23 protein-coding genes and 1 pseudogene (1 of these 24 running past the window's edge) are annotated in these 57,671 nt (G+C 73.5%); 8 read left to right on the top strand and 16 right to left on the bottom strand.

Going from position 1 to position 57,671, the window contains the following annotated elements; genetic code table 11:
- Both ACIBNE_RS35100 and ACIBNE_RS35095 read left to right on the top strand, forming a co-directional pair.
- Nucleotides 1-422: the final stretch of an ROK family glucokinase gene (locus tag ACIBNE_RS35100; RefSeq protein ID WP_399278983.1), read on the top strand. The gene continues 748 nt to the left of window position 1, outside the view; the window shows 422 of its 1,170 coding nt (coding positions 749-1,170); its start codon lies off the left edge, out of view; the stop codon is at nucleotides 420-422.
- A 47-nt stretch (nucleotides 423-469) separates the two neighbouring features.
- Entirely contained in the window at nucleotides 470-1,069 is a 600-nt protein-coding gene (locus tag ACIBNE_RS35095; RefSeq protein WP_399278981.1) for a hypothetical protein, read from the top strand.
- Between the two features lie 33 nt (nucleotides 1,070-1,102).
- Here ACIBNE_RS35095 and ACIBNE_RS35090 read toward each other — a convergent pair.
- The 4 genes and pseudogenes from ACIBNE_RS35090 to ACIBNE_RS35075 all read right to left on the bottom strand — a co-directional run.
- Nucleotides 1,103-1,729, bottom strand: a pseudogene (locus ACIBNE_RS35090) (SMI1/KNR4 family protein); the annotation flags it as partial.
- Nucleotides 1,730-1,780: 51 nt separating this feature from the next.
- A complete protein-coding gene (locus tag ACIBNE_RS35085) occupies nucleotides 1,781-2,548 on the bottom strand; it encodes a thioesterase II family protein (protein ID WP_399278979.1) in 768 nt (255 codons plus the stop codon).
- Between the two features lie 235 nt (nucleotides 2,549-2,783).
- Nucleotides 2,784-5,327, bottom strand: coding sequence for an FtsX-like permease family protein (locus tag ACIBNE_RS35080; protein ID WP_399278977.1), 2,544 nt, complete (start codon nucleotides 5,325-5,327; stop codon nucleotides 2,784-2,786).
- Complete coding sequence (locus tag ACIBNE_RS35075; protein ID WP_399278975.1) at nucleotides 5,327-6,133, bottom strand: ABC transporter ATP-binding protein; 807 nt, start codon at nucleotides 6,131-6,133, stop codon at nucleotides 5,327-5,329. The genes ACIBNE_RS35080 and ACIBNE_RS35075 overlap by 1 nt, the downstream gene beginning before the upstream one ends.
- A 211-nt stretch (nucleotides 6,134-6,344) precedes the next feature.
- Between ACIBNE_RS35075 and ACIBNE_RS35070 the strand changes: the two genes are divergently transcribed.
- The 3 genes from ACIBNE_RS35070 to ACIBNE_RS35060 are packed head-to-tail and all read left to right on the top strand — an operon-like array spanning nucleotide 6,345 to nucleotide 9,928.
- Nucleotides 6,345-7,631, top strand: coding sequence for a sensor histidine kinase (locus tag ACIBNE_RS35070; protein ID WP_399278973.1), 1,287 nt, complete (start codon nucleotides 6,345-6,347; stop codon nucleotides 7,629-7,631).
- The gene (locus ACIBNE_RS35065; protein ID WP_399278971.1) at nucleotides 7,619-8,290 is read left to right on the top strand and encodes a response regulator; all 672 of its coding nucleotides are present in this window, start codon (nucleotides 7,619-7,621) and stop codon (nucleotides 8,288-8,290) included. Before ACIBNE_RS35070 ends, ACIBNE_RS35065 begins: the two co-directional genes overlap by 13 nt.
- Before the next feature lie 9 nt (nucleotides 8,291-8,299).
- On the top strand, nucleotides 8,300-9,928 hold the full coding sequence (locus ACIBNE_RS35060; RefSeq protein ID WP_399278969.1) for an MFS transporter: 1,629 nt from the start codon (nucleotides 8,300-8,302) through the stop codon (nucleotides 9,926-9,928).
- Between the two features lie 117 nt (nucleotides 9,929-10,045).
- Here ACIBNE_RS35060 and ACIBNE_RS35055 read toward each other — a convergent pair whose 3' ends face one another.
- The 12 genes from ACIBNE_RS35055 to ACIBNE_RS35000 form a co-directional block, all read right to left on the bottom strand.
- Entirely contained in the window at nucleotides 10,046-20,983 is a 10,938-nt protein-coding gene (locus tag ACIBNE_RS35055; RefSeq protein WP_399279382.1) for an SDR family NAD(P)-dependent oxidoreductase, read from the bottom strand.
- Between the two features lie 98 nt (nucleotides 20,984-21,081).
- Nucleotides 21,082-32,184 (bottom strand): SDR family NAD(P)-dependent oxidoreductase, encoded by an 11,103-nt coding sequence (locus ACIBNE_RS35050; protein ID WP_399278967.1) that lies wholly within the window; start codon nucleotides 32,182-32,184, stop codon nucleotides 21,082-21,084.
- Nucleotides 32,185-32,271: 87 nt separating this feature from the next.
- Nucleotides 32,272-33,558 (bottom strand): methylaspartate mutase, encoded by a 1,287-nt coding sequence (locus tag ACIBNE_RS35045; RefSeq protein ID WP_399279380.1) that lies wholly within the window; start codon nucleotides 33,556-33,558, stop codon nucleotides 32,272-32,274.
- A 71-nt stretch (nucleotides 33,559-33,629) separates the two neighbouring features.
- Nucleotides 33,630-34,136: a cobalamin B12-binding domain-containing protein gene (locus ACIBNE_RS35040; protein WP_399278965.1), complete on the bottom strand. Its 507-nt coding sequence runs from the start codon at nucleotides 34,134-34,136 to the stop codon at nucleotides 33,630-33,632.
- Nucleotides 34,133-35,398, bottom strand: a complete 1,266-nt coding sequence (locus tag ACIBNE_RS35035) for a type III PLP-dependent enzyme (protein ID WP_399278963.1) — start codon at nucleotides 35,396-35,398, stop codon at nucleotides 34,133-34,135. The genes ACIBNE_RS35040 and ACIBNE_RS35035 overlap by 4 nt, the downstream gene beginning before the upstream one ends.
- Nucleotides 35,395-36,912 carry an AMP-binding protein gene (locus tag ACIBNE_RS35030; RefSeq protein ID WP_399278960.1) on the bottom strand — a complete coding sequence of 506 codons (1,518 nt, stop codon included), beginning with the start codon at nucleotides 36,910-36,912 and terminating at the stop codon, nucleotides 35,395-35,397. Before ACIBNE_RS35030 ends, ACIBNE_RS35035 begins: the two co-directional genes overlap by 4 nt.
- A 49-nt stretch (nucleotides 36,913-36,961) precedes the next feature.
- The gene (locus tag ACIBNE_RS35025) at nucleotides 36,962-38,641 is read right to left on the bottom strand and encodes an AMP-binding protein (RefSeq protein ID WP_399278958.1); all 1,680 of its coding nucleotides are present in this window, start codon (nucleotides 38,639-38,641) and stop codon (nucleotides 36,962-36,964) included.
- A gap of 54 nt (nucleotides 38,642-38,695) precedes the next feature.
- Entirely contained in the window at nucleotides 38,696-38,947 is a 252-nt protein-coding gene (locus ACIBNE_RS35020) for a phosphopantetheine-binding protein (RefSeq protein WP_399278956.1), read from the bottom strand.
- A 62-nt stretch (nucleotides 38,948-39,009) separates the two neighbouring features.
- Nucleotides 39,010-39,963, bottom strand: coding sequence for an ACP S-malonyltransferase (locus ACIBNE_RS35015; protein ID WP_399278955.1), 954 nt, complete (start codon nucleotides 39,961-39,963; stop codon nucleotides 39,010-39,012).
- Nucleotides 39,964-39,966: 3 nt separating this feature from the next.
- On the bottom strand, nucleotides 39,967-40,191 hold the full coding sequence (locus ACIBNE_RS35010) for a ferredoxin (protein WP_399278953.1): 225 nt from the start codon (nucleotides 40,189-40,191) through the stop codon (nucleotides 39,967-39,969).
- Complete coding sequence (locus ACIBNE_RS35005; RefSeq protein WP_399278951.1) at nucleotides 40,188-41,393, bottom strand: cytochrome P450; 1,206 nt, start codon at nucleotides 41,391-41,393, stop codon at nucleotides 40,188-40,190. Before ACIBNE_RS35005 ends, ACIBNE_RS35010 begins: the two co-directional genes overlap by 4 nt.
- A gap of 29 nt (nucleotides 41,394-41,422) precedes the next feature.
- Complete coding sequence (locus ACIBNE_RS35000) at nucleotides 41,423-42,346, bottom strand: proline iminopeptidase-family hydrolase (protein ID WP_399278948.1); 924 nt, start codon at nucleotides 42,344-42,346, stop codon at nucleotides 41,423-41,425.
- Nucleotides 42,347-42,694: 348 nt separating this feature from the next.
- On the opposite strand from ACIBNE_RS35000, the gene ACIBNE_RS34995 reads away from it, so the two are divergent.
- From ACIBNE_RS34995 to ACIBNE_RS34985, 3 genes are all read left to right on the top strand, one after another.
- Entirely contained in the window at nucleotides 42,695-48,253 is a 5,559-nt protein-coding gene (locus ACIBNE_RS34995) for an SDR family NAD(P)-dependent oxidoreductase (protein ID WP_399278946.1), read from the top strand.
- Nucleotides 48,254-48,445: 192 nt separating this feature from the next.
- Complete coding sequence (locus ACIBNE_RS34990; protein WP_399278944.1) at nucleotides 48,446-53,572, top strand: type I polyketide synthase; 5,127 nt, start codon at nucleotides 48,446-48,448, stop codon at nucleotides 53,570-53,572.
- Nucleotides 53,573-53,694: 122 nt separating this feature from the next.
- Nucleotides 53,695-57,671 (top strand): type I polyketide synthase (locus ACIBNE_RS34985; RefSeq protein ID WP_399278942.1); only part of this gene is annotated, 3,977 nt, incomplete at its 3' end.

The raw sequence follows: 57,671 nt of genomic DNA, 5'->3' as shown, positions 1-57,671 counted from the left end.
CCGGCCCGCTCATCACCGAGCTGGCCCGCGAGGGCGACGCCATGTGCGTCGAACTGCTCCAGGACATCGGCCAGTGGCTCGGCGTGGGCATCGCCAACCTCGCCGCCGCCCTCGACCCGTCCTGCTTCGTCATCGGCGGCGGCGTCAGCGCGGCCGACGACCTCCTCATCGGCCCCGCCCGCGACGCCTTCCGCCGCCACCTCACCGGGCGCGGCTACCGCCCCGAGGCCCGCATCGCCAAGGCGCAGCTCGGCCCCGAGGCCGGCATGGTCGGCGCCGCCGACCTCGCCCGGCTGATCGCCCGCCGCTTCCGCCGCGCCAACCGGCGCAGGGTGGAGCGGTACGAGCGGTACGCCCAGGCGTACGAACAGGCCACCCGGAGCATCAGGAGCACCACCCGGAACACCGGTACCAGCTCGTAGAAGCACCGGCACCAGCTGGTGGAAACACAGGAACCAGGAACCACCTCATGACCGCAGCCGACCGGCCCTCGTCCGTCCCGCGCCAGACGCCCCCGCCCGGCGGCGACGGCGCGCGGCCCCCGGAGGACCGCCGCCACATGATCCGCCGCCGCTGGATCACGGCGGTCATCATCGTGCTGCTCGTCGGCGTTCCCGCCGGCTACCTGGTGATCTCGGCCGAGCAGAGCCGCCGCAGCGGCCGCGACAAGGAGGCCGAGTCCTCCGGCACGGGCCTTCAGGAGGGCTGGCCCTCCAAGATGAAGCGGCGGATCTACGAGATGCCGATCCCGCCGAGGTCCAGCGAGGTCCAGTACTACGAGACGAGCAACTGGAAGGTCAGTCGTCTGTTCGTGCAGTTCAGGACCACATCGGTGGGCCTCGACAACTTCCTGACGGCCGTCGGCACCGGCCGCCCCGCCCTGGGGACGGGCGAGGTCGCCGTCACCCGGCAGGACGCCGACACGGTCGGCTGGCGGTTCGGCCCCGACCGCCACTGGGCCGGGACCATCCGGCACAACCCCGACCCGCGCCCGACCCTGGACATCACCGTCGACCTCACCGACCCCGCGAGCCCCACGGTGTACGTGGTCTCCACGGCCACGCCCTGACGCGCACCGCCCGCCCGGGACCGCCGTCGCCTAGCCGTCGCCCCGGCGCTCCCGCAGGCGCTGGAACTCCCGGCGCATGTCCCGCATGAACTCCAGGAAGTTCGCGTGCCGCTCCGGCGGCGTGCCCCGCCAGCTCGCCCACGTGTAGACGGCCCACTCGCCGTCCCCGGCCACGTCATCGGGGTCCATGAGCACATGGGTGACGTCGGACGCCACGTCGAGCTGGAGGCCGCGCCGCCAGATGTCCACCTCCAGCCGCTCCTCGGGCCCGGAGTCCTCGTCCAGCTCCGCTTCGAACAGCTCCGCGAGCCCCGACGCGTCGTCGTGCCAGCGGGCGTCCGCCGCGCCCGCCAGCAGCCACACGAAGCCGCCCGCGTGCCGCCACCCGTCGCTGACCTTGAGGAACGCCCGGTACGACGGAGGCATCCGCCGCCCCAGGCGCTCCTCCATGGCCGCGATCCGCTCGTCGGACGCGGGCGGGAACCCCAGCCACCGCGCCTGCCGCGCGGCCTCGTCGTCCGCGCTCCGCGTCCCGTCGTCGGGCAGGGAGTCCGCCCACTCCCCGCTCCATTCGAGCAGGAAGGGCCGCCAGTCGAATGCCGTGGTGCCCGTCGCGCCGACGTCCGTCGCGGTGGCGTCCGTCGCCGTGGTGTCCGTCATGCGTCCGATGCTGTCACCCGCCACCGACAGCGGCGTCGGCCGGTGGCGGACTCAGCCGGTGAGGGACAGCGACAGCACGTGGTCGCGCACCGTCGCGATGACCGCCGCCGCGTGGTCGTTCAGGTAGAAGTGCCCGCCGGGGAACGTCTTCAGCCGGAAGTCGGCCGAGGTGTGGGCGGCCCAGCCCCGGGCCTCCTCGACGCTCGCCACCGGGTCGTCGTCGCCGAGGACGGCGAGCAGCGGGCAGGGCAGGGGCGGGCCGGGGCGGTGGCGGTAGGTCTCCACGGCCTCGTAGTCGGCGCGGATCACCGGCAGCAGCAGGGTCCGCATCTCGGGGTCGTCGAAGATCCGGGTGTCGCTGCCGCCGAGCCTGGCCATCTCGGCGACGATGCCCGCGTCGTCGCGCCGGTGCACGTCCTCGTCGCGGAAGGTGGTCGGCGCGCGCCGACCGGAGACGATGACGGTGAGCGGCGGGGCGCCCTCCGCCGCCAGGTTCCGCGCGGCCTCCGCGGCGACCAGCGCGCCCATGCTGTGGCCGAAGAAGGCCAGCGGACGGTCGGCGGCCCAGGGCCGGATCGCCTCGGTGGCCTGCCGCGCCAGCTCCTCGACGGAGCGCACCACCGGCTCGGTCCTGCGCTCCTGGCGCCCCGGGTACTGGACGGCCAGCACCTCGATGTCCGGGCTCAGGGCCGCCGACACGGGGTGGAAGTAGGTCGCGGCGCCGCCCGCGTGCGGGAAGCAGACGAGCCGTACGCCGGCCTCCTCGGACGGGTGGAAACGCTGTATCCACGCGCTCTTCCGCTGTACGCCGTTCGTCACCTTCAGGCCCCTCACACATGGTCGGAGTACCGGAGCGGGACCGGGTGCGCCCGCCCCGACCAGCCTGACGACGGGCCCGTCCCCGGCCAACCCCTAGCTGGGGTGCCTAGGGGGGCCCGGGGGACCGCACGGGAGAACGAAGAAGGGTCCCACCGCCCTTTCGGGCGGTGGGACCCGCGGACACCCCACGGGGGATTCGGGGCATCCGGTCCAGGGGCGGGCGCGGCGCCCGCCGTCACACGGCGGCCGTTGCCGCCTCCACCGGCCGCGACTTCGTGGCCCGCCAGGTCGGCAGCAGCGTCGCGACCGCGGTGATCACCACGGCGCTCGCCACGACCGTCAGGTAGATCCACACCGGCACGGACGGCACCAGCTCGTCCAGCTTGGCGAGGCTGTAGGGGAAGAAGGTGATGGTCGCGGCGACCGTCCCGAGGAACACCCCGACGATCGAGACGAGCACGCTCTCCAGGCCCATCATCGCCATCACCTGCTTCCTGGTGAAGCCGGTGAGCTGCTGGAGCCCGAACTCCCTGCGGCGGCGTCCGGTCGCCGCGATCAGGGTGTTGATCACGGAGATCGCGGTGTACCCGACGATCAGCCCCACCACCAGGTAGTTGATGGTGGCCAGCTGCTGCTGGCCCCCGGTGCGCCCGGCGGTCAGCGCGCCGCTGTCGGACACCTCGACCCCCGGCTGGTCCGCGACCAGCGCGGCCACCGCCGCGGTCACCTTCGCGGAGTCGCTGCCCTCGGCGTGGTGCACCAGGATCTGCCCGGCGACCCCGTCGGTGGTGTGCGCCGCCAGCAGCGGGGCGGGCAGCAGCAGCGCCGTCGTCTCGTCCTGCGGCTCGTAGGTGGCCACGACCTTCACCGTGACCGGCGTGCCGTCCCCGAGCCTGAGGGTGACGCTCTGCCCGACCTCGCGGCCCAGCGCCTCGGCCCGCTCGACGGGCAGCGCGACGCTGTTGCCGCGCAGGGCGGCCAGCGATCCGGCGGTGGCCTCCACCGTCAGGTTCCGCGCGTTGTCGACGCCCTGCAGCGGCCATCCGTCGCTCGTCTGGTCGGCGTCGTCGGGGCTCTGCACGAAGCCGGTGCTGGTCACGTACGAGGAGGCCGCGTCGACCCCCGGCACCTTGCGCACCCGCTCCAGCGTGCCGGGGGCGAACCCGCCGGCCTCCGCGGTCAGCACGTCGTCCGTGCGCAGCACTCCGTTGCGCGCGGCCCGGTTGGAGGCGTCCTCGATCTGCTGCATGTACAGGGTGCCGGTGGCGACGCCGGTCAGCAGGATGATCGGGGTGATCGTGGAGGCCAGCCGCACGGTGTTGGCGCGGGCGTTGAGCACCGCCATGTACCCCGTGAGACCGGTCAGCGCCCGCAGCGGGCCCTGGAGCAGCCACACGATCGCCTTGGTGAAGCCGGGGGCGAGCAGCGCCAGGCCGATGGCCCACATGATGCAGGCGGGGCCCGCCGTACTGGCCGTCAGGTCGCCGGTCATCATCGTCACGGTCATCACGGCCATGGCCACGCCGCCGATCAGGAAGAGCGCCGACAGCACGAGCCGGGTCCTGGTCAGCCAGTGCCCCTCGGTCGCGGCGCTCGCCAGGGCGTCCGTGGCCCGGGTCTCGGCGATCTTGCGGGCGGTGATGTACGCGGCACCGACCGCCGCCAGCAGCGAGGCCGCCACGGCGACGGCCGCGGGCACCAGGCCCTGCCGGAACTCGACGGCGCCCGAGATGATCCCGGCGTCGACCAGCTTGTCGAAGAGCAGGCCGCTGAGCAGCGAGCCCGGCAGGCAGCCGAGCACCGAGGCCAGGACCGAGACCACCAGCGTCTCGCTGAGGATCATGCGGCGCAGCTGCGCCGGGGTGGTGCCGATCGCCTTGAGCAGCGCCATCTCGCGCTGCCGCTGGCGCACGGTCAGGCCCAGCGTCGAGGACGCGCCGAACATGGCGACCAGGACGGCCCAGCCGCCGAAGATCGCGGAGAGCATGACGAGGTTGTCCTGGCTCGCGGCGGCCTGCGGGAACTCCGCCATGCCGCGGGTGTCACCGGTCAGCGTCACGGCGGTGCCGTCCAGCGCCTCGTCGATCCGGTCGCGCAGCTCGGTGGTGTTCGCACCGGCCTCGGGCAGCACCCCGATCGCGTCCACGGTGTCGTCGCCGCGCAGCGTGGTGGCCTGCGCGTCGCTGAAGAACACCGCGGGCTGGGACGCCGTACGCCCGCCCGACTGCTCGACGATGCCGGTCAGCCGGTACTCCCGGGCGCTGCCGTCGGCGACGATCCGCACCCGGTCGCCCACCTCGGCACCGGCCCGGTCGGCGAGGCCGGTGTCCAGCACCACGTCGCCCGCCGCGCCCGGCCGGGCTCCTGCGGTGAGGGTGTAGGGGGCGAGCTGCGCGGTGCTCCAGCCGTGGCCCAGCGGGCGGTGCTCGGTGGCGTTGGCGTCCGGCACGGAGGTGACCGGACGGCCGTCGCGGACGACGGCCACGGGGAAGGAGACGTCGGCGACCGCCCGCTCCACCCCGGGCACGCCCTGGACCGTGCGCACCTGCGCCGCGCCGAGCCGCACCCGCTCGCCGAGCTGGGAACCGTCGTACTCCTGGTCGCCCGCCACCACGATGGGCGCCGCGGCGAGCCGTTGGGCGGGGACCGCGTCGCGGACGCCGCTCTCCATGAGTCCGCCGCAGGCCATGATGAGGGCCGCGCCGAAGAACATGGCGATGAAGGTGGCCACGAATCCGCCCAGGCGGAACCGCAGCGTACTCAGGGCCAGGGACAACATCAGTACGTGCCTCCGGCCGCGGCGGACTGCCGGACGTGCTGCGCCGCGGGCGTCTCGTCGGCCCACGCGCCCAGCCGGGTCATGCGCTCGGCGACCGCCTCGGCCGTCGGGTTGTAGAAGTCCCCGACGAACCGGCCGTCGGCGAGGAAGACCACGCGGTCCGCGTAGGAGGCGGCCACCGGGTCGTGCGTCACCATGACGATGGTCTGCCGCAGCGCCCGTACGGACTCCTGCATCAGCAGCAGCACTTCACGGGCGGTCCGGGTGTCGAGCGCGCCGGTCGGCTCGTCGGCGAAGACCACCGCGGGCTCGGTCACCAGGGCGCGGGCGATCGCGACCCGCTGCTGCTGGCCGCCGGAGAGCTGGGCGGGCCGGTTGTTCGCACGGTTGCCGAGCCCCACCCGCTCGATGATCTCCGCCACCCGCTTGCGGTCGGGACGCCGCCCCGCCAGCTTCAGCGGCAGGGTGACGTTCTGCACCACGGACAGCGCGGGCAGCAGGTTGAAGGCCTGGAAGATGAAGCCGATGCGCTCGCGCCGCATCTTCGCCAGCGTCGTCTCGTCGTAGTCGCCGAGGTCGTCGCCGTCCAGCAGGACGGTGCCCGAGGTCGGCCGGTCGAGACCCGCCGCGCAGTGCAGGAAGGTGCTCTTTCCGGAGCCCGAAGGACCCATCACGGCGGTGAAGCTGCCACGCTGAAAACTCAGGCTGACGCCGTTGAGCGCGGTCACCGCGTTGGCGCCCTGCCCGTACACCTTGTGGACGGCGTCGAGCCGTACCGTGTCGTCTACAGCGATGGTGGTGTTCATTCACACTCCCTGAACCTGTCGCGATGGGGGTCGCGATCACGGTGACCACGTTATGGAGGGTCGGGGGTGCGGGCCGATGGGTGTTCTCCCACAAGTGGGGTGGAGGAATCTCCACCCCCTGCCGGGGAAGATCTCCACTGCCCGGCCGGCCACGGCGTGCGATCCTTAAGATCGACGCGGGCGGCCGCAAGGCCTGAGGAGGTAGGGGCAGTTGAAGAAAGCGGAGACCGCGCGGTCGCCGAGGTTACGCGGTCTCGCCGAACGCCTGCACTGGTGCGTACGAGGACTGCTGGTCGCCGTCCTCTCCCAGGCCGGGAGCGTCGTCCTGCTGACCCTCACGGTCACCACCTTCGCCACCATGGCCCTCGGCATAGGGTTCCTCATCCTGCCGGTCGTCATGACCGCCGTGCGCGGCCTCGCCAACTTCCACCGGCGCACCGCGAAGGAGTGGACGGGCGAGGGCATCGACACCCCCTACCGGCGGAGCACCGTCGACGGCGCCTACGACACCGCGGGCACCGTCGCCCACTGCCGCCGGCTGCTGTCCGACCCCGCCACCTGGCGGGACGTCCTGTGGATGGCGCTCGACGCGCCCGTGGGACTGGTCCTCGGCCTGCTGCCGGTGTCCCTCGTCGCCTACGGCCTCAACGGCATGTTCGTCACGCCCCTCTTCTGGGAGAGCATGGGCCCCAAGTGGGGATTCGGCGCGACCTGGTTCATCACCGACCAGGGCGCCGCCAACCTCGCGATCCCGCAGGGCTTCGTCCTCGTGGTGATCGGCCTCCTGATCGCGCCGCCGCTGGGACGGCTCTACCTGAGCTTCAACCGCGCCCTGCTCGCGCCCACCCGCAGCGCCCTCCTCGCCCTGCGCGTGGAACAGCTCACCGAGACCAGGTCCGAAGCCGTGGAGGCGCAGGCCGCCGAACTCCGCAGGATCGAGAGGGACCTGCACGACGGAGCCCAGGCCCGCCTCGTGTCGCTCGGCATGAAGCTCGGGCTCGCCGACACCCAACTGGACACCAACCCCGAGCTGGTGCGCCGACTCCTCGCCGACGCCATGGAGTCCAGCAGCCAGGCCCTCGACGAACTGCGCGACCTGGTGCGCGGCATCCACCCGCCCGTACTCGCCGAACGCGGCCTCGACGGCGCCGTCCGCGCCCTCGCGATGGCCCTGGCCATCCCCGTGGAGGTCGTCATAGACCTGCCCCGACGGCCCCAGGCGCCGATCGAGTCCGCCACCTACTTCGTGATCGCCGAGGCGCTCGCCAACGTCACCAAGCACAGCGGCGCCGACCGCGCGAGCATCCGGCTCCAGTACGCGGACGGCCGCCTGCGCGCCGAGGTCGGCGACAACGGGCGCGGCGGAGCGGAGGCCGAGGGCGGCAGCGGACTGCGCGGCCTCCAGCGCCGACTGGCGTCCTTCGACGGGACGCTCGACATCAACAGCCCGATGGGCGGACCGACCCTAGTGACGATGGAGCTCCCGTGCGAGTTGTGATCGCGGAGGACCTGGCCCTGCTGCGGGAAGGACTGGTGCAGATCCTGACCGCGCACGACTTCGAGGTGATCGAGGCGGTGGACAACGGCCCCGCGATGCTCCGGGCCCTGCTCACCCACCGACCCGACGTCGCCATCGTCGACGTGCGCCTGCCCCCCACCTTCACCGACGAGGGCCTCCAGGCCGCGGTCCAGGCCCGCGCGCAGGTACCGGGCCTGCCGATCCTGGTGCTGTCCCAGCACGTGGAGCAGATGTACGCCCGCGAGCTGCTCTCCGACCAGAACGGCGGCGTGGGCTACCTGCTCAAGGACCGCGTCTTCGACGTGCGCCGCTTCGTCGACATGGTCAAGCAGGTCGCATCCGGGGGAACCGTGATGGACCCCAAGGTGGTCTCCGAGCTGATGAGCAGGCACAACACCGAGACCAGCCCGGTACAGACCCTGACCGACCGGGAGCGCGAGGTGCTCGCCCTGATGGCCGAGGGCCGCTCCAACGCGGCCATCGCCGCGCGCATGTTCTTTTCCGAAAAAGCGGTCAGCAAGCACACCAACAGCATCTTCTCCAAGCTGGACCTCACCGCGTCCGGGGACGACAACCGCCGTGTGCTGGCAGTGCTCGCCTACCTGAACGCCGAGGCACAGCACCCGCCGGCGAAGTAGGAGCACCCCATGAGCCAAGCCGCAGCGGCGCCCCACGACGCGCCGCCCAAGGCCGGGCGGAAACAGTGGACGGGACTGGCCGTCCTCGTCATAGCGGTCCTGCTGGTCTCCCTCGACATGCAAGTCCTGTCCTACGCGCTGCCGTTCATCAGCGCGGACCTCGACCCGAGCAGCGCGCAACTCCTCTGGATCGTCAACATCTACCCGTTCGTCCTCGCCGGGCTGCTCCTGACGATGGGCGCGCTCGGCGACCGGATCGGCCGCAAACGGCTGCTCATGGGCGGCGCCGTCGTCTTCGGCGCGGCCTCCCTGGCGGCCAGCGTCGCCTCCAGCCCCTCGATGCTCATCGCGACCCGCGCCCTGCTGGGCCTCGGCGGCGCCACCCTGATGCCGTCCACCCTGTCGCTGATCCGCACCATGTTCCGCGACGACGGGCAGCGCAGGATCGCCATCGCCGTGTGGACCGGGGCCTTCGCGGGCGGAGCCATCCTCGGCCCGCTCCTCGGCGGCGTCCTCCTCGAACACTTCTGGTGGGGCTCGGTCTTCCTGGTCAACCTCCCCGTGATGGCGCTGCTGCTGATCCTGGGAGCGCTGCTGCTCCCGGAGTCCAGAGCCACCGACCCCGCACGGTTCGACCTGTTCAGCGCCGCCCTCTCACTGGCCGCCGTGCTCCCCGCCGTCTACGGCATCCAGCGCATCGCCGAGGACGGCGCCAGCGCCGTGCCCGTCGCCGCGATCGTGGTGGGCCTCGCCGTCGGCTGGTACTTCCTGCGCCGCCAGCGCGCGCTGGCCGAACCCCTTCTGGACGTAAGGCTCTTCGGCGACCGGGCGTTCAGCGCGTCCGTCGCCACCAGTGTGCTCGCCATCTTCGCCCTCGTCGGCTCGGGCCTCTTCACCGCCCAGTACCTCCAAATGGTGCTCGGCTACGGCCCGTTGCGGGCGGGCCTGTGGGCGCTTCCCGCGGCGGGCGCCGCCCTGGTCAGTTCGGGCCTGGCCCCCGTCCTGGCGCGCTTCGTGCGCCCGGGAGTCGTGGTGTCCTGCGGCCTGGCCGTCGGGGCGCTCGGGTACGGGATCCTCGCCCAGATGCACGCCGACACCGGGGTCGGAACGCTCGTGACCGGCATCGTCGTCATGTCGGCCGGCATCACCCTCGTCATGACCACCACGTCGGACCTGGTGATCGCGACCGCACCGCCGGACCGGGCCGGATCCGTCTCCGGACTCTCCCAGACCGCGACGGAGTTCGGCGGCGCGTTCGGCATCGCCATCCTCGGCTCCATCGGTACGGCGGTGTACCGCGACGACGTCGCCGGACGGCTGCCCGCCGACCTGCCGCCCGGTGCGGCCGACTCCGCGCGCGACACGCTCGGCGGCGCGGTCGAGGCGGCGGGCCGACTGCCCGCCCCTACCGGCGACGAAGTGCTCGCCGTGACCCGGGAGGCGTTCGCCCACGGCCTGCGCACCGCCTCCTGGACCGCGGCCGGGCTGCTGCTCCTCATGGCGGCGGTCTCCCTGGCCCTGCTGCGGCAGACGCGGGTCACGCACCCGGGGGCGGCCGGTGCGATGGACGCGGCCGATGCGGTGAACGCGGCTGACGCGGACGGCGACGAGGTCTCGGCGGTGTCCGGGCGGAGCTGAATCCGGGACGCGACGAAGGGGGCCGGTCACCGTGGAAACGGTGACCGGCCCCCTTCGCGGTCCGATGCCGCGGCCGGTCCGCCGCCGCGCCGCCGAACGGCGGCGCGGCGGTCGGGGTCAGTCGGTGTCCAACTCGCCGTCGAGGATGTCGAACAGCTCGTCGGCTGAGACCGACTCCAGCTCCGCACGGTCGTCCTCGGCCGTGCGCTCGTCCTCGCCCGGCCGGGTCACCTCGCTCCACTGCGCCACCAGCGCCCGAAGCCGGGCCGCGACCCGGGTGTGCTCGGCCGCGTCGGGCGTGACCGCGCTCAACGCCGCCTCCAATCCCGCCAGTTCGACCTCCAGGGCCGCCAGCGGCGAAACCGCCGCGCCCCCGGTCAACTCCTCCCGCAGGTGGCGGGCCGCCGCCAGCGGGGTCGGGTGGTCGTAGATGAGCGTGGACGGCAGCCGGAGCCCGCTCGCGCCGCCCAGCCGGTTGCGCAGTTCGAGCGCCGTCAGCGAGTCGAAGCCCAGCTCCACGAACCCGCGCGCCGGATCGACGTCCGTGGACCGTGCGTGCCCCAGCACCTCGGCCGTGTGGCCGCGCACCAGGTCCAGCAGCGCGCGCTCCTGCTCGTCCGGCTTCAGCCCCGCCAGCCGACCCGCCAGCGCGGCGCCGGCCGATCCGTCTTCCGTACCGTCACCGCCGTGGGCCACCGCCCTGCGGGTAGGCACCCCGGGCAGCGCCCGCAGCAGCGCGGGCACCCCGTCGGCACCCCGGCCGGCCGCGACACGGGCCGGGTCGAGCGCCATGGGCAGCAGCAGCGCGCGGCCCGGGACGTCCCCGGCGAGCGCCGCGTCGAACAGGGCCAGGCCCTCGTCCTGGGCGAGCGCCCGCATCCCGGAGCGTCCCATCCGCCGCACGTCGGCGTCGGAGAGCCGGTCCCCCATGCCCGTACCCGCACCCGTGCCCGCGGCCCACAGGCCCCAGGCCAGCGAGAGACCGGCCAGGCCCTGGGCCCTGCGGTGCTGCGCCAGGGCGTCGACGAAGGCGTTGGCCGCCGCGTAGTTGGACTGACCGGCGGCGCCGAGGGTGCCCGCCGCCGACGAGTACGCCACGAACGCGGCGAGAGGGGAGTCCGCCGTCGCCCGGTGCAGGTTCACCACCGCGTCCACCTTGGGCCGCAGCACGGCCTCGAACCGCTCGGGCGTCTGCCCGGCCAGCGTCGCGTCGTCGAGCACGCCCGCGGTGTGGACGACGCCGGTCAGCGGGTGCGCGTCCGGGATCCGGGCGAGCGCGGCCCGCAGCGCGTCCTCGTCGGCCGCGTCACAGGCCACGATGTCCACCCGCGCGCCCGACTCCCGCAGCTGGGCCCCGAGTTCGTCGGCTCCTTCGGCGGCCGGGCCGCTCCGGCTGAGCAGCAGCAGGTGCCGTACGCCGTGTGCCGCGACGAGGTGACGCGCGATCACCCGGCCGAGCCCACCGGTGCCACCGGTGACCAGGACGGTGCCCTCGGGGGCGAGCGGCGTCGTCCTGTCCCCGGACTCCGCCTCGGGGGCGGCGGTGGGGGCGACCCGCACGAGCCGGGGGGCGAGCGCGGCACCGCCGCGCAGCGCCAACTCCGGTTCCCCGTCGCTCATTTCCACCGACGCGGGCAGAGCCTTCCAGGACTCGGGCGTGCCGTCCACGTCCACCAGTGCCACCCGGCCCGGGTGCTCCTCGCGCACGGCGCGCACGAGGCCCCACACCGCGGAGCCCGCGAGGTCGAGCACGTCCTCCACGCCATCGCCGCCGGGGAGGGGTGCGGACACGGCCCGCCGGGTGACGACGACGATCCGGCTGTCGTCGAACCGCTCGTCCACGAGCCACCGCTGGAGCAGCGACAGTACCCGTCCGGTCGAGGTCCGCACCGCCGTGGTGATCCCATCCGAAACGGGGATCGGCTCGGCGCCGGACAGTGAGGTGTCCGGCCCTTCGCCGCTGTGCAGCAGCACGATCGCCGGTATGTCGGCGGGCAGTTGGGCCTCCGCCTCGGCCTGCCAGGCTTCAGCTGCGGTGTGCGCGTCGGAGGGCCGCACGGTCAGGACGCCCAGGGCGGGATTGCTCACCCGCGGAAGCGGCACGGGCGTCCAGTCGACGCCGAACATCGACCGGTTGCCGACGCCGCCGCCCGACACCGACACCTGCTCGGCACTGATGGCGCGCAGCACGAGCGAGTCCACGGACGCCACGAGCTCGCCGCGGGTGTCCGCTGCGACGAGGGACAGTGCGTTCTCGGCGGTACGGGTGATCCGCACCCGGAGCCTGGTCGCACCCGTCGCGTGCAGGGTCACGCCCTGCCAGGCGAAGGGCAGCAACGTGCCCGCCTGCTCCGCGTCGCCCGCACCGGGCTCGGGGTCGTCGAGCCCGGAGGCGTGGAGCGCGGCGTCGAGGAGCGCGGGGTGGATGTTGTAGGTGGCGGCGTCGTGGTGGGCGGTTTCGGGGAGGGTGATCTCGGCGTAGGTGTGGCCGTCGTGGGCCCACGCCTTGGTGAGGCCCTGGAAGGTGGGGCCGTAGTGGTAGCCCTGGGCGGCGAGTTCGTCGTAGGTGTGGTCGAGGGGGATGGGCTGGGCGCCGGGCGGGGGCCAAGCGGTGAGGTCGGTGGGACGGGTGGTGTCGGTGGGGTGAGGGGTGAGGGTGCCCTGGGCGTGTTGGGTCCAGGGGGTGTCCGATGCGTGGGGGCGGGTGTGGATGGTGAGGGTGCGGCGCTGTTCGTCGTCGGGGGTGTGGACGGTGATCTGGAGGTCGAGGGGGTCGTTGTCCGAGAGGGTGAGGGGGGTTTGGAGGGTGAGTTCTTCGAGGTGGGGGGTGTGGGCGTGGTTGCCTGCGTGGAGGGCGAGTTCGACCAGGGCGGTGCCGGGCAGGAGGGTGGTGCCCATGATTTGGTGGTCGTTGGTCCAGGGGTGGGTGTGGGTGTTGAGGGTGCCGGTGAGGATGGTCTCGTCGGTGGTGGCGTGGTGGATGACGGCGCCCAGGAGCGGGTGGTGGGGGTCGGTCTGGCCCAGGGTGGTGGCGTCGGTGGGGGTGTGGAGGGTGTTCTCCAGCCAGTAGCGCTGGTGTTGGAAGGGGTAGGTGGGGAGGTTGATGTGGCGGTTGGGGTTGCCGGTGTGGAGGGTGGTCCAGTCGACGGGGTGGCCGTGGGTCCAGAGGCCGGCCAGCGCGGTGAGGGCCTGGGTGTGCTCGGGACGGTCGCGCCGGAGGAGGGGGATGCTGTGGGCGGTGTCGGCGGTCATGGTGGTGAGGACGGCGTCGGGGCCGATCTCCAGGAACGTGGTGGCGCCGTCGTCGGTCAGGGTCTGAACGGCCGCCGCGAAGCGGACCGTGTTGCGGACGTGGGTGACCCAGTAGGCGGAGGTGGTGATCTCTCCCGGGGTCAGGGTCTTGCCGGTGACGGTGGAGACGATCGGGATGTGCGGCTCGGCGTACTCCAGTGCCGCCGCGACCTGCTCGAACTCCTCCAGCATCGGCTCCATCAACGGCGAGTGGAAGGCGTGGGACACCTTGAGGCGGGTCGCCTTGCCACCGGCGGCCTTGACCGCCTCGACCACGGTGTCGACGGAGGCGGCGGCGCCGGAAACGACCACGGAACGCGGCCCGTTGACGGCCGCGATCGCCGTGTCCGTCACGCCCTCCAGCAGGGTGCGGACGTCGTCTTCGGTGGCCTGCACGGCGGCCATCACACCGCCCTCGGGCAGGGCCTGCATCAACCGGCCGCGTGCGGCGACCAGCGCGCAGGCGTCAGGCAGGGAGAACACCCCGGCCACACATGCGGCCGCGATCTCGCCGATGGAATGACCGGCCAGGACGTCCGGGCGCACACCCCAGGACTCCACCAGCCGGAACAGAGCGATCTCGACCGCGAACAGGGCGGGTTGGGCGTACTCGGTACGGTCCAGGAGCGCAGCGTCGCCTTCCTCCGCGTACAGCACTTCCTTCAGCGGACGCGGCAGCAGCGGGTCCAGATGCCCGCACACCTCCTCCAGCGCCTCCGCGAACACCGGGAAGCTCTCCGCCAGCTCACGGCCCATGCCGATCCGCTGCGCACCCTGACCCGTGAACAAGAACGCCAAACGACCCTCGGCGGCAGTTCCTTCTGCCTGGGCGTTCCCCGAGGCCACGGCGCGCAGGCCCGCGAGGAGTTCGTCGCGGTCGGCGGCGACGACCGCCGCTCGGCGCTCGAACCGAGCCCGTGTCGTGGCCAACGCCACCGCCACATCCGCCGAAGCCGGAGCGCCCTCACCTTCCAGCAGCTCCAGCACCGCCTGGGCCTGCGCCTTCAGTGCATTACCCGTACGCGCGCTGAGGAGCACGGGCAGCAGCGACGGGGCCGACACGGAGTCCGGCTCCGGCTGTTCGGGCGCCTGCTCGATGATGACGTGTGCGTTGGTGCCGCTGATGCCGAACGAAGACACACCCGCCCTACGCGGCTCGTCACCGACCCAAGGCGTGGGCTCGGTCAGCAGCTTCACCTGACCCGCGGTCCAGTCCACATGAGGCGTCGGCTCGTCCACGTGCAGGCTCTTGGGCAGGACGCCGTGGCGCATGGCCAGCACCATCTTGATCACCCCGGCGACGCCTGCGGCGGCCTGTGTGTGACCCAGGTTCGACTTGACCGAGCCGAGCCACAGCGGGCTGTCGGCGGGCCGGTTCTGGCCGTAGGTGGCGATGAGGGCCTGGGCTTCGATGGGGTCGCCGAGTGTGGTGCCGGTGCCGTGTGCTTCGACGGCGTCGATGTCGGTGGGGTTCAGGTGGGCGTTGGCGAGGGCCTGGGTGATGACGCGTTGCTGGGAGGGGCCGTTGGGGGCGGTGAGGCCGTTGCTGGCGCCGTCCTGGTTGACGGCGGAGCCGCGTACCACCGCTAGGACCTGATGCCCGTTGCGCTGGGCGTCGGAGAGGCGCTCCACCACCAGCACGCCTATGCCCTCGGAGAGGCCGGTGCCGTCCGCCGCTCCCGCGAACGCCTTCGCCCTGCCGTCGGACGCGAGGTTGTGCGCCCGGCTGAAGTCGATGAACGTCTCGGGGGTGAACATGACCGAAACGCCACCGGCGAGGGCCAGCGAGCACTCGCCGCTGCGCAGCGCCTGGATCGCGAGGTGCAGTGCCACCAGGGAGGACGAGCAGGCCGTGTCGACGCTCACCGCCGGGCCTTCGAGGCCGAGGGCGTAGGAGACGCGGCCGGAGGCGACGCTGCCCAGGCTGCCGTTGCCGAGGTAGACGTCGACGCCTTCGGGGACGGGGGAGTTGCCCAGGCGCGAGGCGTAGTCGTGGTACATGACGCCGGCGAAGACGCCGGTGCGGCTGCCGCGCAACTGGTGCGGGTCGAGCCCGGCGCGCTCCAGGGCCTCCCAGGACGCTTCGAGGAGGAGGCGCTGCTGGGGGTCGGTGGCGAGGGCCTCGCGGGGCGACATGCCGAAGAAGTCCGCGTCGAAGTCGGCCGCGTCGTACAGGAAACCGCCCTCGCTCGCACGGCTGGTGTTCGGCCGTGCTCCGCTGGGGTCGCAGATCTCCGCGATGTCCCAGCCCCGGTCCTCGGGGAACGCGGAGATGCTGTCGCGGCCCTCGGCCAGCAACTCCCAGAACTCCTCGGGCGTGTTGACGCCCCCGGGGAAGCGGCAGCTCATGCCGACGATGGCGATGGGCTCGTCGAGGGCCGCGCCGGACGGGAGCGACGCGGCCGTGTCACCGGCCGCGTCGGCGCCGCCGAGTTCGGCGAGCAGGAACTCCGCCAGGGCGGTCGGCGTCGGATGGTCGAAGACCAGGGTGACCGGCAGTTTGACGCCGACGGCCGCGCCCAGCCGGTTGCGCAGCGCCACGGACGCGAGCGAGTCGAAGCCCAGGTCCTTGAAGGCGCGCCCCCCGTCGACGGCCTCCGCGCCGTCGTGTCCGAGGATGCCCGCGACATGGGTGCGCACCAGGTCGAGCAGCAGTCGACGGCGCTCGGGCGGCGGCATCCGCAGCAGCCGGTGGGCCAGCGTGTCGGCGCCGCCCGCCGTGGCGGACGCCGTCGCGCGCCGCGCGACGGGCCGCACCAGGCCGTTCAACAGGGCAGGCAGGACACCAGGCCGGTTGCGCAGCGCCTTGAGGTCGAGCTTGACCGGCAGCAGCGCCGGGTCGGAGCCGGAGACCGCGCTGTCGAAGAGGGCCGCGCCCTCCTCCGCCGACAGGGCGCGTACGCCCGACCGTGCGATCTGCTCGACGTCCGAATCGGTCAGATGGGTCGTCATCGTCGACTTCTGCGCCCACAGTCCCCAGGCGAGGGAGTGTGCGGGGAGGTTTTGGGTGGTGCGGTGGTGGGCGAGTGCGTCGAGGAAGGCGTTGGCGGCGGCGTAGTTGGCCTGTCCTGCGCTGTCGAGGGTGGCGGCGGCGCTGGAGTAGAGGACGAAGTGGGTGAGGTCGAGGTGGGCGGTGGCGTGGTGGAGGTGCCAGGCGGCGTCGGCCTTGGGGGCCAGTGCGGTGTGGAGGTGGCTGGGTGTCTGGTTGGTGAGGGTGGCGTCCTGGAGGGTGCCCGCGGTGTGGATGACGCCCTTCAGGTGGGGGAGTGAGGCGATGAGTTCGGTGACCTGGGCGGGGTCGCTGACGTCGCAGGCGTGGAGGGTGAGGTGGGCGCCGAGGCCGGTGAGGCGTTCGGTCAGTTCGGCGGCGCGAGGGGCCTTGTCCCCGCTGCGGCTGGCGAGGGCGAGGTTCTTTACGCCGTGCTGGGTGACGAGGTGTTCGGCGGCGAGGGTGGCGAGGCCGCCGGTGCCGCCGGTGATCAGGAGCGTGTCGTCGGGGCCCCACGCCTCGAACCCGGTGTCGGCCGGGGTGTCCGGGGCCGTACGGACGAGCCGGGGCACGTGGAGCGTACCGTCGCGCAGCGCCAGCTCCGGTTCACCGCTCGACAGCGCCAGGGCGGTGAGCCGCCGCGCCGACCCGGGCGTGCCGTCCGTGTCGACCAGGACGAAGTTGTCCGGGTGTTCGACCTGTGCGGAGCGCACCAGCCCCCACACCGCGGCGCCCACCAGGTCCACCGGCAGCCCCCCGGGGCCCACCGCGCCCCGGGTCACCACCGCCAGCCGGGACGACAGCGGGCGGTCTTCGGCCAGCCAGCCCTGCAAAGCCGCCAGTACGTCGCCGAGGGCGGCACGCAGCAGCTCCGGCACCCGCTCGGCGTCCGTCACGTCGACCGGCGGGACCGGGAGGACCAGCAGCTCAGGCGCCGCGTCGGAGCCCGCGGGCCCGCCCGACGGCAGCAGCGCGGCGAGAGACGTGCGGTCCGTGTCCCCGTGGCCGGGCAGCAGGGCCCAGGGGGTCTCGGACGCGTCCGAGTCACGGTCGGGCCGCGGCTGCCACTCGACCCGGAACAGGGAGTCGCGGTGCGGGTCGGGCGCGGTCGACAGGCCGTCGAGCGCGATCGGGCGCAGGAGCAGCCCGTCCACGGACGCCACCGGCGCCCCCGTCGGATCGGTCAGGCCCAGGCGTACGGTGTCGTCACCGGCGGGCGCGACGCGTACCCGCAAGGCCGACGCGCCCACCGCCCACAGGCTCACCCCGCTCCAGCTGAACGGCAGCCTGATGCCGTCGGCCGCGTCGGCTCCGTCAGGCGCGGCCGAGTCGAAGGGACCCAGGCCCGCCGCGTGCAGGGCCGCGTCGAGGAGCGCCGGGTGCAGGCCGAACCTGGCCGCCTCGGCGCGGGCCTCCTCGGGGAGGGAGACCTCGGCGAACACCTCGTCACCGCGCTGCCAGGCCGCGGTCAGCCCCTGGAAGGCCGGGCCGTAGCCGTACCCCTCGTCCGTCAGCCGCTCGTAGAGGTCCGTCACGTCGAGGGCGGTGGCGCCCTCCGGCGGCCAGGGCGCCGAGGCGTCCGCGGGCTCGGGCCGCGTCGACTCGGGCACCAGGAAGCCGGTGGCGTGCCCCGTCCACCCCGTACCGTCGCCGTCGTCGTCCGCCCCGTCGCCTTCGGCCCGCGAGTGGATCGCCACCGGGCGGCGGCCGTCCTCATCGGGCACGCCCACGAACACCTGGAGCTGCACGCCGCCCTTCTCCGGCAGCGGCAGCGGCGCGGTCAGGGTCAGTTCGTCGACCCGGCCGCAGCCGACCTGGTCGCCCGCCCGGACGGCCAGCTCCACCAGCGCCGTGCCCGGCAGCAGCACCGTGCCGCCGGCGGCGTGGTCGGCCAGCCACGGATGGGTGTCGAGGCCGATCCGGCCGGTCAGCAGGGCGCCGTCGGCGTCGGCGAGGCCGATCACCGCGCCCAGCAGCGGGTGGTCGGCGCCGTCGAGCCCGACCGAGGTGACGTCGGAACCGGTCACGTCGGGGCGCGGCCAGTACGCGCGGCGCTGGAACGGGTAGGTGGGCAGGTCGACCCACGACGGCTCGTGCGGCGCGTACACCGAATCCCAGTCCACGCCCACCCCGCGCACCCACGCCTCGCCGAGCGAGAGGTGGAAGCGGTCCAGGCCGCCGTGGTGCCTGCGCAGCGAACCGAGCGCGGCGGCCGGGCGGTCGACGGCCTCGCCCGTCTCCTGGATGCCCATCGACAGCACCGGGTGCGGGCTGGACTCGACGAAGACGGTGTGCCCCTCGGCGAGCAGGAGCCGGGTGGTCTCCTCGAACCGTACGGTCTGCCGCAGGTTGCGGTACCAGTAGGCGGCGTCCAGCTCCGTGGTGTCGATGACCGACGCGGTCACCGTCGAGTAGAACGGGACGCGGGAGGCGCGCGGGGTGATGTCCGCGAGCACGTCGAGCAACTCGTCCTCGATGGCCTCCACATGGGCGCTGTGCGAGGCGTAGTCCACCGGGATCTTCCGCGCCCACACGTCGTCCGCCTGCAACTCGGCGAGCAGTTCGTCCAGCGCGTCCGCGTCGCCCGAGACGGCCACCGAGCCCGAGCCGTTGACCGCCGCCACGGACAGCCGCCCGTCCCAGCGCCGCAGCCGCTCCTCGACCAGCCCGGCGGGCGAGGACACCGACATCATGCCGCCGAAGCCCGTCAGCCGCCGCGCGATGGCCTGGCTGCGCAGGGTCACCACCCGGGCGGCGTCCTCCAGCGAGAGGGCGCCCGCGACGCACGCCGCCGCGATCTCGCCCTGCGAGTGGCCGACGACGGCCGCGGGCCGCACCCCGTGGGCGCGCCACAGCTCGGCCAGCGACACCATCACGGAGAACAGCACGGGCTGCACCACGTCGACGCGCTCCAGGGTGGGCGCGTCGGGCTCGCCGCGCAGCACGGCCAGCAGGTCCCAGTCGGTGAACGCGCCCAGGGCCCGCGCGCACTCCTCGATGCGCCGGGCGAACACCGGTGAGGAGTCGAGGAGTTCGACCGCCATCTTCGCCCACTGCGAGCCCTGCCCGGGGAAGACGAAGGCGACCTTGGCGCGCGCGGCCGTACCGGTCGCCAGCTGGTCGGGGGTCTCGCCCGCCGCGGCGGCCCGCAGCCCCGCGAGCAGCTCCTCCCGGTCGCCCGCGACCAGCACCGCGCGGTGCTCCATCGTGGCGCGGGTGGTGGCCAGCGAGTGCCCGAGGTCGGCGAGGCGGATGCCGAGGTCGCCCGTCACCCGCTCGACCAGCCGCTCCGCCTGCTCGCGCAGCGCCGCGCTGCTCTTCGCGCTGAAGAGGAACGGGTAGGACCGCACGGTCCCCGCGGCCGGTTCGACGGGCGGTACGGGCTCGGTGTCCGGCGCCTGCTCGATGATCACGTGCGCATTGGTGCCGCTGAGCCCGAAGGAGGAGATCCCGGCGCGGCGCGGCCGGTCGCGCACCCACGGCCGCGGCTCGGTGAGCAGCCGCACCGCGCCGTCGTCCCAGTCCACCTTCGACGAGGGGCTGTCCACGTGCAGGGTCCTGGGCAGCACCCCGTGCCGCAGCGCCAGCACCGTCTTGATCACCCCGGCGACGCCCGCCGCGGCCTGGGTGTGCCCGATGTTCGACTTGACCGAGCCGAGCCACAGCGGATCGTCCGAGGGACGGTCCTTGCCGTACGTGGCCAGCAGCGCCTGCGCCTCGATGGGGTCGCCGAGCACCGTGCCCGTGCCGTGCGCCTCCACGGCGTCGACGTCCGAAGCGGTGAGCCCCGCGTCGGTGAGCGCCTGGCGGATCACCCGCTGCTGCGAGGGCCCGTTGGGCGCGGTCAGGCCGTTGCTCGCGCCGTCCTGGTTCAGCGCCGACCCCCGTACCACCGCGAGGATGCGACGGCCGTTGCGCTTCGCGTCCGACAGCTTCTCCAGGACGAGCATGCCCACGCCCTCGCCCCAGCCCGTGCCGGCGGCGGCGTCGGCGAACGACCGGCAGCGGCCGTCCAGCGCGAGCCCCCGCTGCCGACTGAACTCCACGAACGTACGGGCCGTCGACATCACCGTGACACCGCCCGCGAGCGCCAGCGAGCACTCGCCCTTGCGCAGCGCCTGCACCGCGAGGTGCAGCGCCACCAGCGACGACGAGCAGGCCGTGTCGACCGACAGCGAAGGGCCTTCGAGGCCGAGGGTGTAGGAGATGCGGCCCGAGACGATGCTGCCGTCCGTGCCGGTCACCATGAACCCTTCGGCGCCCTCCGGCACGGTGCCCACCCGCACCGGGTAGTCGGTGGCCATCACGCCCGCGTACACCCCGGTCCTGGTGCCCGCGAGGGACTGCGGGTCGATGCCGGCCCGCTCGAACGCCTCCCAGGACACTTCGAGCAGCAGCCGCTGCTGCGGGTCGGTCGCGGTGGCCTCGTGCGGGCTCATCCCGAAGAACGCCGCGTCGAACTGCGGCGCCCGGTGCAGGAAACCGCCCTGCCCGGTGTAGCTGGTGTGGGGGCGGGTGCCCTCGGGGTCGACCACCTTGTCGAGGTTCCAGCCCCGGTCGGCGGGGAAGTCGGTGATGGCGTCGGTGCCCGAGTCGACGAGCGACCAGAGGTCCTCGGGGGACTCCACGTCCCCCGGGAAGCGGCAGCTCATGCCCACGATGGCCACCGGCTCGGCGGTGGCGGCCGTGGCCTCGTCGTACCGGCGGCGCAGCCGCTCGTTCTCCAGCAGCGACGCGCGCAGCGCCTCGGCGATCTTCTGCACGTGTGTGTCCACGGTCGTCACTCGCATTCCTGCTCGCTCGTATGACTGGTGACTTGAGTCGTTCGCGGGGGCGGGGCCCCGGCCCGTCGGAGGCCGGGGCCCCGCCGCCGTCACTCGGCCTGCTCCGACTCGCTGCGCTCGAACGCCTCGCGCACGAGGGCGTCGATGTCCATCGCGAGGATCGCGTCGCTCTGGTCCTCGCCCCGGACCTCGACGGCGCCGGACGCCGCCGGGGCGTCCCGGCCGTCCGCCGCGGCCCCGGCCGGAGCCAGGGCGAGGAGCGCGTCGAGCAGCCCCGCCTCCCTGACCCGGGCCAGCGGCACCGACGCGATGACCCGCCGCAGCGCGTCCTCGTCCGGGTCCGTGCCGCTGCCGACGCCGACGGACGCGGCGCCCGCCGTGGGCTCCGCGGGCGCGGGCGCCAACTCCTCCAGCAGGTACACCGCGAGGGCCTGCGGGGTCGGATAGTCGAAGACCAGGGTGGCGGGCAGCCGCTGACCCGTCGCCTTCTTCAGCCGGTTGCGCAGCTCCACCGCCGTGAGCGAGTCGAACCCGGACTCCTGGAAGGAGCGCGCGGGATCGACCGCCGACGCGTCGGCGTACCCGAGCACCGCGGCCACCTCGACGCCGATCACGTCTTCGAGCAGCCGCAGCCGCTCGTCCTCGGCCAGCGGCGCCAACCGCTGCTCCAGCGTCGCGAGATCGGCCGGAGCGCTCTGCGCCGCGGTCTGCGCGGTGCGCCTGGCGGGGGTGGCGGGGTGGAGGTTCGCGGTGAGCGGCTGGGCGGGGTGCCGGGGGTTGATCCGTACGGGCAGCAGGGCCGGGTGGCCCGTGCTGAGGGCGGCGTCGAACAGGGCCAGGTTCTGCTCGGTGGTCAGGGGCAGCAAGGAGCTGTCACCCAGCCGCTCCAGGTCGGTACGGGTGAGGTTGGCGGCCATGCCCTGGTCGGTGTTCCACAGTCCCCAGGCGAGGGAGTGTGCGGGGAGGTCTTGGGCGGTGCGGTGGTGGGCGAGTGCGTCGAGGAAGGCGTTGGCGGCGGCGTAGTTGGCCTGTCCTGCGCTGTCGAGGGTGCCTGCCGCGCTGGAGTAGAGGACGAAGTGGGTGAGGTCGAGGTGGGCGGTGGCGTGGTGGAGGTGCCAGGCCGCGTCGGCCTTGGGGGCCAGTGCGGTGTGGAGGTGGCTGGGTGTCTGGTTGGTGAGGGTGGCGTCCTGGAGGGTGCCCGCGGTGTGGATGATTCCCTTCAAGTGGGGGAGTGAGGCGATGAGTTCGGTGACCTGGGCGGGGTCGCTGACGTCGCAGGCGTGGAGGGTGAGGTGGGCGCCGAGGCCGGTGAGGCGTTCGGTCAGTTCGGCGGCGTTGGGTGCCTTGTCCCCGCTGCGGCTGGCGAGCGCCAGGTTCTTTACGCCGTGCTGGGTGACGAGGTGTTCGGCGGCGAGGGTGGCGAGGCCGCCGGTGCCGCCGGTGATCAGGAGCGTGTCGTCGGAGCCCCACGCCTCGAAGCCGGTACCGGACTCCTCCGCCGCCGGACCGGTCTGCGCCAGTCGGGCCGCGCGGACACCGTCCGAGGTGAGGGACACCCACGGCTCGCCACTGGCGACCACGGCCGGGAAGTGCCGGAGCGCCGCTTCCGCGCCGTCCCAGGCGGCCAGCACGAAGCACCCGGGGTTCTCCTCCTGGGCCGCGCGGACCAGACCGGCGACCGCCGAGCCGACCAGGTCGACGGACCCGTCCGTCCCCCGCACCACGACGACCAGCCGGGACGAGGCCAGGCGCGGCTCCGCCAGCCACTGCTGGAGCGTGGACAGTACGTCACCCAGAACCTGGCGCAGTCGTACGGGCAGCGTCGCCACGCCGTCCGGGTCGGCCGTGCCGAACTCGACGGCCGGGACCGGCAGCAGCGCCACCGGCGGCACCGCGTCCCCGATCGAGGCCACGTCCCGGGAGCCCCGGAGGCCCGTCCAGGACCACTTCTCCGCATCCGGACCGAGCACCACCCAGTCGCCGGGCGCCTCCTGGGTCCCGGACGTCCCGACCGGGACCCAATCCACGTGGTACAGCGGCAGCGAACCGTCGCGCGCCGCCGCGATCTGCTCGGCCGACACGGGCCGCGCAGCCATCGAACGCACCGTCGCGACCGGCGCACCCGTCGGGTCGGCCAGGTCCAGCGACACCGTCTCCGCGGAGTCGCCGACCGCCGAGAGCCTGACCCGCAGCGCGGTCGCCCCCGAGGCGTGCAGCGACACGTCGCCCCACGCGAACGGCAGGCTCGTCCCGCGCCCCGGCTCCCGGGTGTCGCCGCCGAGCAGCTCGCTCGCGTGCAGGGCGGCGTCCAGCAGCGCCGGGTGGAGGCCGAAGGCGACGGCGGTACCGTGCGCGTCCTCGGGAAGCGCCACCTCGGCGAACACCTCGCCGCCGCGCCGCCAGGCGGCCCGCAGGCCCCGGAAGGTCGGGCCGTAGCCGAGCCCGTCGGCGGCCAGCGTCTCGTAGAGCCCGCTCAGGTCCACGGGGGTGGCGCCCGCAGGCGGCCACGCGCCGAGGTCGACCCCGGCGCGCGGCGCACCGGCGCCGCTCGCGAGGAACCCGTCGGCGTGCCTGGTCCAGGCGTCCGGCGCGGTGTCCACGGCCCGCGAGTACACGCCGACCCGACGCCGCCCCGACTCCTCCGGCTCGCCCACGGTCACCCGCAGGTCGCGGGCACCGCTCTCGGGCAGCACGAGCGGCGCTTCGAGAGTCAGCTCCTCCAACAGGTCGCAGTCCACGTGGTCGCCGGCCCGCAGCGCCAGTTCGACCAGCGCGGCCCCGGGCAGGACGACGGCACCCATGACGAGGTGGTCGGCGAGCCACGGGTGGGACCGCAGGGAGATGCGCCCGGTCAGCACCACACCCGTCGACTCCGGCAGGGTGATCGCCGCGCCGAGCAGCGGGTGTTCGGCGGCGTCCAGACCGGCGGCGGCCACGTCGGCCTGCTCGGCGACCGCGTCGATCCAGTAGCGCTGGTGTTGGAAGGGGTAGGTGGGGAGGTTGATGTGGTGGGTGGGGTTGTTGGTGTGGAGGGTGGTCCAGTCGACGGGGTGGCCGTGGGTCCAGAGGTCGGCCAGGGCGGTGAGGGCCTGGGTGTGTTCGGGGCGGTCGCGGCGGAGGAGGGGTATGCAGTGTCCGGTGTCGGCGGCCATGGTGGTGAGGACGGCGTCGGGGCCGATCTCCAGGAACGTGGTGGCGCCGTCGTCGGCCAGGGTGCGGACCGCGTCGGCGAAGCGGACCGCCTCGCGGACGTGGGTGACCCAGTACTCGGGCGAGGTGACCTCTGCCGGGGTCACCGTCCGCCCGGTGACGGTGGAGACGATCGGGATCTTCGGCTCGGCGTAGTCCAGTATCCGCGCGATCTGCTCGAACTCAGCGAGCATCGGCTCCATGAGGGGCGAGTGGAAGGCGTGGGAGACCTTGAGGCGGGTCGCCTTGCCGCCAGCGGCCTTGACCGCCTCGACGACGGTGTCGACGGAGGTGGCGGCGCCGGAAACGACCACGGCCCGGGGGCCGTTGACGGCGGCTATCGCCGCGTCCGTCACGCCCTCCAGCAGGGTGCGGACGTCGTCCTCGGTGGCCTGCACGGCGGCCATCACGCCGCCCTCGGGCAGGGCCTGCATCAACCGGCCCCGCGCCACGACCAGCGCGCAGGCGTCAGGCAGGGAGAACACCCCGGCCACACACGCGGCCGCGATCTCACCGATGGAATGCCCGGCCAGCACGTCCGGGCGCACACCCCAGGACTCCACCAGCCGGAACAGGGCGATCTCGACCGCGAACAGGGCAGGCTGCGCGTACTCGGTACGGTCCAGGAGTCCCGCGTCGCCTTCCTCCCCGTACAGCACTTCCTTCAGCGGACGCGGCAGCAGCGGATCCAGATGCCCGCACACCTCGTCCAGCGCCTCCGCGAACACCGGGAAAGCCTCGGCCAGTTCACGGCCCATACCCACCCGCTGTGCACCCTGACCCGTGAACAGGAACGCCAAGCGCCCCTCGGTGACCGTCCCCGCCAGCGAAGCGTCTTCCGAGGCCACGGCGCGCAGGCCCGCGAGGAGTTCGTCGTGGTCGGCGGCGACGACCGCCGCGCGGCGTTCCAGCTGGCTGCGCTGAGTCGTGAGCGCCAGAGCGACGTCCGCCGTGTCGGGGGCGCCCTCGCCCGCCAGCAGCTCCAGCACTCCCTGGGCCTGCGCCTTGAGCGCATCAGCCGTACGCGCGCTGAGGAGCACCGGCAGCGGGGCGGACGCGGGTGACTGTTCCACCTCGGGCTGTTCGGGCGCCTCTTCGATGATGACGTGCGCGTTGGTGCCGCTGATGCCGAACGACGACACACCCGCCCGACGCGGCCGCTCGCTCTCCCAAACCCGGGACTCCGTCAGCAGCTCCACACGCCCCGCCGACCAGTCCACCTTCTTTGACGGCTCGTCCACGTGCAGCGTCTTCGGCAGCACGCCCTCCCGCATCGCCATGACCATCTTGATGATGCCCGCGACACCGGCGGCCGCCTGGGTGTGACCGATGTTGGACTTGATCGAGCCGAGCCACAGCGGGCTGTCGGCGGGCCGGTTCTGGCCGTAGGTGGCGATGAGGGCTTGGGCTTCGATGGGGTCGCCGAGTGTGGTGCCGGTGCCGTGTGCTTCGACGGCGTCGATGTCGGTGGGGTTCAGGTGGGCGTTGGCGAGGGCCTGGGTGATGACGCGTTGCTGGGAGGGGCCGTTGGGGGCGGTGAGGCCGTTGCTGGCGCCGTCCTGGTTGACGGCGGAGCCGCGTACCACCGCGAGGACGGGGTGGCCGTTGCGCTGGGCGTCGGAGAGGCGCTCCACCACCAGCACGCCGACGCCCTCGCCCCAGCCCGTGCCGTCCGCGCCCTCCGCGAAGGAGCGGATGCGGCCGTCGGTCGCGAGTCCGCGCTGCCTGCTGAAGTCGATGAAGGTGTCCGGCGTCGGCATGACCGTCGCGCCGCCGGCGAGGGCGAGCGAGCACTCGCCGCTGCGCAGCGCCTGGATCGCCCAGTGCAGGGCCACCAGGGAGGACGAACACGCCGTGTCCACCGTCACCGCCGGGCCTTCGAGGCCGAGTACGTAGGAGACGCGGCCGGAGGCGACGCTGCCCAGGCTGCCGTTGCCGAGGTAGGCGTCGACGCCTTCGGGGACGGGGGAGTTGCCCAGGCGCGAGGCGTAGTCGTGGTACATGATGCCGGTGAAGACGCCCGTGGCGCTGCCGCGCAGCCGGTGCGGGTCGAGCCCGGCGCGCTCCAGGGCCTCCCAGGAGGTTTCGAGGAGGAGGCGCTGCTGGGGGTCGGTGGCGAGGGCCTCGCGGGGCGACATGCCGAAGAACTCGGCGTCGAAGTCGGCCGCGTCGTGCAGGAAGCCGCCCTCGACCGAGTAGGTCTTCCCGGGCTTGCCCGGCTCCGGGTCGAAGATGTCCTCGACCTGCCAGCCCCGGTCGGCCGGGAACGCCGAGACGCCGTCGCGGCCCTCGGCGAGCAACTCCCAAAGTTCTTCCGGGGTGTTGACGCCACCGGGGTAGCGGCAGCTCATGCCGACGATGGCGATGGGCTCGTCGGGGTCGGCGCCGGACGGCACGACGGGCACCACGGGCGCGGCCGTGGCCGTGTCGCCGAAGAGCTTGTCGTGCAGGTGGTCCGCGAGCGCCTGCGGCGTCGGGTAGTCGAAGACGAGGGTGGCGGGCAGGCGCACGTCCGCCACCTTGCTGAGCCTGTTGCGCAGTTCCACCGACGACAGCGAGTCGAAGCCGCTCTCGGTGAACGCCCGCTTCGGGTCGACGGCGCTCGGGCTGTCGTGGTGCAGCACCCCGGCGACGTGCGTGCGGACCAGGTCCAGCACCGCGCGCGCCCGCTCGGCGGGGCTGATCCCGCTCAGCCGGGTGACGATCTCCGGGCCCTGCGCCGCCGGTGCCTCGGTGTGCGCGGTGCGCCTGGCGGGAGCGGCGGGGTGGAGGTTCGCGGTGAGCGGCTGGGCGGGGTGCCGGGGGTTGATCCGTACGGGCAGCAGGGCCGGGTGGCCCGTGCTGAGGGCGGCGTCGAACTGCGCGAGGTTCTGCGCGGTGGTCAGATGGAGCAGCGGCCCGCTGTCGAGCCGTTCGAGGTCGCTGGAGGTGAGGTTGGCGGCCATGCCCTGACCGGTGTTCCACAGTCCCCAGGCGAGGGAGTGCGCGGGGAGGTCTTGGGCGGTGCGGTGGTGGGCGAGTGCGTCGAGGAAGGCGTTGGCCGCGGCGTAGTTGGCCTGTCCGGCGCTGTCGAGGGTGCCTGCCGCGCTGGAGTAGAGGACGAAGTGGGTGAGGTCGAGGTGGGCGGTGGCGTGGTGGAGGTGCCAGGCCGCGTCGGCCTTGGGAGCCAGAGCGGTGCCGAGGTGCCCGGACGTCTGGTTGGTGAGAATGGCGTCCTGGACGGTGCCCGCGGTGTGGACGATGCCCTTCAAGTGGGGCAGTGCGCCGATGAGTTCGGTGACCTGGGCGGGGTCGCTGACGTCGCAGGCGTGGAGGGTGAGGTGGGCGCCGAGGCCGGTGAGGCGTTCGGTCAGTTCGGCGGCGTTGGGTGCCTTGTCCCCGCTGCGGCTGGCGAGTGCCAGGTTCTTTACGCCGTGCCGGGTGACGAGGTGTTCGGCGATGAGTGTGGCGAGGCCGCCGGTGCCGCCGGTGATCAGGAGCGTGTCGTCGGGGCCCCACGCCTCGAACCCGGTCGTCGCCGAGGCCTCGGGGGCCGTACGGACGAGCCGGGACACGTGGAACGTGCCGTCGCGCAGCGCCAACTCCGTTTCACCGGCCGCGAGTGCCGCCGCGAGCGCGGACCGCGCGGGCCGTACGCCGTCCCAGTCCAGCAGGACGAAACGGTCCGGGTGCTCGGCCTGCGCGGAGCGCACCAGCCCCCACACGGCGGCGCCCGCCAGGTCCACCGGCAGCCCCTCGGGGCCCACCGCGCCCCGGGTCGCCACCACGAGCCGGGACGAGGCGAACCGCTCGTCGGCGAGCCACCGCTGAAGCGTCTCCAGCACACCGCCCGCGACCTCGCGCACCCGCTCCGGCACGTCGGTGCCCTCCCCGTTCAGGGGGCAGGTCAGCACGGCCACGTCGGGCACGTCGACGAGTTCCGTCAGGCCGGTGCGGGCGGTGGCACCGGCCCACTCCCACTCGGCGGCGTCGGCGCCGAGCGCCGCCCAACTGCCGGTCGCAGGCTCCACCCGGGCGGCGGTGAGCGGGAGCTCCTCCCAGCCGACCGCGTAGAGGTGGGTCTCCGCGCCGTCGCGGGCCTTGGTGATCTGCTCGGCCGACACCGGGCGCATGACCAGCCGGTCCACCTCGGCGACGGGGTGACCGGCCGGGTCGCTGAGCAGGAGGCGTACGTCGTCCTCGCCCGACTTGGTGACGTGCACCCGCAGCGTGGTCGCGCCGGTCGCGTGCAGCCGTACGCCGCTCCAGGCGAACGGCAGCACGGTCGGCCCGTCCTGCGCGTCGCCCGTACCGAGGTCGGTGGCGTGCAGCGCCGCGTCCAGGAGCGCCGGGTGGAGCGCGAACACGGCCGCGTCGTCGTGCGCCTGCGAGGGCAGCGCCACCTCGGCGAAGACCTCGTCGCCCCGCCGCCAGGCGGCCTTCAGGCCCTGGAAGACGGGGCCGTAGTCGTAGCCCTGGGTGGCCAGTTCGCCGTAGACGCCGTCGAGCGGGAGGGGCGTGGCGCCCGGCGGGGGCCAGGCGGCCGGGGCGGTGCCGGTGCCAGGGGCCGGGGCGTCGGCGGTGAGCGTGCCCGTGGCGTGCAGGATCCACGGGGCGTCGTCATCGGCGCCGTGCGGCCGGGAGTGGACGGTCACCGAGCGGTCGGACCGCGAGGTCTGCACGCGGAGGTCGGTGTGGGCGTCGGACCTGAGCGCGAGCGGGGCGTGGAGGGTCAGCTCCTCCAGGTGGGGCGCGCCGGTGCGGTGTCCCGCGTGCAGGGCCAGCTCCACGAAGGCGGTGCCGGGCAGCAGCGGAGTGCCCATGATCGCGTGGTCGTCGAGCCACGGGTGGGTCCTGGCGCTGATGCGCCCGGTCATGACGGTGGTGTCGGTCCCGGGGGCGTTGATCAGCGCGCCGAGCAGCGGGTGGTCGGCGGGAGCCTGTCCCAGGGTGGAGACGTCGCCGTCCTCGGCGACGGCCTCCAGCCAGTACCGGCGGCGCTGGAAGGGGTAGGTGGGCAGGTCGACCGGGCGGGCCGGGGCGCCGGTGTGCAGGGCGGCCCAGTCGACCGGGCGGCCCTGGACCCACAGGTGGGCCAGTGCGGAGAGGGCTTCCGCCCGCTCGGGCCTGGACCGGCGCAGCAGCGGTACGCAGTGTCCGGCGTCGGCGGCCATGGCGGTCAGGACGGCGTCGGGGCCGACCTCCAGGAACGTGGTGACGCCGTCGTCGGCCAGGGTGCGGACCGCGTCGGCGAAGCGGACCGCCTCGCGGACGTGGGTGACCCAGTACTCGGGCGAGGTGACCTCTCCCGGGGTCACCGTCCGCCCGGTGACGGTGGAGACGATCGGGACCTTCGGCTCGGCGTAGTCCAGTATCCGCGCGATCTGCTCGAACTCAGCGAGCATCGGCTCCATGAGGGGCGAGTGGAAGGCGTGGGAGACCTTGAGGCGGGTCGCCTTGCCACCGGCGGCCTTGACGGCTTCGACGACCGGGTCCACGGAGGCTGCGGCGCCGGAAACGACCACGGCGCGGGGGCCGTTGACGGCGGCTATCGCCGCGTCCGTCACGCCCTCCAGCAGGGTGCGGACTTCGTCCTCGGTGGCCTGCACGGCGGCCATCACACCGCCCTCGGGCAGGGCCTGCATCAACCGGCCCCGCGCGGCGACCAGAGCCGCCGCGTCGGCGAGGGAGAACACCCCGGCCACGCACGCGGCAGCGATCTCGCCGATGGAATGACCGGCCAGCACATCGGGGCGCACGCCCCACGACTCGACCAGCCGGAACAGCGCCACCTCCACCGCGAACAGGGCGGGCTGCGCGTACTCGGTACGGTCCAGCAGCGCCGCCTGCGGCGAACCCTCCGCCGCGAACAGCACGTCCTTGAGGGGGATGTCGAGCTGGAGGTCGAGGTGTCCGCACGCCTCGTCCAGGGCGTCGGCGAACACCGGGAAGGCGTCGGCGAGTTCGCGGCCCATGCCGATGCGCTGGGAGCCCTGGCCCGTGAACAGGAACGCGAGGCGGCCGCCCGCCACCCGGCCCCGGACGGTCCCCTGCGCGTCGTCGCCCTCGACCAGGGCGCGCAGGCCCGCGAGGAGTTCGTCGCGGCCGGCGGCCGGGACCACGGCGCGGTGGTCGAGTTCGGCCCTGGTGGTCGCCAGGGCCACCGCCACGTCCCGGGCGTGCGGGGCCGCTTCGGACTCCAGGACGCCCAGCACGCCGCGGGCCTGCTCGGTGAGGGCCTCCTCGGTGCGGGCGCTGAGGACCAGCGGCACGGCGGGTGCCTCGGTGTCCGGGCGTTCCCCGGCGGCGTCCGCGTCGGCGGCGGGGGGCTCCTCGATGATGACGTGCGCGTTGGTGCCGCTGATGCCGAACGCGGAGACGCCCGCGCGGCGCGGCCTGCCCTCCGGGGTGTCCCAGGGCCTGGCCTCGGTGAGCAGCTCCACCCGGCCCGCCGTCCAGTCGATGTGCGGGGAGGGGGCGTCGACGTGCAGGGTCTTGGGCAGGGTGCGGTGCCGCATGGCGAGCACCATCTTGATCACGCTGGCCGCGCCGCCCGCGGCCTGGGTGTGGCCCAGGTTCGACTTGGCCGAGCCGAGCCACAGGGGCCGGTCGGCGTCCCGCTCCTGGCCGTAGGTGGCGATCAGGGCCTGTGCCTCGATGGGGTCGCCCAGCTTGGTGCCGGTGCCGTGCGCGTCGACCGCGTCGACGTCGGCGGGGCGCAGCCCCGCGTCGGCCAGCGCCTGGAGGATCAGCCGCTGCTGGGACGGGCCGTTGGGGGCGGTGAGGCCGTTGCTGGCGCCGTCCTGGTTGACGGCGGAGCCGCGCACCACCGCGAGGACCTGGTGGCCGTTGCGGCGGGCGTCGGAGAGCCGCTCCAGGACGAAGACGCCGGCGCCCTCCGCGAAGCCGGTGCCGTCCGCCGCCTCGGAGAACGCCTTGCAGCGGCCGTCGGCGGCGAGCCCGCGCTGCCTGCTGAAGGCGGTGAACATGCCGGGGCTGCCCATCACGGCCACGCCGCCGACCAGGGCGAGCGAGCACTCGCCCGCGCGCAGCGCCTGGGCCGCCAGGTGGAGGGAGACGATCGAGCCCGAGCAGGCGGTGTCCACCGTCACCGCGGGGCCCTCCAGACCCAGGGTGTACGAGACCCGGCCGGAGGCCACGCTCGGCGCGTTGCCGGTCATCAAGTAGCCGTCGAGGCCCAGCGGGGCCTGGTGGACCCGGGTGCCGTACTCGTGGACCTCGGCGCCGAAGAACACTCCGGTGCGACTGCCGCGCAGGGAGGCGGGGTTGATGCCCGCGCGCTCCAGCGCCTCCCAGGAGGTCTCCAGGACCAGCCGCTGCTGCGGGTCCATCGCCAGCGCCTCGCGCGGGCTGATCTTGAAGAAGTCGGCGTCGAAGTCGGCCGCCCGCTCCAGGAAGCCGCCCTTGTCGACGTACGACTTGCCCGGCTGGTCGGGGTCGGGGTCGAACATGCCGGGGACGTCCCAGCCGCGGTCGGTGGGGAAGTCGCCGAGCACCTCGCGGCCCTCGGCCATCAGCTCCCAGAACTCCTCCGGCGAGTCGATGCCGCCGGGGTAGTGGCAGCCGATGCCGATGATGGCGATCGGCTCGTCGTCGTCGCGCACGGTGAGCGGGACGTCGACGGCGACCGGCTCGGGCGCGATGCCGAGGATCCTGCCCCGCACGTAGCGGCCCAGCTCGACGGGGGTGGGATGGTCGTAGGCCACGGTGATGGGCAGGGCGACGCCGGTGGCGGCGACGAGCCTGGTGTGCAGGTCGACCGAGGACAGCGAGTCGAAGCCCAGTTCCAGGAACGGGGCGGCGGTGTCGACCGCGTCCCCGGTATCGGGGCGGGCCCGGCGCAGCGCGGCGACGGTCTGCGCGTGCACGATCTCCAGCACCGCGCGCTCCTGCTCGGCGGGGGTCAGCCCGGCCAGCCGCTCGGCCAGGGCGGCACGCGGCGTCCCGGGCGCGTGCTCCGGCTCGCCACCGGACTCGGAAGGAACGTTCTCGGGCTCGGTCATGTCGGTGCACTCCAAAAGAGATTCCGGGGCGAGGAACACAGCAGAGTCGGTCGGCCGGGGGAGCCGGTCGGCCGGTGGGCCGGGGTGTCAGGAGGTCGGGTGGTCCCCGTACAGGAACGGTCCGTCGTGGCCGCGCCGTACGTAGGAGAGGGCGTCCAGCAGGTCGGACGAGGTGACGGGGCGGGTGGTGCGGGCACCGGCGATGTCCGCGATGGGCAGCGACCCGGTGTCGGCCCAGCGCAGCCAGCCGTCTTCGCCGATGTAGCTGCGGCAGCGGCCGGCGTTGTCCGGGTGCAGGCAGTACGGGATGTCCAGGTAGCCGCGCTTGAACGCGAGGAGCAGCGCGCTGCCCAGGTCCGAGTGGCTGTTGAGCACCGCGTCGACGAGTGCGCGCGCCTCGGCGTACGTCTGCGAGTCCGGGTACGTCTCGTGGAGCGGCGCGGCGGCGTGGGGCAGGGCGGCGCGGGCGGCGCGGGCCACCCGGTCGGCGTGCTCCAGCGCGGCGACGTTCTCCGCGATCGTGGGGATGCGGCGGGACTCGGCGACCGTCTTCACGATCAGCCGCTCGGAGCCGGTGTCCACCGCCAGCTCGGCGGCCTGCCCCAGCAGCGCGAGACAGCCCTCGGGCGTGGTGGGGTAGACCCCCATGTAGGCGTAGATCACCACGTGCCAGTCGGCGTCCGGCAGCAGCTCCGCGCAGAGCCTGCGGAGCGCGAACACCGCCTCGCGGTCCTGCGCGCGGCTGGTCTGCTGGGCGTAGCTGAGGGACACGTCGTCGATGCCCAGGCGGTGGAAGAACAGCGCCTCCAGGACGCTGACGGCGACCAGCACGCTCGGCGGGCACAGCTGGCCCAGCATGCAGCCGCCGAACGTCTCCAGGTGCGGCCGCATGCCCCACGCCCGTGCCTGGGCGAACAGGGCGGTGCTCCGCTCCCAGTTGCGCATCGACTCGTCGAGCGGGGTGCGGCCGTAGGGCAGGCAGTACGAGACGGGGCCGCCCTCGGTGGCGCTGAGCCCGGCCCGCAGCAGGGCGGCGAAGATGTCGATCGGCGCCGCCGAGCCGTGCCGGACCTGGACGGGGAAGTCGTCGGCGTGGACGCCGTCGAGCACCGCCCGGGTGGTGTCCGTGGCGTAACTGACGATGGGGTAGCCGTTGAGGCCGATGCCCTCGCGCAGCGCGGTCTCCACGGCGTCGAGGTCCCTGACCCGGGTGAAGCTGTCCAGGGTGAGCGTGCCCACGGTGGTGGCGTCCGCGCCCCGGGTGGCGAGCAGGCCCTCGCGCATCCGCCCGGGGTCGCCGAAGCCCATCCGGGGCTGGACGACGAGCCGCCCGGCGCGGGCCGCACGGCGCACGAACGCGCCGAAGTCCCCCACCAGCGGGCCGGGTCCGCCGGACCGCGCCGGGACCGGCCCGCCGCCGAGCGGCACCGCGGGGAAGTGCTCCGTCACGACAGCTCTCTTCGGGGTATGCCGCCGATGAGGCGCCGGAAGGCGGCGATCTCCTGCGCGCCGTCCTCGAAGACGCTGTCGAAGCCCGCGGCGACCAGCTCCGCCGCGTGCCCGCCGTCCTCGCCGCCCGTGATGCCGAGCTTCCCGCCGATCACCGCGGGCAGCTCCTTGAGCCGGTCCTCCTCGCGCAGCTTCCTGATGAGCCGCAGGCCGTCCTGGTGCCCGTGCCCGTTGACGCTGCTCAGGACGAGCATGGCGGGCGTGCGCTCCAGGCACTCCTCGATCAGCAGCTCGTCGGGCACGCACGGACCCAGGTTGACCACGTCGAAGCCGTGCTCCTCGATCAGCAGCTGGAGGAAGACCAGGTTCCAGGTGTGCGAGTCGGACGCCAGCCCCGACACCAGGACGGTGTCCCTGCGGCCCGCCGCGTCGGCGGTGTCCCGGGGGCGTACGGTGCCCGTCTCCTGGTCCGCCCACGCCGGCCCTCGTGCGGACAGTGTCATGCCGTCCCTCCGCCGAGCGGGGCCACTTCGGCCCTGGTGTGCTCGATCCGGGTCGCGGACACGACCTCGCCGCCGCGCACCAGCACCTCGGCGGGAGCGGGCCTGCCCAGGAACATCAGCAGGCTCGCGGTGGGCCCGTACGCACCCGCGTTGGGAATGCTGAGGACGTCGCCGACCCGCAGGTCGGGCAGGTCCACCTGGCGTCCCAGCACGTCGCCCGGCGTGCACAGCGGCCCCACGAGGGCGGCGCTCAGACCGCTGCGCTCCGCGATCAGCGCGGCCTGTTCGGCGTCCTCGGGCTGCACCGCGACCGGCAGCAGCCGGCCGAGGCCCGACATGCCGCCGAAGGTGTTGATCCCGGCGTCCAGGATGACGAACGTGCGGCCGCGGCTCTCCTTGATGTTGACGACCCGGGTCAGCAGCACCCCGCTGTCGCCCACCAGGTAGCGGCCGGACTCGCACGCGAAGTGCACCTCGCCGTTGCGCCAGTGCGGGAACGTCTCGTCGAGAGCGCTCTCCAGCCGTTCGCGCAGCTTCTCGTACACCGGGCGCTCGCCCGGCACCGCGTACGGGGCCGCGAAGCCGCCGCCGATGTCCACGAACCGCAGCGGCAGCCCGTGCTCGCTCTCCAGCCCCGCCGCCACCTCCAGCGTGTTGCGGAACTCGCCGACCAGGCTGTCCTCGTCGGACGCGTTGCTCAGCGGGAAGAAGTGCGCGCCCGCGATCCGGGTGCCGGCCACCGCCCGCAGCGCGGGCAGCACCTCGCCCAGCGTCTCGGCGTCGATGCCGAACTGCGAGGGCCTGCCGGTCATCCGGATGCTGGTGGTGGCGCTGGCCGACGCGCTGTTGATCCGCAGCAGGCAGTCCGCCTCCACGCCCGCGGCCACCGCCGCGGCGCCCACGTGCTCCAGGTCCGTCAGGGACTCCACCGAGAACAGCCGCACCCCGGCCGCCAGGGCCTCGCGCAGCTCCTCGTCGGTCTTGCCGGGGCCGGTGTACAGGATCCCCGCCGGGTCGAACCCGGCCTCCAGGGCGGCCGCCAGCTCCCCGACCGAGCTGATCTCGGCGCGGCACGTGCGCCCTTCGCCGCTCGCCAGCACCCGCAGCACCTCCGGGTGCGGGTTGGCCTTGACGGCGCTGAACAGGCTGAACGGTTCGGGCAGGGCGTCCAGCAGGTCCTGCCGCGCCGCCTCGACCCGGTCCAGGTCGTACACGTACAGCGGAGTGCCGTACCGTGCGGCCAGCTCGGTGTACCGGGTCACTTCTGGCTCCCGTCGAGCAGCTCGGCGAGCTGCTTCTTCTCGTTCTTGCCGTGCAGGGTCAGGGGGAACTCGCCGAGCACGCGGCACACCGCGGGCACCTTCTGCGGTTCGAGGCGGGCCGCCAGCTCCCGCAGGACGACCGGGGCGGCCAGCTCCGACTCCACGAACAGGGCCAGGTCGTGCCGGTCGGTCGGCGGCAGCGCCGCGGCGTGGCGCACCCCGGGGATGTCCATGGCGGCGGACTCGATCTCGATCGTGCTCATCCGGATGCCCTTGCGCTTGAACATGTCGTCGCGGCGGCCCTGGAAGTACAGGTAGCCGTCCTCGTCGAGGTGGCCGTAGTCGCCGGTGTGCAGGCACGGCTCGCCGGTGGCGGCGTGGCGGCGGAACGCGCGGGCGGTCAGCTCGGGGTTGCGCCAGTAGCCGGGCATCACGTGCGGGCCGACGGCGACGATCTCGCCCACCTCGCCGACGGGCACCTGCTCCCCGTCGTCGCCCAGGATCAGCACCCGGGTGCCGGGCAGCGGCAGCCCGACCGAGTCCGGCCGCTCGCCGTCCTCCAGCGGGGGCATGATGGAGACGCGCTTGCACTCGGTCTGCCCGAACTGCCGCACCACCCGCACCCCGGGGAACGCCTCGCGCAGCGTGTCGATGGTCGCCCGGGGCAGCGCGGCCCCGGTGTTGGTGAACATCCGGATCCGGGGCGCGGGGCCGTCGAAGCGGCGCGTCAGCGTGGCGATCATGGTGGCGAGCGACGGCACGATCGGCACGACCGTGGCCCCGCTCTCGCTCAGGGCGGTCAGCAGCCGCAGGTCGGACTCGCCGTCGGCGAGCCTGATCTCGCTGCGGCCCACCGCGCACATCAGGACCTTGTACAGGCCGTAGTCCCAGGACATCGGGAAGCGGCAGAACACCACGTCGTCGGGGCGGTAGCCGAGCACCTCGACCATGGCGCGGGTGGCGAACGCGATCTGCGCGTGCGGGCAGACCACCGCCTTCGGCGCCGCGGTGCTGCCGGAGGTGTAGACGAGGACCGCCGGGGTGTCGGGCGCCACGTCGACGGCCGCCTGGGCGTCGGGACCGCGCGAGGCGATCTTCTCCACCTCGCTCCACACCCCGCCGAACGGGTGCACCGGCACGTCGACGAGCTCCTCGAACGTGCCCTGCCGGCCCTCGGCGCAGACGACGAGCGCCGCCTCCGCGTTCTCCAGGACCGAACGCAGGTGGAACTCCTTCATGTTCGGGTTGAGCGGCACGAACACGACGCCGCGCCGCGACGCCCCGTAGAACAGGGCGGTCAGCTCCCGGTTGGTGGGGAGGTGGACGACCAGCCGGTCGCCGGGGCCGAGGCCCTGCGCGGCGAGCCAGTCGGCGAAGGCGCGGCTGTACTCGTCGAGGCGGGCGTAGCTCCACCGCCCGCTCGCGTCGCTGACCGCGGGCGAGGTCGGCGCGGCCGCCACCGCCTCGTCGAGCAGGTGGTGGACCAGACTGTCGCGGCCGCCGTGGCCGGGCACGGGGGCACCGTGCGCTGTACCGGAGGTGCTGGGCAACGCGGGTCTCCTGTCAGATCGTCGGCGTGCTGACGCCGTCAGTGGTCGTGCCGGTGCCCTGTCCGGCGGTGTCGTCGAGGGCGGCACCAGGACGCTTCGGGGTGCCCAGGCGCTCGGCGGCGCGCGACCGCAGCGCGCCGCGGTCGGTCTTCCGGTTGGAGTTGAGCGGGAACTGGTCCAGGTGCCAGTAGTGCCGCGGCGTCATGCCCATCGGCAGGACCTCGCGCAGCTGCCGGGCGAACGCGGCGGCGGGGACCTCGCGACCGGTGTAGAACACGACGAGTTCGGTGCCCGACGCGCCGGCCACGTCGACCGTCACCGCCTCGGTGACGCCCTCGCAGCCGCGCAGCGCGTGGTCGACCTCCGGCAGCTCCACGCGCCAGCCCGCGATCTGCACCTGGGAGTCGAGCCGCCCCAGATAGGCCAGTTCGCCGTCGTCGCCGATGGCGCGGACCCGGTCGCCCGTGCGGTACCAGGTGCGCCCGTCGTGCTCCAGGAACCGGCCCGCGTCGTCCGCCGCGTCCAGGTAGCCGCGCGTCATCTGCGGCCCCGCCACGCACAGTTCGCCCTCGTCCGCGTCCGGCCGCCCGTCCGCGCCGAGCAGCAGGTGCTCGTGGCCCCCGTTGACGCGGCCGATCGGCACCACGCCGTTCACCGCGAGCCGGGAGGAACGTTCCTCCTCCCAGCGGTGCGCGGCGATCGTGATCGTCAACTCGGTGGGCCCGTACAGGTTCTCCAGTACGGCGCCCGGCGCCGCCGCCCGCCAGTCTGCCGCGTCGCGGCAGGTCAGCGCCTCGCCGGCGAAGAAGCTCCAGCGCAGTCCTGGCAGCGCGCCGGGGCCGAGCCCGCCGAGGCGGCGCACCAGCGGGATCGCGCTGGGAGTGGAGAACCACACCGTCATCCGGTTCTCGGCCGCGAACGCCGGCAGCTGACGGTACGCGCCGGGCGGCACCCACAGGGCGGTCGCCCCCGCGCCCCAGGCGCAGAACAGGTCGAACACGGCGCAGTCGAAGTTCAGGTCGAACGTCTGCGAGAAGACGTCATCCGGAGTGAAGTCGTACCGCTCGTCCTGGAGCCCGAAGTAGTGCGCCGCGCTGCCGTGGCTGATCGGCACCCCCTTGGGGCGGCCCGTGGACCCGGAGGTGAACAGCATGTACGCGGTGTCGGCCGCCCGCACCGGGCGCGGCGCGACGAGGGCGCCCGCCGCGTCGGGCACGATCCGCTCCACCCCCGGGAGGGCGTCGGACGGACAGCCCGGCGCGAGGACCGGCAGCGGCTCGTCGGGACCGCCCGCGTCCAGCGGCGGCTCCCCGTCGGGACCCGGCGCCATCAGCTCGGGCAGCAGCGCCCAGCCCGCCGCGTCCGCGACGACCGCGGACACCTGGGCGGAGCGCAGCATGCGCCGCGTCCGCGCGGGCGGGAAGCCCGGCTGCAACGGCACCACCGTGGCGCCCGCGTACAGCCCGGCCAGGATGCCGACGTACGCGTCGATGCCCTTCGCCGCCAGCACCGCCACGGTCCCCGGCGGCTTGCGCACCGCGCGCAGCAGCGCGCCGGCCCAGGTCAACGCCCGCTCGTGGGCCTGTTCGTAGGTGATCGCATCGGATCCGACCCGCACCGCCTCGTTGCGCGGTGCGAGGCCGACCCCGCGTAGGAAGCGCTCGTGCAGAGCCGTTCCCGTGACTGAGTCCACCGCTCCTCCTTCGATGCCCACTGCTGGTCGCTCACGGCCTCCGGGGACGCGGTCTCAGGCGGCCTGTTCCGTGAGGAGCCCGGACAGCACCTTCCACAGCACGCCCGGCGTCTCGAAGGTCTCCCTGCCGAGCGCGTCGTCCTGGAAACGGACGTCGTACCCGCCCTCCAGGGCGGCGAGCAGCTCGACGATGCCGAGCGAGTCGAGCCCCAGGTCGCGCAGCGGCGCGTCCTCGGTGAGCGGCTCGTCGGCGCCGATGAAGGGCAGGAAACCGCGCAGCAGATCCTCGAAGTTCTGGTCCCACATGGTGAATTCGCCTTTCGAAGGTGAGCAGAAGCTCAGAAGGGGGGGGAGAGGGGGGAACGCGCTCAGGAGTCGGCGGGCCGCGGCCCGCGCCTGGGCTGGAGGGCGAAGCGCGGGGTGACCGGGAGCACCTCGAAGGCCTCCGTCGTGCGCCGCACCCGGCCGAAGAGCCGGTCGTGCCCCGCCACGCACACGGTGCCGACACCGGCCCCGCGCAGCGCGTCGACGACGGCCGGCCAGCGCATCGGGAGCACACAGCTGTCCAGCAGCATGGCGCGCACCCCCGCGCCGGTGGTGATCAGCGAACCGTCCTGGTCGGAGACGACCGGCACCCGGGGCTCCGCGTACTCCAGCGCGCCGAAGACCTCCGCCTCGGCCCGCTCGCGCAGCTCCCCGAACAGCGAGCAGTGCATGGGCGGCCGCATCGAGTACAGCGGCAGGCCGCCGAGCGAACGCAGCCGGGGCTCCAGCTCGGCGAGGTTGTGCTCGCGCAGCGTCAGCATGAAGAAGTCGTCGTCGACGTAGCTGGAGATCTCGTACGCCTCCCCGCGCTCGTCGAGCTCCGCGAGGACCCCGCGCAGCTTCTCCTCCGGCACCCGCACGAACGAGAGGGTGACCAGGTCCTTGAACCCGGTGCTGAAGTAGTCGTCGAGCAGCCGGGCGAACCGGGCCGTGGCCAGCACGGCGTCGGGGAAGTCCAGCGCGCCGCAGTACGCGGCGGCGGGCTTCTCGCCGAAGCTCGGCCCGGCGCACAGCGCCGCCTCGACGCCCAGTGCCTGCTCCGCCCACCGGGCCAGCGCCAGGGAGTTGAGCATGAAGGCGACCTGGGCGTACTCGCTGTAGTCGCCCTCCGTCTGCCGGTAGCGGTCGACGAGCGAGTACCCCAGCACCCGGTCGGCCTCGGCGACCAGCTTCCGCGCGAAGGGGTTGATCACCATGAACCTGCCGACCTCTTCGAAGGGGGTCGGCCCCATGCCGGGGAACACCATCGCGGTGGCGGTGCGCACGTCGGTGGTCATGGCCTACTCCTCGGGGGCGAGCAGCGCGCCGCTGGCGGCGTCGTGCACCGTGATCGCGGACACCGGACAGGTCTCCGCCGCGTCGAGCACCGCCTCGTCCGGCGCGGTGTTCGACACCCGCGGCGAGGACTTGCCCGCCTCCAGCACGAACAGCCCGGGGGCGTAGTTCGCGCAGACCGAAGCACCGATGCAGGCCGCCCGGTCGACGGCGACGGACCAGTCGCTCACCACACCACCCGCAGGCTCTTCGGGCCCCGCACCAGCATTCCCTGCTTCCACACCACGCCGTCGGCGCCGTCGGCGAAGTCCAGGGTGGGGAAGCGCTCGACGAGCACGCTCAGCACGCTCTGCAGCTCCATCCGGGCGAGCTGCGCGCCCAGGCAGTGGTGCGGTCCGTGGCCGAATCCGATGTGCGGGTTGTGCTCGCGGGTCAGGTCCAGCTCGTCGGGGTTCTCGAAGACTTCGGGGTCCCGGTTGGCGGAGGCCACCGAACCCAGCACCGGCTCGCCCTTCTTCACCGTCACGTCGCCGAACGACACGTCCTCCAGGGCGTACCTGGCGAACATCGCCGAGTAGTTCAGCGGGATCCAGCGCACCAGCTCCTCGACGGCCTGCGGCACCAACTGCGGGTTCGCGCAGAGCAGTTCCCACTGGTCGCGGTGGGACAGCAGGGTGTAGAGGAAGTTGGGTATCTGCGAGGCGGTGGTCTCGGTGCCGGTGATGAGCAGCCCGCCGGTCACGTTCATGACCAGCTCCTGCTCGCTGAGCCGGTCGCCGTCCTCGTCACGGGTCTTCACCAGCGCGCCGAGCAGGTCGTCGGTGGGGTTGCGGCGCCGCTCCGCGATCAGCGAACCGATGTAGCCGAACAGCTCCTTGGCGCTGCGCTCGATCTCCTCGAACGGCAGCGCCGTCGTGGACACCATCGCCTCCGACCAGCCGCGCAGCTTCTCGCGGTCGGCCTCGGGGACGCCCAGCATCTCCGAGATGACGGTCACCGGCACGGTGATGGCGAAGTCGTCCACCATCTCGAAGGGCCCGCCCCGCTCGGCCATGGTGTCGGCGAGGCCCTCCACGATGCGCCGCGTGTCGGCACGCATCATCTCCACGCGGCGGTTGGTGAACGCCTTGGCGACCAGCTTCCGCAGCCTGGCGTGGTCCGGCGCGTCCATGCCGACCAGGCCGTCGTCGAGGTTCTCGATGGAGTGCGTGCGCGGCTGGTCCCTGGTGCGGGCCATGGCCCGGCTGAACCGCGGGTCGGCCAGCACGGTGCGCACGTCCTGGTAGCGGGTGGCCAGCCAGGCCGGTTCGCCGATCGGGAACTGCACCCGGCTCAGCGGCTCTTCCTCCCGCAGCTTGCCGTACATCGGGTCGAGTTCGAGCCGGTGCGGTTCGCTGAACGGATAGGCGCGAACCTCGTGTGTGGCGGTCACCGCGTTCCCCTTCTTCTGCTTGGACGAGTTCACGGAATTTCCGTGTGCTGTGTGCTCCGTAATTCACGGAGGAATTCGGTCAGTATCGAGAGGAACCGTTCCGGCTCTTCGAGGTGGGGCATGTGGCTCGACTCCTCGAAGATTTCCCAGCGGACCGTCGCGATGCCGTCGAAGTACGGCTGCACGGTGGCCGGAGTCGCCTCGTCGTGACGCCCGCTCAACAACAGCGTGGGAACGTCGATGCGCGGCAGGACGTCTTCGACCGACCAGTCCTTCAGGCTCCCTATGACGTGGAATTCATTGGGGCCGTTCATGGCGTGGTAGACGGTCGGATCGTCATTGATCTCCATGAAGGTGGCCAGGTAGTCCCGCGGCCACGGAAGGACCCGGCACACGTGCCGGTCGTAGAAGACCCGCATCGCCGCGAAGTACTCCTCGGTGTCCGTGGTGCCCGCGGCCTCGTGGCGCAGCAGCGTCTCCTGCACCTCGGCGGGCAGCCGCTCCCTGAGGACCTTCATCTCCTGGAGCCACAGCGGCATCGACGCCGGAGAGTTGGCGATGACCAGCCCCCGCAGCCCCGCCGGACGGTCCCCGGCGTGGGACGCGGCCAGCATCCCGCCCCAGGACTGCCCGAAGAGGACGTAGTTGTTCCGGATGTCCAGGTGTCCGAGCAGGTTGTCCAGCTCTTCCCGGAACAGCTCCACGGTCCAGAAGTCCGTCCCCTTGTCCGGGAGCCGGGTCGAACCGCCGTTGCCGAGTTGGTCGTAGTGGACGACCGGCCAGCCGGCGTCCGCGAGTGCCGTCAGGCTCAGCAGGTAGTCGTGCGTGCTGCCGGGGCCGCCGTGCAGGGCGACCACGGGCGGCAGCCCGCCGCGCAGATCGCCCGTGACGCGGTACCAGGTCTCGTAATCGCGGAAAGGGACGGTTCCCTTAACGGATGCTGGCGACGACATGTTCCCCCTGCCCGGTGCCGTGTTTTCGCAGCTTGACCCGGGGAACGCTATAGCAGCGCCTGCTGCCGGGCAGACCCCTAGCAGCCCCTACGAGCCCTTAGTCGGCAGGGGTTCCGGGGGCCCCGCGAAAGAGCCCCGGGGCGGCGGACGGTGAAGTGTGGACCACTCCTTCGTTAAGAGCGCGTTACACCCCCAGGTAATACGGCGTCGGCCCCTGCTCGTTCGCGCCGGGCGACCGGACCCCAGGCACGGGTAGGGGTGGGTAGGGGGATCGGTGGGTGGTCGACGGCCACGAGTTCCCCGTAGCGTTCGTCGGGACATTCCGATGCGGGCGCAGGGGGTTTCTGAGTGGAAAGCGAGAAGAAGCTTCTCGAATACCTCAAGCGGGCGACGGCTGACCTCAGGGAAGCCCGACGCCAATTGCGCGAGGTGGAGCGCAGGGACCATGAACCCATCGCGATCGTCGGCATGAGCTGCCGCTATCCCGGCGGCATCACGTCCCCCGACGAGCTGTGGCGCCTGCTGGCGGACGGCCGGGACGGCATCGGCGAATTCCCCGCCGAACGCGGCTGGGACATCGAGCGGCTGTACGACCCCGATCCCGACCGGCCGGGAAAGACCTACGCCCGCGAGGGCGGGTTCCTCCAGGACGCGACCGCCTTCGACGCCGAGTTCTTCGGCATCGGGCCCCGCGAGGCCCTGGCGATGGACCCCCAGCAGCGTCTCCTGCTCGAAGCGTCCTGGGAGGCCCTGGAGCGCGCCGGGCTCGACCCGCACCGGCTGCGCGGCAGCGCCACCGGCGTCTTCGCCGGCGTCATGTACCACGACTACGCCGCACGCCTGACGAGCATCCCCGACGAGGTGGACGGCTACATAGGCAACGGCAACTCCGGCAGCGTCGTCTCCGGCCGCGTCTCCTACGTCCTCGGCCTCGAAGGCCCGGCGGTGACGGTGGACACGGCGTGCTCGTCCTCGCTGGTGGCACTGCACTGGGCGATCCAGGCGCTGCGCAGCGGCGAGTGCTCGCTCGCCCTCGCCGGTGGCGTCACCGTCATGTCGGTGCCCGACGCCTTCACCGAGTTCAGCAGGCAGCGCGGCCTCGCCGCTGACGGCCGCTGCAAGTCGTTCGCGGAGGGCGCGGACGGTACGGGCTGGGGCGAGGGCGTCGGCGTGCTGGTGGTGGAGCGGCTCTCCGACGCGCGGCGCAACGGGCATCAGGTGTTGGCGGTGGTACGCGGCTCTGCCGTGAACCAGGACGGCGCGAGCAGCAGCCTCACCGCCCCCAACGGCCCCTCCCAACAGCGCGTGATCCGAGCCGCGTTGGCGGACGCGGGCCTGCGGCCCGTCGACGTGGACGCCGTCGAGGCACACGGCACGGGCACGGTGCTCGGCGACCCCATCGAGGCCCAGGCGCTGATCGCCGCCTATGGCCAGGAGCGGGACGCCGACAGCCCCTTGTGGCTCGGTTCCGTCAAGTCGAACCTGGGCCACACCCAGGCGGCCGCCGGTGTCGCGGGCATCATCAAGATGGTGATGGCGATGCGGGAGGGGGTGCTGCCGAAGACCCTGTACGTGGACGAGCCGTCAAAGAAGGTGGACTGGTCGGCGGGGCGTGTGGAGCTGCTGACGGAGTCCCGGGTTTGGGAGAGCGAGCGGCCGCGTCGGGCGGGTGTGTCGTCGTTCGGCATCAGCGGCACCAACGCACACGTCATCATCGAAGAGGCGCCCGAACAGCCGGAGCCGGAGCCCGTGTCGGCCCCGTCGCTGCTGCCCGTGCTCCTCAGCGCGCGTACGGACGGCGCGTTGAAGGCACAGGCCCAGGGAGTGCTGGAGCTGCTGGCGGGCGAGGACGCGCCCGATGTGGCGGACGCCGCTGTGGCACTGGCCACCACCCGGGCGCGGTTCGAACGCCGCGCGGCAGTGGTGAGCACGGCACGCGAGGACCTGCTCGCGGGCCTGCGGGCGGTAGCGGCGGGCGGCAGCGCGACGGGCGTCGTCCAAGGCGCGGTCGCCGAGGGCCGTTTGGCGTTCTTGTTCACGGGTCAGGGTGCGCAGCGGGTCGGCATGGGCCGTGAGCTGGCGGAGAGCTTCCCGGTGTTCGCGGGGGCGTTGGACGAGGTGTGCGGGCATCTGGACCCGCTGTTGCCGCGTCCGTTGAAGGAGGTGCTGTACGGGGAGGACGCTGCGCTCCTGGACCGTACGGAGTACGCGCAGCCTGCCCTGTTCGCGGTCGAGATCGCGCTGTTCCGGCTGGTGGAGTCCTGGGGTGTGCGCCCGGACGTGCTGGCCGGGCATTCCATCGGCGAGATCGCTGCCGCATGTGTGGCCGGGGTGTTCTCCCTGCCTGACGCCTGCGCGCTGGTCGTGGCGCGGGGCCGGTTGATGCAGGCCCTGCCCGAGGGCGGTGTGATGGCCGCCGTGCAGGCCACCGAGGACGACGTCCGTACCCTGCTGGAGGGTGTGACGGACGCGGCGATCGCCGCCGTCAACGGCCCGCGGGCCGTGGTCGTTTCCGGCGCCGCCGCCTCCGTCGACACCGTCGTCGAGGCGGTCAAGGCCGCCGGTGGCAAGGCGACCCGCCTCAAGGTCTCCCACGCCTTCCACTCACCCCTCATGGAACCCATGCTGGAGGAGTTCGAGCAGGTCGCGGCGGCACTGGAGTACGCCGAGCCGCGCATCCCGATCGTCTCCACCGTCACCGGCAAGACCCTCACCCCGGGAGAGATCACCACCTCCGCCTACTGGGTCACCCACGTCCGTAACGCGGTCCGTTTCGCGGACGCGGTCCGCACGCTGGCCGACGACGGCGCCACCACGTTCCTGGAGGTCGGCCCCGACGCCGTCCTCACCACCATGACCGCCGACACCGGACACTGCGTACCCCTCCTGCGGCGTGACCGTCCCGAGCACACCCAGGCCCTCACCGCGCTGGCCGGCCTCTGGACCCACGGCCACCCCGTCGACTGGACCACCCTCCACACCGGCAACCCCACCCGCCACATCAACCTCCCCACCTACCCCTTCCAACACCAGCGCTACTGGCTGGAGAACACCCCCCACACCCCCACCGACGCCACCGCGCACGGCCAGGTCCCGGCGCACCACCCACTCCTCACCTCCGTCATCCACCACGCCACCACCGACGAGACCATCCTCACCGGCACCCTCAACACCCACACCCACCCCTGGACCAACGACCACCAAATCATGGGCACCACCCTCCTGCCCGGCACCGCCCTGGTCGAACTCGCCCTCCACGCAGGCAACCACGCCCACACCCCCCACCTCGAAGAACTCACCCTCCAAACCCCCCTCACCCTCCCTCCCGACCAAACCCTCGACCTCCAGATCACCGTCCACACCCCCGACGACGAACAGCGCCGCACCCTCACCATCCACACCCGCCCCCAAACCCCCCACGCCCCCTGGACCCAGCACGCCCAGGGCACCCTCACCCCCCACCCCACCCACACCCCGCACCAGCCCACCGACCTCACCGCCTGGCCCCCGCCCGGCGCCCAGCCCATCCCCCTCGACCACACCTACGACACCCTCGCCGCCCAGGGCTACCACTACGGCCCCACCTTCCAGGGCCTCACCAGAGCCTGGACCCAGGCCAACCACACCTACGCCGAAATCACCCTCCCCGAAACCGCCCACCACGACGCCGCCACCTACAACCTCCACCCCGCGCTCCTCGACGCCGCGCTCCACGCCAACCTCTTCGCCGAGGGCGACACCCAGGAGGACGCGACGGGGCCCCGGCTGCCGTTCGCCTGGAGCGGGGTGGCGCTGCACGCGACGGGGGCCACTTCGCTGCGGGTGCGGGTGACTTCCCACAGCCTCGACGAGGCTTCGGTGTTCGTCGCGGACGCGACCGGCGCCCCGGTGATGTCGATCCGCTCGCTCGCCGCGCGGGCCGTCGACGGCAAGCAGCTGTCGGCGGACGGCGCCGGGGACGGCGGCGACGCGCTCCTGCGGCCCAGTTGGAGCGAGCGCGCCGAGTGGCCCTCGGCCGAGGAGTCGGCCGGTGACTGGGCGCTGATCGGCACGGCCGACGACGCCGGGCTCGCCGCGGCCTTCGGGGACAACGTCCCGGTCTACGGCGACCTGGCGGCGCTCGCCGCCGAAGAGGGGCAGGCGCCCGAGCACGTGGTCCTCGTCTGTGCCGCCGACTCGGCGGGCGACGCGGCGGACGGTCTGCTCGACCGGATGCGCGCCGCGACGACCCGGGTGCTCCGGACCGTACGGGACTGGCTCGCGGACCCCAGGTTCGCCGACTCCCGCCTCGTCGTCCTCACCAGAGGGGTCACCGGGCCCGATCCGGCGCGCGGCGCCGTCGTGGACCTGGCCGGCGCCCCCCTCGCCGGGCTGGTGCGCTCGGCGCAGGGCGAGCGGCCCGAGGCCCGCGTCCTGCTCCTCGACTGGGACGGCACCGCCTCGTCCCAGGAGCGGCTGCGGCCGGCCGCGACCGCCCCGGCGGCCGAACTCGCCCTGCGCGAAGGCGTCCTGTGGGAACCCCGGCTGGTGCACGAACAGCAGGCCCCCGCCGGTTCGCTGCACGCGGCGCGCCTGGACCCGAAGGGCACCGTGCTCATCACGGGCGGTACGGGCGGCCTCGGCGCCGCGGTCGCCCGGCACCTGGTCGACCGGCACGGCGTCCGGCACCTGGTGCTGGTCAGCCGCCGCGGCGAGGACGCGCCCGGCGCGGCCGAACTCCGCACCGAGCTGGCCGAAGCGGGTGCCGAAGCGCGCATCGAGGCCTGCGACGTGGCGGACCGCGCCGCGCTGGAGAAGGTGCTCGCCGAGATTCCCGCGGAGCGTCCGCTCACCGCCGTCGTCCACACCGCGGGCGTCGCGGACAACGGCCTGATCGCCACCCAGACCGAGGAGGGACTGGACGCGGTCCTGCGGCCCAAGGCCGACGCCGCCTGGCACCTTCACGAGCTGACGCACCATCACGACCTGGCGGCCTTCGTGCTGTTCTCCTCGGCGGCGGGTCTCTTCCTCGGTGCCGGTCAGGCGAGCTACAGCGCCTCCAACGTGTTCCTGGACGCCCTCGCCCGTCACCGCAGGGCCGAAGGGCTGCCGGGCCTCTCCCTCGCCTGGGGCCTGTGGTCGGAGACCTCGGGCATGGCGAGCGGGCTGGGCGAGACGGACCTGCGGCGGATGCGGCGCATGGGCCTGCGCCCGCTCGCCACCGACGCCGCACTCGGCCTGCTGGACGCCTCGCTCGCGGTGGACGCCCCGGTGCTGGTGCCGGTCGGGGTGGACATGACGGTGATCGCCTCGCCCGGCGGCCCCGTGCCCCAGCTGCTGCGGACCCTGGTGCGCACCCCGGTGCGGCGGGCCGCGTCGGCCCCGGCCCCGGCGCCCTCGGTCGCCGCGGAAGCGCTGTCGTCGATGGAGGCCGCCGACCGGCACCTGCACCTCCTGGACCTCGTACGGGAGAACGCGGCGGCGGTACTCGGCCACTACAGCGGCGAACTCCTCGACCCCGGGCGGCCGTTCAAGGACGTCGGGTTCGACTCGCTGGCCGCCGTCGACCTGCGCAACCTGCTCAACGCGGCCACCGGGCTCCGGCTGCCCGCGACCCTGGTGTTCGACTTCCCGACCCCGACCGCGCTCGCCGCCTACCTGGCGACCGAGCTGACGCCCGCGCTGCCCCAGTGCCAGCCGCTGTTCGTCGAGATCGAACGGCTGGAGTCGGCGCTGCTGGCCGCCCCGCCGAGCGGCAGCGGCAGCGAACCCGACCACGCGGAGGTCACCGCCCGCCTGGAGACGCTGCTGCGCAAGTGGCGGGACCGGCACGACTCGGCGCTGGGCGCCGTGGTCCGCCCCGACTTCGAATCGGCCACCGACGACGAACTGTTCGCCGCGCTGGACGGCGAGGTCGGATTCCCGTAGCGGAAGCCGCACCGCCCCGGGGCGGCCCGTCGCGGCCGCCCCGGCACTCCACCCCGTACGCGGCCGAGTACTCCCGCATCTCCCTAACCCCGTACTCCCGTACGCCCCGTACGCCCCCGTACTCCTGTCACCTCCGGAGCTTTCGCGCGCGCTCTTCCCTGCTCCGACTGACCCCAGATTGGTTCACAAACGATGGCGAACGACCAGAAACTACGCGAGTACCTGCGGCGCGCGACGGCGGACCTGCACGAGACCCGCCGCCGGCTGCGCGAGGCGGAGGACGGCCGGTACGAGCCGATCGCCATCGTCGCGACGGGCTGCCGCTACCCGGGCGGCGTGGCCTCGCCCGATGACCTGTGGCGGGTCGTCGACGAGGGCGTCGACGTGGTCGGGCAGTTCCCCGCCGACCGGGGCTGGGACATGGACACCCTCTACGACCCGGTGCCCGGACGGCCGGGCCGCAGCTACGTGCGCCAGGGCGGATTCCTCTACGACGCGGCCGACTTCGACCCGGCGTTCTTCGGCCTCAGCCCCCGCGAGGCCCCGGAGACCGACCCCCAGCAGCGGCTGCTCCTGGAGACCTCGTGGGAGACCCTGGAGCGGGCGGGCATCGACCCGGCCTCCCTCCGGGGCAGCAGGACCGGGGTGTTCGCCGGGCTGATGTACCACGACTACGCGGGCGGCAGCGCCGCGGGCAGCCTCGTGTCGGGCCGGGTCGCCTACACCTTCGGCTTCGAGGGCCCGGCACTCACCGTCGACACGGCGTGCTCGTCGTCGCTGGTGGCGCTGCACCTGGCGGCCCAGGCGCTGCGCAACGGCGAGTGCTCGCTCGCGCTGGCGGGCGGGGTGACCGTCATGGCGGAGCCCGGCATGTTCCTGGAGTTCAGCAAGCAGCGCGGCCTCGCCCCCGACGGCCGGTGCAAGTCCTTCGCGGGGGCGGCGGACGGCGCGGGCTGGGCGGAGGGCGTGGGCGTCCTGCTCGTGGAACGGCTCTCCGACGCCCGCCGCAACGGCCACCCCGTCCTCGCGGTGGTACGCGGCTCCGCCGTCAACCAGGACGGCGCCAGCAACGGCCTCACCGCCCCCAACGGCCCGGCCCAGCAGCGCGTGATCCGCCAGGCCCTGCACAACGCCCGGCTCACCGCGAAGGACGTCGACGTGGTGGAGGCGCACGGCACCGGCACCACACTCGGCGACCCCATCGAAGCGCAGGCCCTGATCGCCACGTACGGCCAGGACCGGCCCGCCGACCGGCCGCTGTGGCTCGGCTCGGTCAAGTCGAACATGGGACACGCCCAGGCCGCCGCCGGAGTCGGTGGCATCATCAAGATGGTCGAGGCCATCCGGCACCGCAGGCTCCCGCGCACCCTGCACGTCGACGAGCCGACCCCGCAGGTCGACTGGGACGCGGGCCACGTCCGGCTGCTGACCGAACCGGTCGCCTGGGACAGCGCGGAGCCCCGCAGGGCGGGCATCTCCTCCTTCGGCCTCAGCGGCACGAACGCGCACGTCATCATCGAGGAGGCGCCCGCACCCGCCGAAGAGGCGGCCGACGAGACTCGGGCCGGGACGCCCGCCGGGACCTCCACGGGGACGCCCGCCCCGCTGCCGTACCTGCTCTCGGCGCGCGACGACCGGGCACTGAGCGCGGTCGCGGCCCGCCTGCGCACCCACCTCACCGCCGGATCCGCCGGAGCCGCCGGAGTCGAGGGATCCGCCGGAGCTGTCGAGGCCGCCGGAGCCCCCGGTACCGCCGCAGCCCCCGGTACCGCCGAAGTCCCGGGAGCCGCGCCCACCGCGGCCGACATCGCCTTCTCCCTGGCCACCACCCGCGCCTCCTTCGAACGACGGGCCGTCGTCACCGCCGACGACCGCGCGACCCTGCTGCGCCGCCTCGACGCGCTGGCCGCCGGGCAGGAGAGCACCGGCGTCGTACGCGGCACCCCGCGCGGCCCCGGCAGCCGCACCGCGTTCCTCTTCACCGGCCAGGGCGCCCAACGCCTCGGCATGGGCCGTGAGTTGTACGACTCCGAGCCCGCGTTCGCCGCGGCCTTCGACGCCGTCGCCGCCGAACTGGACCCCAGGCTCGGCACCCCCGTGCGCGACGTGATGTGGGCGGCCGACTCGGAGCCGAACGAGGCCGAGCTGAACCGCACCGGCCACGCCCAGGCCGCGCTGTTCGCCGTCGAAGTCGCCCTGTTCGGGCTGCTGGAGAGCTGGGGGATCCGCCCCGACCTGCTGATCGGCCACTCCATCGGGGAGATCGCCGCCGCCCGCGCCGCCGGGGTGTTCACCCTGCCCGACGCCTGCGCCCTGGTGGCCGCGCGCGGCCGGCTCATGCAGGCCCTGCCCGTCGGCGGCGCGATGGTGGCCGTCGAGGCGACCGAGGACGAAGTGCTTCCGCTGCTGGGCGCCGAGGTCGGCGTGGCCGCCGTCAACGGCCCGTCGTCCGTGATCCTCTCCGGCGCCGAGGACGCCGTCCTGGCCGCCGCCGACGAGTTGGCCGCGCAGGGCCGCAAGACCTCCCGGCTGCGCGTCAGCCACGCCTTCCACTCGCCGCGCATGGAACCGATGCTCGACGAGTTCCGCAAGGTCGTCGCGGCGATCCCGATGACCGCGCCCCGCCTGCCGGTCGTCTCCAACCTCACCGGGAAGCTCGCCGCGGGCGACGACCTGACCACCGCCGACTACTGGGTGCGCCACGTGCGCGAGACCGTCCGCTTCGCCGACGGCATCGCCACCCTCGTCGAACACGGCGTCGACACCTTCGTCGAACTGGGCCCCAGCACCACCCTCACCGCCCTCGCCCGGCAGTGCGTCACCGCCGACGCCGACCGGCCGGACGCCGCCTTCGTCCCCCTGCTGCGCGCCGACCGCCCCGAACCGGCCGCCCTGGTCACCGCACTCGCCGAACTCCACGTGCGCGGCACGTCCATCAGCTGGCCCGCGGTGTCCGCGCACTGGGGCGGCCGCCGCGTCGACCTGCCCACCTACCCCTTCCAGCGGCAGCGCTACTGGTGGGGCGAGGACGCCGCCCCCGGCACCGACGGCGGCCCCGGCACCGGCGGCGGCCCCGGGCGGCCGGGCGGCGCGGGCGACACCGCGTTCTGGCACGCCGTGGAGCGCGCGGACGGCAGCGCCATCGGTGACGCGCTGCACGCGGACGACACCGAGCGCGACGCCCTGAACGCCGTACTGCCGCTGCTCGCCACCTGGCGCTCCCGCCGCGTGCAGGAGGCCACCGCCGACGCCTGGAGCTACCGCGTCGACTGGCAGGCGCTCGGCGAGCCCGCCGACCCCGTCAACCCAGGCAACCCCGTCAACCTCGCGGACACGGCCGGGACCTGGCTCCTCGTCACCCCCGACGAGCCCGCCGCCGACCGCTGGGCCACCGCGCTCGAAGAGGCCCTGGCCGCCCGGGGCGCCACCGCGAGGCGCGTCACCGTCGACGCCGCCGAACTGGCCCGCGTCGGCGGCGCCGGTGACCGGGCCGCCACCGACGACGCCCGGCAGGCGCTCGGGGAGCGGCTGCGGGCGGCGCGCCACGACGGCGAACCGGTGCGCGCCGCGGTCTCCCTGCTCGCCCTCACCACCGGCGCGCACGGCCTCACCGCAACCGTCTCCCTCGCCCAGGCGCTGGGCGAACAGGCCCTGGGCGAAGGCGGCACAGAAGCCCCCCTGTGGTGCCTGACCAGCGGCGCCGTCTCCGTCAGCGGCGCCGAGGAACTGCCCCACCCCGAGCAGGCCCAGGTCTGGGGCATCGGCCGGGTCGTCGCCCTGGAACACCCGGGGCGCTGGGGCGGCCTCGTCGACCTGCCCGCGCACCCCGACGAGCGCCTCGCCGCCCGCCTCGCCGCCGTACTCGCCGCAAAGGAGACGGAGCACGGCCCCGAGGACCAGGTCGCGATCCGCGCCGCCGGCACCTTCGGCCGCCGCCTCGCCCACGTCCCCGCCGACACCAGCATCGCGGGCGCGGGCGAAGGCTGGAGCCCGCGCGGCACCGTCCTGGTCACCGGCGGCACCGGCGCCCTCGGCGCCCACGTCGCCCGCTGGCTCGCCCGGCGCGGCGCCGAGCACCTCGTCCTCACCAGCCGCCGCGGCCCCGAAGCACCCGGTGCCGGGGAACTGTCCGCCGAACTGACCGCGCTCGGCGCCCGCGTCACCGTCGCCGCCTGCGACGCGGCCGACCGCTCCCAACTGGCCGCCCTGTTCGCGGAGTTCCCCGCCGAACACCCGCTCACCGCCGTCATCCACACGGCGGGCGTCCTGGACGACGGCGTACTGGAGTCCATCACCCCCGAACGTCTCGACGGCGTACGCCGCCCGAAGGCGGAAGCCGCACGCCACCTGCACGAACTCACCAAGGACCTGGACCTCACCGCGTTCGTCACCTTCTCCTCCGTCGCCGGACTCCTCGGCAGCGCGGGACAGGGCAGCTACGCGGCCGCCAACGCCTACCTCGACGCCCTCGCCCACCACCGCAGGGCCCTCGGCCTCGCCGCGACCTCGGTGGCCTGGGGACCCTGGGACGGCGGCGGCATGGCGGGGGAGGAGGCGTCCCAGGACCGCTCCTGGTGGCGCGGCCTCGCCCCGATGGACGCCGACCTGTGCCTCACCGCACTGCAACGCGCCCTCGACGGAACGGCCCCGTGCGTCGGCGTGCTCGACGCCGACTGGCCGCAGCTCGCGGCGGGCTTCACCGCGGGCCGCCGCAGCGCGCTCCTCTCCGCGCTGCCCGCCGTCCGCGCCGCGGCCGAGACCGGTTCCGCCACCACGGCCGGGACCGCCGAGGCGGCGTCCGACCTGGTGGCCAGGCTGGCGGCGCTGCCCGAGAGCGAACAGCGCCGCGAAGTGCTCGACCTGGTGCGCGGACAGGTCGCGCTCGTCCTCGCCTACGAGGGAGCCGACGCCGTCCAGGCCAGCCGCGCCTTCAACGAACTCGGTTTCGACTCGCTCACCGCGGTCGAGTTCCGCAACCGCCTGAGCACCGTGACCGGCCTCAAACTCCCGGCCACCCTGCTCTTCGACTACGCCAACCCGGACGCCCTGGCCGCGCACCTGCACGGCGAGCTGTGCGCGGACGGGACGGGCCCCGCCGTACCCGTACTCGCGGAGCTGGAACGCATCGAGGCCGTGGCCGCCGCCCTCTCCGCCGAGGAGATCGAACGCAGCCGCATCAGCCACCGGCTCCAGGAACTCGTCGACGGCCTCAACGCCCGCACCGGGGCGTCGGACACGACCACGGTCACCGACAGCCTCGACACCGCGTCGGCCGAGGACATCTTCGACTTCCTCGACAAGGAACTGGGACGTTCCTGACCCACCGTTCCCGACCCACCGGCCCGCTGATCCGCAGACGCGCGGCCCACCCCGCTCCCACCCCATTCTTCCGAACCTCCCGCGCACGAAGCTCCCGGGAGATGACACACGGCGAGGCTCCGATGGCGAACGTGAACGAAGCGAAGCTCCTCGACTACCTGAAGCGGACGACCGCGGACCTGCAAGCCACCAAGCAGCAGCTGCGGGAGATGGAGAAGGCAGACCAGGAGCCCATCGCCATCGTCGCGATGAGCTGCCGCCTCCCCGGCGGCGTGCGCACGCCCGAGGAGCTGTGGCGGCTGCTCGCGGCGGGCGACGACGCCATCGGGGACTTCCCCGAGGACCGGGGCTGGGAGGTCGACGGGGGCGACGAGGACGGCGCCGACTACGCCCGCAAGGGCGGATTCCTCTACGACGCCGGGCAGTTCGACCCCGACTTCTTCGGCATCTCGCCCCGCGAGGCGCTGGCCATGGACCCCCAGCAGCGGCTGCTCCTGGAGACCGCCTGGGAGGCGTTCGAGCGCGGCGGCATCGCCCCCGACTCGCTGCGCGGCGACCGCGTCGGCGTCTTCGCGGGCACCAACGGCCAGACCTACTTCGAGCTGAAGCTGCCCGAGGAGGCCGAGGCGTACCTGTCCACCGGCAGCAACGCCGCCGTGCTCTCCGGCCGCATCTCCTACGTCCTCGGCCTCGAAGGCCCCGCCGTCACGGTCGACACCGCCTGCTCGTCTTCCCTGGTGGCGCTGCACCTCGCCATGCAGGCGCTGCGCAAGGGCGAGTGCACCCTCGCCCTCGCGGGCGGCGCCACCGTGATGGCCACCCCCGACCCCTACATCGCCTTCAGCAAGCAGCGCGGCCTCGCCGCCGACGGCCGCTGCAAGGCGTTCGCCGAGGGCGCCGACGGCACCGGTTGGTCCGAGGGCGTCGGCATGCTCCTGGTGGAACGCCTCTCCGACGCCCGCCGCAACGGCCACCCCGTTCTCGCGGTGGTACGCGGCTCCGCCGTGAACCAGGACGGCGCCAGCAACGGTCTCACCGCCCCCAACGGCCCCTCCCAGCAGCGCGTCATCTGGGACGCCCTGGCCGGCGCGCGGCTCTCGGCCGACCAGGTCGACGCCGTCGAGGCGCACGGCACGGGCACGGTGCTCGGCGACCCCATCGAGGCACAGGCGCTGCTGGCCACCTACGGCCGCGACCGCGCGGCCGACCGGCCCCTGTGGCTGGGCTCGGTCAAGTCGAACCTGGGCCACACCCAGGCCGCCGCGGGCGTCGCGGGCATCATCAAGATGGTCATGGCGATGCGCCACGGCGTCCTGCCCCGCACCCTGCACGTGGACCAGCCGTCCACCAAGGTCGACTGGAGCGCGGGACACGTCCGCCTGCTGACCGAGGAAGTCCCCTGGGGCGCCGACCGGCCGCGTCGCGCGGGCATCTCGTCCTTCGGGATCAGCGGCACCAACGCGCACGTCATCATCGAGCAGGCCCCCCAGGAAGAGCCCGCAGAGGACCCGGCCGAGCACCCCGAGCCCACCAACGAGCGTGCGGAGCCCACCGGTTCGGCGCTCCACCCGGTGTCCGCCGCGAGCCCGGCCGCGCTGCGCGCCCAGGCCGCGCACCTGATCGACCTGCTGGAGGGGGAGAACGCTCCCCGCACCGACGACGTCGCGGCGGCGCTCGCGACCACGCGGGCCCAGCTGGAACACCGCGCGGCGGTCGTGAGCACGGGACGCGAGGACCTGCTCGCGGGCCTGCGCGCGATCGCGGCGGGCGAGCACGCGCCCGGCGTGGTGGACGGCACAGTGACCGGCGGCCGCCTGGCCTTCTTGTTCACGGGTCAGGGTGCGCAGCGGGTGGGCATGGGCCGTGAACTGGCGGAGGCTTTCCCGGTGTTCGCGGGGGCGTTGGAGGAGGTGTGCGGGCATCTGGACCCGCTGTTGCCGCGTCCGTTGAAGGAGGTGCTGTACGGGGAGGAAGGCGACGCGGGACTCCTGGATCGTACGGAGTACGCGCAGCCTGCCCTGTTCGCGGTCGAGGTCGCTCTGTTCCGGCTGGTGGAGTCCTGGGGGGTGCGCCCGGACGTGCTGGCCGGTCATTCCATCGGTGAGATCGCTGCCGCATGCGTGGCCGGGGTGTTCTCCCTGTCTGATGCCTGTGCGCTGGTTGTGGCGCGGGGCCGGTTGATGCAGGCCCTGCCCGAGGGCGGTGTGATGGCCGCCGTGCAGGCCACCGAAGACGACGTCCGCACCCTGCTGGAGGGCGTGACGGACGCGGCGATAGCCGCCGTCAACGGCCCCCGGGCCGTGGTCGTTTCCGGCGCCGCCGCCTCCGTCGATGCGGTCGTCGAGGCGGTCAAGGCCGCCGGTGGCAAGGCGACCCGCCTCAAGGTCTCCCACGCCTTCCACTCACCCCTCATGGAGCCGATGCTGGCGGAGTTCGAGCAGGTCGTGGCGGCACTGGAGTACGCCGAGCCGCACATCCCGATGGTTTCCACCGTCACCGGCAAGACCCTGACCCCGGGAGAGATCACCACCTCCGCCTACTGGGTCACCCACGTCCGCAACACGGTCCGTTTCGCGGACGCGGTCCGCACGCTGGCCGACGACGGCGTGACCACGTTCCTGGAGATCGGCCCCGACGCCGTCCTGACCACCATGGCCGCCGATGCCGGACACTGCGTACCCCTGCTCCGCCGCGACCGCCCCGAACACCCCCAGATCCACACCGCGTTGGCTCACCTGTGGGTCCAGGGCCGACCGGTCGACTGGGCCGGTTTCCACGCAGGTGCCCCCGCCCACTACATCGACCTGCCCACCTACCCCTTCCAGCGACAGCACTACTGGGTCCCGAACGCCACGGTCACCGGCAACGTCGCCTCCGCCGGCCTCGACGCCGCCGACCACCCCCTGCTGGGCGCCGCCATGATGCTGGCGGACTCCGACGGCGCGCTGTTCACCGGGCGGCTCTCCGCCGCCACCCACGCCTGGCTCGCCGACCGCACGGTCGCCGGAACCCCGGTGTTCCCCGAGACCGGCTTCGTGGAACTGGCCATCCGCGCCGGTGACCAGGTCGGTTGCGGGGTGCTCGAAGAGCTGACGCTGGAGGCGCCGCTGGTGCTGCCCGAGCGCGGCGGCCGTCAGGTGCAGGTCGCGGTGGGCGCACCGGACGCCGGGACGGGAACCCGTGCGGTACGGGTGTTCTCGCGCGCCGAGGACACTTCAGGCGACGCCTCCTGGACGCGGCATGCCACCGGTGTGCTCGGCACCGGCGCACGCCCCGCGACGGACGACGCCGTCCTCGCCGAGTGGCCCCCGGCCGGGGCGACCCCCGTCCCGGTCGAGGACGTGTACGAACGCCATGCGGCGGCGGGACTGTCGTACGGCACCGCCTACCGGGGGCTCCAGGCCCTCTGGCGCCTGGACGACGAGCTGTTCGCCGAGGTCGCGCTGCCCGAGCAGGCCGCCGAGGACGCCGAGCGGTTCCGGCTGCACCCTGCCGCACTGGACGCCGCACTCCAGGCCCTGACCCTGCTGGACGCCGACGCTGACGCCGTCGCGGGGCAGGCAGTGCGCCCCCGGCTGTACGCGGAGTGGCGCGGCGTCACCCTGCACGCCACCGGCGCGTCCGCGCTCCGGGTGCGGTTCTCGCCGCTGAGCGGCGACGGCTTCGCGGTGACCGTCGCCGACGCCACGGGCGAGGCCGTCGCCTCGGCGGAGTCGCTGACCGTACGTCCCACCACGACCACCGAACTCACCGGAGACGCCGGTGTCCACTTCCCCGAGTCGTTGTATCGGGTGGAGTGGGTGTCGGGGGGTGTGGGTGGTTTGGTTGGTTCGGGTGTGGTGGCTGAGTTTGATGGTGTGGTGTCGGGTGCTGTGGTGGGGGTGCCTGATGTGGTGGTGTTGCGGGCGTTCGGGGATGCGTCGGGTGGGGTGGTTGACGGTGTGTCCGGGTTGCTTGAGCGGGTGCTTTCTGGTGTGCGGTGGTGGTTGGGGGAGGAGCGGTTTGCTGGTTCGCGTCTGGTGGTGTTGACGCGGGGTGGTGTGTCGGTTGGTGGGGGAGGTGTGGGTGATCTGGCGGGTGCGTCGGTGACTGGTTTGGT

The organism is Streptomyces sp. NPDC050504 (assembly GCF_044458065.1).
In the GTDB taxonomy this organism is placed as follows: Bacteria; Actinomycetota; Actinomycetes; order Streptomycetales; family Streptomycetaceae; genus Streptomyces.
Note: the sequence above shows the minus strand (reverse complement) of the source record. Positions and strands in the feature narration are given on the sequence as shown.

Coding starts and splice junctions, on each gene's coding strand:
- ACIBNE_RS35095 (WP_399278981.1), top strand. CDS start 470: ATGACCGCAGCCGACCGGCCCTCGTCCGTCCCGCGCCAGACGCCCCCG.
- ACIBNE_RS35080 (WP_399278977.1), bottom strand. CDS start 5,327: ATGTTGTCCCTGGCCCTGAGTACGCTGCGGTTCCGCCTGGGCGGATTC.
- ACIBNE_RS35075 (WP_399278975.1), bottom strand. CDS start 6,133: ATGAACACCACCATCGCTGTAGACGACACGGTACGGCTCGACGCCGTC.
- ACIBNE_RS35060 (WP_399278969.1), top strand. CDS start 8,300: ATGAGCCAAGCCGCAGCGGCGCCCCACGACGCGCCGCCCAAGGCCGGG.
- ACIBNE_RS35050 (WP_399278967.1), bottom strand. CDS start 32,184: ATGACCGAGCCCGAGAACGTTCCTTCCGAGTCCGGTGGCGAGCCGGAG.
- ACIBNE_RS35040 (WP_399278965.1), bottom strand. CDS start 34,136: ATGACACTGTCCGCACGAGGGCCGGCGTGGGCGGACCAGGAGACGGGC.
- ACIBNE_RS35020 (WP_399278956.1), bottom strand. CDS start 38,947: ATGTGGGACCAGAACTTCGAGGATCTGCTGCGCGGTTTCCTGCCCTTC.
- ACIBNE_RS35015 (WP_399278955.1), bottom strand. CDS start 39,963: ATGACCACCGACGTGCGCACCGCCACCGCGATGGTGTTCCCCGGCATG.
- ACIBNE_RS35000 (WP_399278948.1), bottom strand. CDS start 42,346: ATGTCGTCGCCAGCATCCGTTAAGGGAACCGTCCCTTTCCGCGATTAC.
- ACIBNE_RS34990 (WP_399278944.1), top strand. CDS start 48,446: ATGGCGAACGACCAGAAACTACGCGAGTACCTGCGGCGCGCGACGGCG.